The sequence below is a fragment of the Mesorhizobium sp. WSM3873 genome (assembly GCF_001672445.1).
Taxonomy (GTDB): domain Bacteria; phylum Pseudomonadota; class Alphaproteobacteria; order Rhizobiales; family Rhizobiaceae; genus Mesorhizobium.
Window position 1 is genome coordinate 57,672 of the sequence record NZ_LYTM01000012.1, and the last position, 55,921, is coordinate 113,592.

At 63.9% G+C, this 55,921-nt stretch carries 54 protein-coding genes and 1 pseudogene (1 of these 55 running past the window's edge); 18 read left to right on the plus strand and 37 right to left on the minus strand.

Features of this window, described 5'->3' with window-relative positions:
- Positions 1-112: the 3' end of a cell cycle two-component system response regulator CtrA gene (gene ctrA, locus A9K71_RS10120; protein WP_066994150.1), read on the plus strand. The gene continues 584 nt to the left of window position 1, outside the view; only the last 112 of its 696 coding nucleotides appear in the window; its start codon lies off the left edge, out of view; the stop codon is at positions 110-112.
- 62 nt (positions 113-174) lie between these two features.
- On the opposite strand, the gene A9K71_RS10125 is transcribed toward ctrA, so the two are convergent.
- The 3 genes from A9K71_RS10125 to A9K71_RS31340 form a co-directional block, all read right to left on the minus strand.
- Complete coding sequence (locus tag A9K71_RS10125) at positions 175-543, minus strand: response regulator (protein WP_066994154.1); 369 nt, start codon at positions 541-543, stop codon at positions 175-177.
- A 232-nt stretch (positions 544-775) separates the two neighbouring features.
- Positions 776-1,405, minus strand: coding sequence for a histidine phosphotransferase family protein (locus tag A9K71_RS10130; protein WP_066994156.1), 630 nt, complete (start codon positions 1,403-1,405; stop codon positions 776-778).
- 19 nt (positions 1,406-1,424) lie between these two features.
- Positions 1,425-1,673: a hypothetical protein gene (locus tag A9K71_RS31340; RefSeq protein ID WP_156752631.1), complete on the minus strand. Its 249-nt coding sequence runs from the start codon at positions 1,671-1,673 to the stop codon at positions 1,425-1,427.
- Between the two features lie 117 nt (positions 1,674-1,790).
- On the opposite strand from A9K71_RS31340, the gene A9K71_RS10135 reads away from it, so the two are divergent.
- Positions 1,791-2,327, plus strand: a complete 537-nt coding sequence (locus A9K71_RS10135; protein ID WP_245299591.1) for an EipA family protein — start codon at positions 1,791-1,793, stop codon at positions 2,325-2,327.
- Positions 2,328-2,464: 137 nt separating this feature from the next.
- Entirely contained in the window at positions 2,465-3,610 is a 1,146-nt protein-coding gene (locus A9K71_RS10140) for a hypothetical protein (protein ID WP_066994162.1), read from the plus strand.
- A 41-nt stretch (positions 3,611-3,651) separates the two neighbouring features.
- On the opposite strand, the gene A9K71_RS10145 is transcribed toward A9K71_RS10140, so the two are convergent.
- From A9K71_RS10145 to A9K71_RS10170, 6 genes are all read right to left on the minus strand, one after another.
- The gene (locus tag A9K71_RS10145; RefSeq protein ID WP_066994167.1) at positions 3,652-4,449 is read right to left on the minus strand and encodes an RNA methyltransferase; all 798 of its coding nucleotides are present in this window, start codon (positions 4,447-4,449) and stop codon (positions 3,652-3,654) included.
- A gap of 56 nt (positions 4,450-4,505) precedes the next feature.
- Entirely contained in the window at positions 4,506-4,844 is a 339-nt protein-coding gene (locus A9K71_RS10150; protein WP_066994170.1) for a metalloregulator ArsR/SmtB family transcription factor, read from the minus strand.
- Between the two features lie 155 nt (positions 4,845-4,999).
- Positions 5,000-5,779: a HugZ family protein gene (locus A9K71_RS10155; protein WP_066994172.1), complete on the minus strand. Its 780-nt coding sequence runs from the start codon at positions 5,777-5,779 to the stop codon at positions 5,000-5,002.
- A gap of 37 nt (positions 5,780-5,816) precedes the next feature.
- Entirely contained in the window at positions 5,817-6,992 is a 1,176-nt protein-coding gene (locus tag A9K71_RS10160; RefSeq protein WP_066994175.1) for a CaiB/BaiF CoA-transferase family protein, read from the minus strand.
- 6 nt (positions 6,993-6,998) lie between these two features.
- Positions 6,999-7,760, minus strand: a complete 762-nt coding sequence (locus A9K71_RS10165; protein ID WP_066994178.1) for a 3-hydroxyacyl-CoA dehydrogenase — start codon at positions 7,758-7,760, stop codon at positions 6,999-7,001.
- A 30-nt stretch (positions 7,761-7,790) separates the two neighbouring features.
- Positions 7,791-8,396 (minus strand): N-acetyltransferase, encoded by a 606-nt coding sequence (locus A9K71_RS10170; protein WP_156752632.1) that lies wholly within the window; start codon positions 8,394-8,396, stop codon positions 7,791-7,793.
- Positions 8,397-8,669: 273 nt separating this feature from the next.
- On the opposite strand from A9K71_RS10170, the gene A9K71_RS10175 reads away from it, so the two are divergent.
- Positions 8,670-9,656 carry a glutathione S-transferase family protein gene (locus A9K71_RS10175; RefSeq protein ID WP_066994181.1) on the plus strand — a complete coding sequence of 329 codons (987 nt, stop codon included), beginning with the start codon at positions 8,670-8,672 and terminating at the stop codon, positions 9,654-9,656.
- A gap of 1 nt (position 9,657) precedes the next feature.
- Here the strand turns inward: A9K71_RS10175 and A9K71_RS10180 are convergent, their stop codons facing one another.
- The gene (locus A9K71_RS10180; RefSeq protein WP_066994184.1) at positions 9,658-10,158 is read right to left on the minus strand and encodes an NUDIX domain-containing protein; all 501 of its coding nucleotides are present in this window, start codon (positions 10,156-10,158) and stop codon (positions 9,658-9,660) included.
- A 68-nt stretch (positions 10,159-10,226) separates the two neighbouring features.
- On the opposite strand from A9K71_RS10180, the gene A9K71_RS10185 reads away from it, so the two are divergent.
- The gene (locus A9K71_RS10185) at positions 10,227-11,165 is read left to right on the plus strand and encodes a metallophosphoesterase (protein ID WP_066994187.1); all 939 of its coding nucleotides are present in this window, start codon (positions 10,227-10,229) and stop codon (positions 11,163-11,165) included.
- Here A9K71_RS10185 and A9K71_RS10190 read toward each other — a convergent pair.
- The 4 genes from A9K71_RS10190 to leuA all read right to left on the minus strand — a co-directional run bounded on the left by A9K71_RS10190 (position 11,155) and on the right by leuA (position 16,527).
- Entirely contained in the window at positions 11,155-11,772 is a 618-nt protein-coding gene (locus A9K71_RS10190) for a hypothetical protein (protein ID WP_066994190.1), read from the minus strand. The genes A9K71_RS10185 and A9K71_RS10190 overlap by 11 nt on opposite strands.
- A 68-nt stretch (positions 11,773-11,840) precedes the next feature.
- Entirely contained in the window at positions 11,841-12,641 is an 801-nt protein-coding gene (locus tag A9K71_RS10195) for an alpha/beta fold hydrolase (RefSeq protein WP_066994193.1), read from the minus strand.
- Positions 12,642-12,868: 227 nt separating this feature from the next.
- Positions 12,869-14,653, minus strand: a complete 1,785-nt coding sequence (locus A9K71_RS10200; protein WP_066994195.1) for a tetratricopeptide repeat protein — start codon at positions 14,651-14,653, stop codon at positions 12,869-12,871.
- Between the two features lie 197 nt (positions 14,654-14,850).
- On the minus strand, positions 14,851-16,527 hold the full coding sequence (leuA, locus tag A9K71_RS10205) for a 2-isopropylmalate synthase (RefSeq protein ID WP_066994872.1): 1,677 nt from the start codon (positions 16,525-16,527) through the stop codon (positions 14,851-14,853).
- A 526-nt stretch (positions 16,528-17,053) separates the two neighbouring features.
- On the opposite strand from leuA, the gene A9K71_RS10210 reads away from it, so the two are divergent.
- Both A9K71_RS10210 and A9K71_RS10215 read left to right on the plus strand, forming a co-directional pair.
- Positions 17,054-18,220 carry an ATP-grasp domain-containing protein gene (locus A9K71_RS10210; RefSeq protein ID WP_066994198.1) on the plus strand — a complete coding sequence of 389 codons (1,167 nt, stop codon included), beginning with the start codon at positions 17,054-17,056 and terminating at the stop codon, positions 18,218-18,220.
- A gap of 4 nt (positions 18,221-18,224) precedes the next feature.
- Positions 18,225-19,001 carry an alpha/beta hydrolase-fold protein gene (locus A9K71_RS10215; RefSeq protein ID WP_066994201.1) on the plus strand — a complete coding sequence of 259 codons (777 nt, stop codon included), beginning with the start codon at positions 18,225-18,227 and terminating at the stop codon, positions 18,999-19,001.
- Positions 19,002-19,250: 249 nt separating this feature from the next.
- On the opposite strand, the gene A9K71_RS10220 is transcribed toward A9K71_RS10215, so the two are convergent.
- From A9K71_RS10220 to A9K71_RS10240, 5 genes are all read right to left on the minus strand, one after another.
- Positions 19,251-20,003 carry an SDR family NAD(P)-dependent oxidoreductase gene (locus A9K71_RS10220; protein WP_066994875.1) on the minus strand — a complete coding sequence of 251 codons (753 nt, stop codon included), beginning with the start codon at positions 20,001-20,003 and terminating at the stop codon, positions 19,251-19,253.
- A 53-nt stretch (positions 20,004-20,056) separates the two neighbouring features.
- Positions 20,057-21,160, minus strand: coding sequence for an AbrB family transcriptional regulator (locus tag A9K71_RS10225; protein WP_066994203.1), 1,104 nt, complete (start codon positions 21,158-21,160; stop codon positions 20,057-20,059).
- A gap of 76 nt (positions 21,161-21,236) precedes the next feature.
- Positions 21,237-21,548: a putative quinol monooxygenase gene (locus tag A9K71_RS10230; RefSeq protein ID WP_066994206.1), complete on the minus strand. Its 312-nt coding sequence runs from the start codon at positions 21,546-21,548 to the stop codon at positions 21,237-21,239.
- Between the two features lie 52 nt (positions 21,549-21,600).
- Positions 21,601-22,386, minus strand: a complete 786-nt coding sequence (locus A9K71_RS10235) for an SDR family oxidoreductase (RefSeq protein ID WP_082980440.1) — start codon at positions 22,384-22,386, stop codon at positions 21,601-21,603.
- An 83-nt stretch (positions 22,387-22,469) separates the two neighbouring features.
- Positions 22,470-22,904 (minus strand): DsrE family protein, encoded by a 435-nt coding sequence (locus A9K71_RS10240; RefSeq protein ID WP_066994212.1) that lies wholly within the window; start codon positions 22,902-22,904, stop codon positions 22,470-22,472.
- 107 nt (positions 22,905-23,011) lie between these two features.
- On the opposite strand from A9K71_RS10240, the gene A9K71_RS10245 reads away from it, so the two are divergent.
- On the plus strand, positions 23,012-24,094 hold the full coding sequence (locus tag A9K71_RS10245) for a hypothetical protein (protein WP_066994215.1): 1,083 nt from the start codon (positions 23,012-23,014) through the stop codon (positions 24,092-24,094).
- Between the two features lie 262 nt (positions 24,095-24,356).
- Here the strand turns inward: A9K71_RS10245 and A9K71_RS10250 are convergent, their stop codons facing one another.
- From A9K71_RS10250 to A9K71_RS10270, 5 genes are all read right to left on the minus strand, one after another.
- A complete protein-coding gene (locus A9K71_RS10250) occupies positions 24,357-25,304 on the minus strand; it encodes a cation diffusion facilitator family transporter (RefSeq protein WP_066994218.1) in 948 nt (315 codons plus the stop codon).
- A 5-nt stretch (positions 25,305-25,309) separates the two neighbouring features.
- The gene (locus tag A9K71_RS10255) at positions 25,310-27,499 is read right to left on the minus strand and encodes an anthranilate synthase (RefSeq protein WP_066994221.1); all 2,190 of its coding nucleotides are present in this window, start codon (positions 27,497-27,499) and stop codon (positions 25,310-25,312) included.
- A gap of 235 nt (positions 27,500-27,734) precedes the next feature.
- Positions 27,735-28,790: a succinylglutamate desuccinylase/aspartoacylase family protein gene (locus A9K71_RS10260; protein WP_066994224.1), complete on the minus strand. Its 1,056-nt coding sequence runs from the start codon at positions 28,788-28,790 to the stop codon at positions 27,735-27,737.
- A 153-nt stretch (positions 28,791-28,943) separates the two neighbouring features.
- The gene (locus A9K71_RS10265; protein ID WP_066994227.1) at positions 28,944-30,320 is read right to left on the minus strand and encodes an FAD-containing oxidoreductase; all 1,377 of its coding nucleotides are present in this window, start codon (positions 30,318-30,320) and stop codon (positions 28,944-28,946) included.
- Positions 30,317-30,778, minus strand: coding sequence for a DUF4126 family protein (locus A9K71_RS10270; RefSeq protein ID WP_066994877.1), 462 nt, complete (start codon positions 30,776-30,778; stop codon positions 30,317-30,319). The genes A9K71_RS10265 and A9K71_RS10270 overlap by 4 nt, the downstream gene beginning before the upstream one ends.
- Positions 30,779-30,911: 133 nt before the next feature.
- Between A9K71_RS10270 and A9K71_RS10275 the strand changes: the two genes are divergently transcribed.
- Positions 30,912-31,469 (plus strand): sugar O-acetyltransferase, encoded by a 558-nt coding sequence (locus A9K71_RS10275; RefSeq protein WP_066994230.1) that lies wholly within the window; start codon positions 30,912-30,914, stop codon positions 31,467-31,469.
- Here the strand turns inward: A9K71_RS10275 and A9K71_RS10280 are convergent.
- Positions 31,456-32,439 (minus strand): helix-turn-helix domain-containing protein, encoded by a 984-nt coding sequence (locus A9K71_RS10280; protein WP_066994880.1) that lies wholly within the window; start codon positions 32,437-32,439, stop codon positions 31,456-31,458. The genes A9K71_RS10275 and A9K71_RS10280 overlap by 14 nt on opposite strands.
- 128 nt (positions 32,440-32,567) lie before the next feature.
- Here A9K71_RS10280 and A9K71_RS10285 point away from each other — a divergent pair, with 128 nt between their 5' ends.
- Entirely contained in the window at positions 32,568-33,209 is a 642-nt protein-coding gene (locus A9K71_RS10285; protein ID WP_066994232.1) for a cysteine hydrolase family protein, read from the plus strand.
- Positions 33,210-33,383: 174 nt separating this feature from the next.
- Here A9K71_RS10285 and A9K71_RS10290 read toward each other — a convergent pair whose 3' ends face one another.
- From A9K71_RS10290 to A9K71_RS10320, 9 genes and pseudogenes are all read right to left on the minus strand, one after another.
- The gene (locus tag A9K71_RS10290) at positions 33,384-35,063 is read right to left on the minus strand and encodes a formate--tetrahydrofolate ligase (RefSeq protein WP_066994235.1); all 1,680 of its coding nucleotides are present in this window, start codon (positions 35,061-35,063) and stop codon (positions 33,384-33,386) included.
- Positions 35,064-35,439: 376 nt separating this feature from the next.
- Positions 35,440-36,564 carry a DUF2333 family protein gene (locus A9K71_RS10295; protein WP_066994238.1) on the minus strand — a complete coding sequence of 375 codons (1,125 nt, stop codon included), beginning with the start codon at positions 36,562-36,564 and terminating at the stop codon, positions 35,440-35,442.
- 16 nt (positions 36,565-36,580) lie between these two features.
- Positions 36,581-37,888, minus strand: coding sequence for a DUF6638 family protein (locus tag A9K71_RS10300; RefSeq protein WP_066994241.1), 1,308 nt, complete (start codon positions 37,886-37,888; stop codon positions 36,581-36,583).
- A 218-nt stretch (positions 37,889-38,106) separates the two neighbouring features.
- Positions 38,107-38,271: pseudogene (locus A9K71_RS30185) on the minus strand (DUF559 domain-containing protein); the annotation flags it as partial.
- 102 nt (positions 38,272-38,373) lie between these two features.
- Entirely contained in the window at positions 38,374-40,284 is a 1,911-nt protein-coding gene (locus A9K71_RS10305; RefSeq protein WP_066994245.1) for an ATP-binding protein, read from the minus strand.
- Positions 40,285-40,308: 24 nt separating this feature from the next.
- The gene (locus tag A9K71_RS10310; RefSeq protein ID WP_066994247.1) at positions 40,309-41,454 is read right to left on the minus strand and encodes a hypothetical protein; all 1,146 of its coding nucleotides are present in this window, start codon (positions 41,452-41,454) and stop codon (positions 40,309-40,311) included.
- Between the two features lie 34 nt (positions 41,455-41,488).
- Complete coding sequence (locus A9K71_RS10315; RefSeq protein WP_066994250.1) at positions 41,489-42,577, minus strand: hypothetical protein; 1,089 nt, start codon at positions 42,575-42,577, stop codon at positions 41,489-41,491.
- A gap of 60 nt (positions 42,578-42,637) precedes the next feature.
- On the minus strand, positions 42,638-42,847 hold the full coding sequence (locus tag A9K71_RS31345; RefSeq protein WP_141245784.1) for a hypothetical protein: 210 nt from the start codon (positions 42,845-42,847) through the stop codon (positions 42,638-42,640).
- Between the two features lie 64 nt (positions 42,848-42,911).
- Positions 42,912-43,523 carry a thymidine kinase gene (locus A9K71_RS10320; protein WP_066994253.1) on the minus strand — a complete coding sequence of 204 codons (612 nt, stop codon included), beginning with the start codon at positions 43,521-43,523 and terminating at the stop codon, positions 42,912-42,914.
- 87 nt (positions 43,524-43,610) lie between these two features.
- Between A9K71_RS10320 and A9K71_RS32860 the strand changes: the two genes are divergently transcribed.
- From A9K71_RS32860 to A9K71_RS10340, 5 genes are all read left to right on the plus strand, one after another.
- On the plus strand, positions 43,611-43,733 hold the full coding sequence (locus A9K71_RS32860; protein WP_259979959.1) for a hypothetical protein: 123 nt from the start codon (positions 43,611-43,613) through the stop codon (positions 43,731-43,733).
- A gap of 23 nt (positions 43,734-43,756) precedes the next feature.
- Complete coding sequence (locus A9K71_RS10325) at positions 43,757-44,692, plus strand: choline ABC transporter substrate-binding protein (protein ID WP_066994256.1); 936 nt, start codon at positions 43,757-43,759, stop codon at positions 44,690-44,692.
- A gap of 121 nt (positions 44,693-44,813) precedes the next feature.
- Positions 44,814-45,668: a choline ABC transporter permease subunit gene (gene choW / locus A9K71_RS10330; protein WP_066994259.1), complete on the plus strand. Its 855-nt coding sequence runs from the start codon at positions 44,814-44,816 to the stop codon at positions 45,666-45,668.
- A complete protein-coding gene (gene choV / locus A9K71_RS10335) occupies positions 45,665-46,846 on the plus strand; it encodes a choline ABC transporter ATP-binding protein (protein WP_066994262.1) in 1,182 nt (393 codons plus the stop codon). The genes choW and choV overlap by 4 nt, the downstream gene beginning before the upstream one ends.
- A 107-nt stretch (positions 46,847-46,953) precedes the next feature.
- Entirely contained in the window at positions 46,954-47,991 is a 1,038-nt protein-coding gene (locus A9K71_RS10340; RefSeq protein WP_066994883.1) for an MBL fold metallo-hydrolase, read from the plus strand.
- A gap of 146 nt (positions 47,992-48,137) precedes the next feature.
- Here the strand turns inward: A9K71_RS10340 and A9K71_RS10345 are convergent, their stop codons facing one another.
- Positions 48,138-50,204 (minus strand): BTAD domain-containing putative transcriptional regulator, encoded by a 2,067-nt coding sequence (locus tag A9K71_RS10345; protein WP_082980441.1) that lies wholly within the window; start codon positions 50,202-50,204, stop codon positions 48,138-48,140.
- 171 nt (positions 50,205-50,375) lie between these two features.
- On the opposite strand from A9K71_RS10345, the gene A9K71_RS10350 reads away from it, so the two are divergent.
- Both A9K71_RS10350 and A9K71_RS10355 read left to right on the plus strand, forming a co-directional pair.
- The gene (locus A9K71_RS10350; RefSeq protein WP_066994265.1) at positions 50,376-51,461 is read left to right on the plus strand and encodes a pyridoxal-phosphate dependent enzyme; all 1,086 of its coding nucleotides are present in this window, start codon (positions 50,376-50,378) and stop codon (positions 51,459-51,461) included.
- A 78-nt stretch (positions 51,462-51,539) separates the two neighbouring features.
- On the plus strand, positions 51,540-53,021 hold the full coding sequence (locus A9K71_RS10355) for an aspartate aminotransferase family protein (RefSeq protein ID WP_066994889.1): 1,482 nt from the start codon (positions 51,540-51,542) through the stop codon (positions 53,019-53,021).
- A 19-nt stretch (positions 53,022-53,040) separates the two neighbouring features.
- Here the strand turns inward: A9K71_RS10355 and A9K71_RS10360 are convergent, their stop codons facing one another.
- The gene (locus tag A9K71_RS10360) at positions 53,041-55,053 is read right to left on the minus strand and encodes a BTAD domain-containing putative transcriptional regulator (RefSeq protein WP_066994268.1); all 2,013 of its coding nucleotides are present in this window, start codon (positions 55,051-55,053) and stop codon (positions 53,041-53,043) included.
- Positions 55,054-55,213: 160 nt separating this feature from the next.
- Between A9K71_RS10360 and A9K71_RS10365 the strand changes: the two genes are divergently transcribed.
- On the plus strand, positions 55,214-55,450 hold the full coding sequence (locus A9K71_RS10365) for a hypothetical protein (RefSeq protein WP_066994271.1): 237 nt from the start codon (positions 55,214-55,216) through the stop codon (positions 55,448-55,450).
- 21 nt (positions 55,451-55,471) lie between these two features.
- Here the strand turns inward: A9K71_RS10365 and A9K71_RS10370 are convergent, their stop codons facing one another.
- The gene (locus A9K71_RS10370) at positions 55,472-55,840 is read right to left on the minus strand and encodes a YciI family protein (protein WP_066994274.1); all 369 of its coding nucleotides are present in this window, start codon (positions 55,838-55,840) and stop codon (positions 55,472-55,474) included.
- Between the last annotated feature and the right edge of the window lie 81 nt (positions 55,841-55,921).

Here is a 55,921-nt window from a genome sequence, read left to right on the forward strand (position 1 = left end):
CAAGCTGCGCAAGAAGCTCGACGCAGCGTCCGGCGGCCAGAATTACATCGAGACGGTGTGGGGCCGCGGCTATGTGCTGCGTGAGCCGGAAGACATCCGCGTCAGCGCCTGATCCTCTGCCAATTCACACAAAACCCGGCTCAGGCCGGGTTTTTGTTTGGGGTGTCGAAAAGCTCAGGCCGCGATTTTCAGGAAGCGGAAGCTCTCGAGCAACTGCGCGCGGTTGAAGGGCTTCAGCAGGTAACCCTGAGCGCCGGCACGTTTCGCCCGCATGATCGAGCCGACATCGACTTCGACGAGCGAGACCAGGATCTGCGGCTTGACGGGGTTTTCGATGGCACGGATGCGGCGAATGAGGTCGACCGCCTGCATATCCGGCAGGCCGCCGTCGACAACAATGACATCGGGCATGTCGCCGGAGCAGATCTCGATCGCATCAAGCCCGCTGGCCGCCTCGAAGACCACGATGTCCGAGCCGCCAAGGATACGCTTCGCGACCTTCCTGATGACGCTCGAGTCGTCCACGAACAGGCAGCGTTTCATTTCCGGGTCCTCTTTGCCAACTGCCGAACCGGCAATCCGGTAACCGTGAGGCACCCTAGAACAATCTGGTAAAGAAGCCGAAAAGCGGTTAGGTAAAGTTTTTCCAAAGAACCGCTTTGCGCGATTTTGGCCTGCGATGCACTACAGTGCCAGGCGGCAGGCAATGCTTCGATCGCACTGCCAGCTGCAAGATCAGCGACAATGGATACTTGACCTGTTCTTGGCTGTAGCCTCAGGCTGCCGACAACACGATCTCATCGGCCGTTGCATGGATCGAGATCGTCATGCTCGCCTCGCGCGCCAGAAGCAGCGTGTAATAAGGCTGGACCGAGTGGGCGTCGATCAGCTCCTCGGGCTTGTGGCCCGAATGCAGCTCGAGGAATTTCGGCGGCACCCGCAGCATGGGGCCGCTCGCCGACAGCGAGAAACGCGGTTCGGTCTCGAGGTTCTCCAACGTGACAACCAGCCTGCCGCCACGCGGTATGGCGGCATTGGCGACAAGAATGAGATTGAGCAGAAGCTTGACCTTGTTCTTGGGCAGCAGCGCGCGGGCGCCGTTCCAGACAAGTTCCGGCTTCTCGTTCTTCAGGAAGGCAATGGCCACGGCCTCGGCGTCGCCGGTATCGATCATCATGCCGGCGGAGCCCGCGGCGCCGAAGGCGATGCGGGCAAACTGCAGCCGCGCCGAGGCGTTCCTGGCGCTCTGGCGAATCAGCTTCATGGCGTCTTCGTCGGCGCCGCCTTCATCGAGCAGTTCGAGGCCGTTGTTTATGGCGCCGACCGGCGAAATGATGTCGTGGCATACGCGGCTGCACAAAAGCGCAGCCAGATCGGGGGCGGAGAGGGTGAAGAGCTCGGCCATCGGAGAAATCCCTGCTGGTTCACATGTCATGGCCGAACGTTGTCGCGCCCGCTACGCGAATCACGCTCTTTTCCAAGGCCTCTGAATACACAGCGCCCGTCCATGCATCAACAAATCCACAGCTGCGGACAGCGAAAATGGTGCGTGATGCCGCGAAATTGAGGCTGATAGAGATCGTGTCAGGCTCTTCAGCCCTCGAACCGCCATCTTCCTGCGCCAGCTTAATGGTTGAAAAAGGATTACGGCATAGTTTGCCCGTAACAGTCATCTCGAAACGGCCGCCAAGAGCCGTAGGGATACGAGGCGTCGGCGAAAGTGCTCCCTGACGGAGATTGGAAGCATGTTTTCCCGATTCTTTGACCGGATGTTCGTCCGCGTCCTCACCATGACGATCGCCCTCTCGGGTGCTCTCATCCTCTCAACCTCGGCGTCGCGGGCCCAGGAATACACCGCGCAAGAGATTGTCGATTCCGGCCACAAGTTCTTCGGCGCGACGTCGGGAGGCCTCGCCACCGTGGTCGAAAAGGTGTTCGCGTCCTACGGCCTGCCAAACGGTTATCTGCTCGGCGAGGAGGGTTCCGGCGCGCTGATCGGCGGCCTGACCTATGGCGAGGGCACGCTGTACACCAAGAACGCCGGCGACCATAAGGTGTTCTGGCAAGGCCCATCGCTCGGCTGGGATTTCGGCGGCGAAGGCTCGCGCGTGATGATGCTGGTCTACAATCTCGACGATATCAGCAGCCTCTACAACCGCTTCGGCGGCGTCGCCGGATCGGCTTATGTCGTGGCGGGCGTCGGCTTCAACGTGCTGCAGAGCAACAGAGTGCTGCTCGTTCCGATCCGCACCGGGGTCGGTGCCCGGCTCGGCGTCAATCTCGGCTATCTGAAGCTGACCGAGCGGGCGACGTGGAATCCGTTCTGACCGGACAGGATTGCCACAGCCGCTCGGATAAGACTGATCGTGCCGCGGCGTGCTCTTGCCGCGGCGCTGGATTTCCGCCATGCCAAGGTGGCACAGTCGGCATGGCGGGTTGCCGCCTCGCATACGGATAGTCCACCTTGGTCCAGTCGATCCTGTTCTTCGCACTCGGCTTCCTCTGCGCGGCCTTTCTGGTGTCGCTGGTCGCGCCGGCCGTCTGGCGGCGGGCCGTCGTCCTGACACGCCGGCGCCTCGAGGCGTCGATGCCGCTGACGCCTGCCGAGATGCTGGCCGAGAAGGACCGGATCCGCGCCGAGTTCGCCATGAACACGCGCCGGCTCGAGATGAACATCAAAAGTCTGAAGGAAAAGGTGGCCGAGCAATTGGTCGAGATCGGCCGCGCCCAGGAGGCCCTGAAGGGACTGGCGGTCGAGAAGAAGGACAAGACACAGGCGCTTTCCGATCTGCAGGCCAAGAACGCGGAGCTCAGGCTGCGCGAGGAAGAGCTGCACAAGCTGACGGAAAAGCTGGCGCAGGCGGAACGCTCGCTGGAGAAGCGCGCGCTGGAGCTGCAAAAGCTGGAGCAGATGTATGACGAAGCCAGCTTTTCTTCCTCAAACCGCCAGATCGAGCTCGTGGCCCGCGAATCGGAACTGGACAAGCTCGCCAATGACATTGCGGTGCTGCGCAGCCAGCGCAAGGAAGCGGACCGGCGCAATCAGGACCTGGCAGCGGAAAGCAAAGCCGCCAGGGACGCGCTCAAGGCGGAGAAGAAGCGGACAGCCGAGCTGGACAAGAAGGTCGAACGGCTGCTTGCAACCCTTGCCGACCGCGAGGAAAAGCTGGACAGGCGCGAGAAGGAGCTTGCGCGGATGCGCGAACGTCCAAGCAAAGATCATGCGGTAAATGGAGGAACGCACAAGGCCGACGAAGTCCAAGGGATCGACAATGCCATCGCCAAGCTCGAAGGCGATCGCGAGCGGCTGGAGGCGCGGCTGACGGCGCTTGCGCGGGAGAACAAGCGGCTCAAGACCGATCTTGCCGCGCTCGAAACGGCACAGCCCGAACAGGCAGCCGAGGCACCGCGCGCCGGTGCGGCGCTTCGCGAACAAATGAACGAACTGGCAGCCGAGGTCGTCAACCTGACGATGAGGCTGGAAGGGCCGGATTCGCCGATCGCCAAGGCCTTGGCGACACCTCGCGACGAGCGGCAAGATATCGGCGAGCGCGGCATCAGCCTCGCGGACCGTGTCAGGGCCTTGCAGAAGGCCAACGCAAGCAACTGATCCGAATGCCGTGGCGAGCGGAGCGTCTTGGTCCTGCGCCGCTATCGTTTCGAGAAGTGATGCAGGGCGATGGCCGATGCGGCTGCAACGTTCAGGCTGTCGAATCCCTCCGCCATGCCGATCCGTACGGTCCGCAGGCGACTGAGCAGGGTCTCGGGCAGGCCTTCGCCTTCCGTGCCGAGAAAGAGGGCCAGCCGAGACGTTCTTTCCGCAGCGCGGATGTCCGTTTCGCCGCGCGGCGAGAGCGCGAACTGGGCGAAACCCATCCGGTCAAGCGTTGCGGTCAAGCTCATCGCATTGTCGAAGGAGCCGAAGGGCACCTTCAGCGCCGCGCCGACCGAAACACGGATCGCCTTGCGGTAAAGCGGATCACAGCAGGTGGGATCGAGAAGCACGGCGTCCGCGCCAAAGGCTGCGGCGTTGCGGAAGATCGAGCCCATATTGTCGTGATTGGATATGCCGACCAGAACCACGACCAACGCGCTTGCCGGCAAGGTTTCGAGCAGCACCTCGGCCGGTCGAGGAGAGCCCCGAGCGCCAATCGCCAATACGCCGCGATGCATGTGGAAGCCGGCGATCCGGTCCATGACGTCGCCGTTGACGACATAGATCGGGAAGTCGGCTGGCGCCTTGCGCAAGACACCTTCGAGGCCCGCCCGCCTGTTCTCCAGAATGAGGGCCGATTCCGCCGCGAAGCGTCCGGCCGACAGCAGAAGATCCAGCACCACCTTGCCTTCGGCGACGAACCGCCCATGTCGTCCGACGAGATCGCGCTCGCGGATATCGAGATAGGCAGCGACACGCGGATCCCGCGGGTCGTCGACAGGGATGAGTTTCATAGAAATCTCGCCGGCGAACGATCGTCAGCAAGGTAAGGGGCTTTGCAGAGCCCGGGTCAAGTCCCGGCGCGGCGCATCCTGTAGGCCATCTGAGACAGGTCGCCGTCGCCGAAAATGCCTTCCAGCGTGCGAAGCAGCTCGCGTACCGCGTCGGAGTTGCAGGAATAATAGATCATCTGGCGATCGCGGCGCGTCTCGACGATATCAAGCGCTCTCAGCTTGGCCAAATGCTGCGACAGAGCGGACTGGCTCAACTGGACTTTCTCGGCGATGGCGCCGACGGACATTTCGCCCTCGATCAGATAGCTGACGATCAGCAGCCGCTTTTCATTGCCCATGAGCGTCAGAAACGCGGCAGCCGATTCGGCGTTGGCGACTAGCTTGCTTGAGATCATGGATCCCCCATGTTTTCTGGCTCATCCAGCTGCCATGGGGGCAATGGCGGCTGATTTCCACGATATTCAGGTCAGGGAGCGCCGCTGAATCGGCGCTGCAACAAAAGGTAGATCATTTTACCTAAATCTCAAGAGTTGCTTTCGATCCGGGACGATTAACTTTCGCTACTGTGCCGGCCTGCGGCGCGGCCGGCCCTGGCCATCTCGACCAGCACGGACCGCAACTCGCCGGCAGTGCCGAGAGGCCGAGGGAAGAAGACCCTGCAGGTGGCATCCGGAGAAGCCAGATCCATGCCGTCCGCATCGAAGCCTGTGGCGATCCAGCCATCGCCTTCGGCCTGGCCGAAATGGCGCGCATAGATGCAAAGCGCATCGCGATGGTCGGCATTCATGTGGTCAAGCGCCGACTGTTCGCTGGCCGCCAACTCCTCGACGATCGGGCCGCCGGCGATCAGGTCGGCGCGATCCAGAAGATAGGCTTTGCCGAAGCCGCCATTGAGACTGGCGCGCTCGGGCTCGAGCCGGAATATCGAGAAGTCGCCGAGCCCGGCATAGAGTTTCGCCTTCGGATTGCGGTTGAGATAGCGCCGTTCGGCGCGGGCGTGACCCGCCGACCCGCGCTCCAGCCGCAGCGCCTGGCATACTAGCGAGATGCGGGGATGGGCGAGCGGATCGCCTTTGCCGGGTTCGCCGACGAGCAGCGCGCAGCGCGGGTCGGCGAGAAGCGCGCCGGTATGCGCCGACAGCATCGAGATCAGGATCAGCGGCGCGCCGTCGATGTCGGTCGCCACGCCGACCCGGCTTGCCAGCGGCGCCCCGGTGCCGGGCTCGATCGCCGCCAGAGCGCCGAAGCGGGCCGAGCGGACCAGAGTCTTCGCCAGCCTGACGGCCTCGGTGTCGGTCTCGCGGATGACATCCTTCCTGGTCTCGGTCACAGCGCTCCACCGCGATAAGTTGATTTCTACTCTCCGGCTATCTGCCAAACAGGCCGGACCTGACAAGGGCTTCAATTTCAGTCTCGTCGATGCCGAAGCGTGCCAGCACCGCCGAAGGCCGGCGGTCGGCGACGGTCGGCGCCGCGGCAAGCGTCGAGGCGGCGTTGGAGAAGCGCGGCGCCGGCGTCGGACGTTTGAGCTCGCCCGATCTTGCAAAATTTTGCCGGGCACGGCTCTGCGGATGATCCCTGGCTTCGGTCAGCGACAGGACCGGAGCGACGCAGGCGTCGGTCGGTCCAAAGACCTCGGCCCACTCGTCGCGTGTCTTCTCTCTGATCCTCGCGGCAATGGCAGCGCGCATGTCGGGCCACGATGTCCTGTCATATTGGCTGCCGACAAAACGCCGGTCGAGCGGCAACAATCGGGCAAACTCGGCAAAGAACTGCGGTTCGAGGCAGCCGATGGCGACATGCCGTCCCTCCGCGGTCTCGTAAACATCATAGAAGGGAGCCCCGGAATCGAGCAGGTTCTCACCGCGTCGCTCGCTCCAGAGGCCGGCTGCCATGAAGGCATGGATCGGAGCCGCGAGCATCGATGCACCCTCGACCATGGCGGCATCGATCACCTGACCTTTGCCGGTGCGCGAGCGCTGGAACAGGGCCGCCAGCACGCCGGCGATCAGCATCATGGCGCCGCCGCCCTGGTCGGCGACAAGGTTGAGCGGCGGCACGGGCGGCGCTCCCTGCCGGCCGACGGCATGCAGCAGGCCGGCATAGGCGAGGTAGGTGATGTCATGACCGGCGCGGCGCGATAGCGGCCCGTCCTGCCCGAAACCCGTGAGGCGGCCGTAGATCAGCGCAGGATTGCGTTCCAGCACGACATCAGGCCCAAGCCCCAGCCGCTCCATGACGCCTGGGCGAAAGCCTTCGATGAGGACGTCGGCCCTTTCCGCAAGGCGCAGCAGAAGCTCCGCGCCGTCCGGCCGCTTCAGGTCGAGCCTGAGGATGGAGCGGCCGTGGCGGTCGAGGTCGTGGGCCTCGGGCAAGGACAGAAGCAGCTCTTTGGCGTCCGCCCGCTCGATGCGCAGGACGTCTGCGCCCATCTCCGACAGCATCAAGGCGACGAGCGGCACCGGGCCGAGGCCCGCCATCTCGATCAGCCTGAGGCCAGCCAACGGCCCTGTCTTGTCGGCGGCTGTCGGCGGCGTGCTCATTCGCTTTTATTTGGGCGCCATTCGGATCGCGCCGTCGAGGCGGATGGTCTCGCCGTTCAGCATCTGGTTCTCGATGATGTGGAGCGCGAGTGCTGCATATTCCGAGGGCTCGCCGAGGCGAGGCGGGAAGGGGACCGAAGCGCCGAGCGAATCCTGCACCTCTTGCGGCATGCCGGCCATCATCGGAGTCCTGAAGATCCCTGGGGCGATGGTGCAGACGCGAATGCCCGAGCGCGCCAGGTCGCGCGCCACCGGCAATGTCATGCCGACGACGCCGCCCTTGGACGCCGAATAGGCAGCCTGGCCGATCTGGCCGTCATAGGCGGCGACCGACGCCGTGTTGACGATGACGCCGCGTTCGCCGCCGGCGAGCGGTTCGAGTTTCGCCGCCCGGTCGGCGACCAGGCGGATCATGTTGAAGGTGCCGATCAGGTTGATCTCGATCACCTTGCGGTACTGGTCCAGCGGGTGCGGGCCATCCTTGCCGACCGTCTTCACACCAATGGCAATGCCGGCGCAATTGACCAGGATACGCGGTTCGCCGAGCTTTGCCGCCACTTCGGCGATCGCCGCGCTGCCACTGTCTGCGCTGCTGACATCGCATTGGACCGCGATGCCGCCGATATCGGCGGCAACCTTGGCCGAGCGATCGATGCCGATATCGAGTATCGCTATCTTGGCGCCCTTGGTGGCAAGGGCGCGCGCCGTCGCTTCGCCAAGGCCGGAGCCACCGCCAGTGACGATCGCGATCTGGCCGTTCGGGGTCATGCCGGCGTCCTCCCAGAATTTCGGATCATGCTACGAAGCGCGCTGCTGCGGCGCAACCTGAATGACCGGATCGATCGAGGACTGCGGATTGGCCGAGGCACGGACCGCGACTTGGGCCAGGTCGGCAACCCGCGCCGTATCAGCATGACAGACCTCACCGACTAACCGGGCCACCGCGCCAGGCCTGATTTCGTGATGGAGCAGCCGGTCGAGATCGACCGGACGCGGCATGGTGATCTGCCCGCGCGGGAAGCGCTTGAAGCCGAGCGGCCCGTAGTAGGGCTCATCACCGACCAGCATGACGGCAGGCGCGCCGGCCTTCGCGGCGGCTTCGAGCGCGATCGCGACCAGCCTGCGGCCTATGCCGAGATTCTTGAAGGCGGGCCGGACGGCAAGCGGGCCAAGCATCATGGCGCGTCCGGCGCCTGCCGCCACGCGCGTCATGCGCACCGAGGCGATCACCGTCTCGTCCTTGACGGCGACAAAGGACATCGAGCGGTCGTGCCCGCCCGCCTCGCGGATCTTATAGGCGGCCAGCACGAAACGGCCCGGCCCGAAGGCCTCGTCGTTGATGGCTTCGATTTCAGGATCGTGCGCCGGGGTCTCCGGCAGATATTTCACGTCGGCAAGGCTCATGGTCTTTGCGTTCCGGTATGCGAGGAAAGGTTTGCTGCAAGCGGCAGCGTTCGCCAGTCAGCGCTTCATCAAGCGCGGGCGTCCTTTCGTCGTCGGTCGAACCGGATCGTGGCAAAGTCAAACATGGGCGCTTCCGCTAGCATCAATTGTTCCCGGCTGCAATCGGCCCTTTTCACCTTTCTTTTCGTCGTTTGACGAACTGTTCAGCGCCTGAGGGCTTCGACATTCCGGGTAAGCGCCTAGATGTCTGTTGGAACCTCAGGGAGATTTCGCATGGGATTGCTGGTTGAAGGCAAATGGCAGGACCGCTCGACCGTTGCCGACAGCAGCGGCAGGTTCGTGCGTGCCGAAGCGCAATGGCGCGACTGGGTGACGCGCGACGGTGCGCCGGCGCAAGGGCGCAAACGCGGTTTCAAGGGGGAGCCCGGGCGCTATCACCTTTACGTCTCGCTCGCCTGCCCCTGGGCGCACCGGACCTTGATCTTCCGCGTCTTGAAGAAGTTGGAAGACATCATCTCCGTCTCCGTGGTGCACCATTTCATGGGCGAGAACGGCTGGACCTTCACAGCCGAGGACGGCGCAACCGGCGACACGCTCTACGGCCTCGACTTCCTGCACCAGATCTATGCCAAGGCCGATCGCGGCTATTCGGGCCGCGCGTCCGTACCGGTGCTGTGGGACAAAAGACAGGAAACCATCGTCAGCAACGAGTCGTCAGAAATCATCCGCATGCTCAATTCCGGCTTCGACGAATGGGGTGATGCGAGCCTGGACTTCTATCCGCCGGCGTTGCGTTCCGAGATCGACAGGATCAATGCGCTGGTCTATCCGGCGATCAACAACGGCGTCTATCGCGCCGGCTTCGCCACCTCGCAGGAAGCCTATGAGGAAGCGTTCGGCGAGCTCTTCGCAGCACTCGACACGTTGGAAGAGCGGCTGTCAAAGCAGCGCTATCTTGTCGGCGAGCGGATCACCGAAGCTGACTGGCGTCTATTCACCACGCTGGTGCGCTTCGATCCGGTCTATGTCGGCCACTTCAAATGCAATCTGCGCCGGGTCGCCGACTATCCGAACCTGTCGAACTATCTGCGCGACCTCCACCAGGTGCCCGGCGTGTCAGGCACGGTCAGCCTGCATCACATCAAGTCGCACTACTACGGCAGCCACAAATCGATCAATCCGACGGGGATAATCCCGGCGGGACCTAAACTCGACTATGCCGCACCACATGATCGCGGCCGGTTCAGGAAGGCGGCATGAGTTACCAGTAGGGCGAGACCTGCTCGCCGCCGAAAATTTCGGCAATCCGACGTCGTGTCGCCGGCGTCGCATCTTCCGGCAAACGGTCGAGCGGAAAGAACGCCGCCTCGGCGATCTCATGGTCCGCCGATTTCGGCGCCGTCTGGTTGAAGGCTTCGACCAGATAGAGGCCGACGTGGTCGCGTGTGCTGGCGCGGCGGTTGAAGTGCATCGATCTCAGCACCGGGGACGCGGTCAACGCGATGTTGCCTTCCTCGGCGAGCTCGCGTGCCAGCGCCTCGACAAGCGTCTCGCCGACCTCGACGCCGCCGCCAGGCAACTGCCAACCCGGAACATAGGTGTGACGGATGAGGAAGACGGAATTGGATGCGCGGTCGTAGATCAAGCCGCGCACGCCAAGCGTCATCGGGCGCCGCAGCAGGAAATAGAGATGGAACAGCCTTGCCCGCAGTCCCGCCCAGCCGGTCTGGCGGAACGCCTGTTCCGGATCGGCGCCAGTCATCCACGAAACCGCGAGCGGACAGGAAACGTTGAGTAGAAAGCCCGGACCGGGTCGCTTAAGAAGGGGCTATGCTCAGGCTTGCACATATTTCCGATGTCCATCTGGGGCCGCTGCCCGATGTAACCTATCGCGATCTCGCGTCCAAGCGCGTGCTGGGTTACGTCAACTGGCAGCGCAACCGCCGCCGTCATATGCACGATGCGGTGATCGACACGATTGTCGGCGATATCAAAGCCAACGCCCCCGACCACCTCGCCGTCACCGGCGATCTCGTCAACCTGGCGCTCGATGGCGAGATCGAGATGGCGAAACATTGGCTGGAGACGCTGGGCTCTGCGAACGACGTATCCGTGGTGCCGGGCAATCACGATGCCTATGTGCCGGGCGCCTTCGACAAGGTCTGCCGGTCATGGGCGCCGTGGATGACGGGCGACGGCATCAACAGTCCAATCGACCGCAATTCCTTTCCCTATTTGCGGGTTCGCGGTGATGTCGCTCTGATCGGCGTCACGACGGCGCGGGCCACGGCGCCCTTCATGGCCAACGGCTTCTTCATGGAGGGCCAGGCGGAGCGGCTCGGCAACATCCTCGACGCGACGGCCAGACAGGGGCTGTTTCGCGCCATCATGATCCATCATCCGCCGGTGCGTGGCGCGGTCTCGCAGCATAAGCGGCTGTTCGGTATCGCGCGCTTCCACAAAGTCATTCGCCGGTATGGCGCCGAGCTTGTGCTGCACGGCCACTCGCACTTGCCTTCGCTGTTCACCATCGGTCCGCGCGGCGTCAAGGTGCCGGTGGTCGGCGTGGCCGCCGCCGGCCAGGCGCCGGGCGGCGATCATCCCGCCGCTCAGTACAATCTGTTCGAGATCGGCGGAAAAAAAGGTGGTTGGACCATCCGCCTGACACGGCGCGGCCTGACCGGTCCGGCACTGCCGCCGTCGGACATTCAGGTGATCGAGCTCGGTGCCGATATGCCGGTGGTGCGCGAGCCCGTCGTCAGAAGCTGATCTTCATCTGGGCGATGCGGTCCCAGAACAGCACCAGCGATACCGCCAGGCCGACCAGGGCGCCGGCGGCGATCAAGCCAAGGCCGGCAAAGAAGGTCGTCCAGCCGTTGCGGCGCGTTGCAGCCTGCAAGGGCGGCTCGGCTTCCTGGACCTCGGCTCTATGCAGGCCAGTCACCGCGCTCTCGACCGCGCCTTCCATCATCCGCTGCCGCTCGACGACACGCTCGGCCACGTATCGCGTAACGGCATCGGCGACGGGCTTCATGTCGGTCGATTCGGCCAGCACCACGCGGCCGATGCGCGTGTCCTTAAGGAAGCGGAAGGTGCGGCGATCCCGCCCCATGGCGACATGGCTCACGGCATCGACCCACAGCCGCGGCTGCAGGCCGGAGGAGACGGCGAAGTCGAAATTGTCGATATCCGCCGGCACGTCGGCGAAAACGGGGGCGAGCTCCGCGGCCAGCAACTCGAGCCGCATGCGGTGCGCCTCGCGCATGTCGACCACCACATCATCGCGGTCGGCGAAGGCGTTCTTGACGTCGCGGATCGCGTCCGCGAGCTTTCGCGATGGCTCGATCGGGGTGATTTTGTCGCCTGCATCCTTCATGGCGCTGCCTCGCTGTTGGTAAACAGCGAGTTAACACAGTCGCCGGCAAAATGCACTGCGAGATGGGCTCAGCTTGCGGCTGCGCTGAACACCGGTCTCTGGATTCTGCTGCGGCGACGCGTGTTGCGGCGCACGGCCTCTGCAATCAGGTCAGGCGCCTCCTCGACCAGCATGTGGCCCGCCTCCAGCACGTGGTGCAGGTGGAAATGCCGCGGCAAGCCCTCGGCCTGGGCGACGGGCAGGACGGGATCGTTCGTTCCCCAAAGCACCATTACCGGCATGCTCAGGGTTTCCAGCCGTTCGCGCGGGATGATACCTTGCCGGTCATCCTTGGTGATCACGGCTGCAGCACCGACGAGGGTCCGCAACTGGCCCGGCCGTTTGCGCATGCCGCACAGCGCCTCCACCACGTGTTCAGGAGGAGAACTTTGCGGCCCCGACATGGCGGCAAGACAGGCGCGGATCTCATCTCTATCGGCCGCGGCCGCATAGCGCCGCAGCAACGGACCGTTGATCTCGGGGCCGAAGCCGCCGGGCGCCAGCAAGGTCAGCGAGGCCACCCTTTCGGGATCGGCAGATGCCATCAACGTCGCGATCGCGCCGCCCATGGAATGGCCGACGACGTGAACTTTGCCCAGGCGGCGCTTGCCCAGATCGGTCAGGATAACCCCAGCGGCCTGCTTGACGCCTGCCGCCTGGCACTCCAGGGAGTTTCCGTGGCCCGGCAGGTCGTAGGCCAGTGTCCTCACATCGGGCGTCAATCCCGCAATCACGTCGCGCCAGATCGAATGGCAAGCGCCGAAGCCGTGCAGGAAGACGATCGTCTTCGAGCCAGCACCGCTTTCGGCGACGTGAAGAGAGTTAAGCATCGAGATTGTTGGCTGTGAAGCAGTATGAGGGGCAATTCAAGATTGTGGCTGAATTGCTCCCTGAGCAGGTCGATAGCCAGTAAAATCTTCGCGAATTCGCCGTGCGCGCCCCGATCGAACGCGTAAGCAGGCCTAAGACTCGTTGAGTGTCGACGCCCGCTGTGCCGAGCAGATCCGGCGAGCGAATTCAACAGGCTCGCACGCGTCAGCGAATGCTCCACGTTCGCTCAGCTCGGATTGCCGATGCCCGCAGAGCGCAAGGATTGCACCAGCCGGTCGATGAGATCGGCGGGGTACTTCCTGTCAACAAAAGTGGCGCGCGGATTGGCGGCGAATTTCGGGAATTCGGCCGTGAGCTCGTTCGCCAATTCGTTTGCGAGCTTGTCGCGGCCTGAGATCTTGGCGCCGATCAGGCGTGCCGCCAAATAATGCGACTTGGACGCGGTGGTCCGCAGCGACTCGCTGGCAATCGCTGCCCTCTGAGTGTCGCCTTGCATGAAGGCTCCGACAAACAGGCCATAGTCCCACCAGGTCGGATGACCGCCGAAGGCCTCGACGGCATGGCCCAGGATCGGCGTCCCTTCCTGGTATCTGCCAGCGAAGATCAGGCCATAGCCATAAGCGGCGGCCATGCCGAGATCGTAGGGGTTGAGCTCATAAGCCTTGCGCATCCAGCGGATCGCTTCGTCGGTGTTGCCGAGGCGCGAGTTGAGGTAGCCATAGGCGCGATGCGCGTGCGGGCTCATCGGTGCCATCTGAATGGCGCGGTGGGCAAACGACATGGCCTGCTCGACCGTTGCGCCGGGCGGATAGGCGTAGCGGTTGTTGACGGCTTCCAGATGCAGGGAAGCCAGTTCCGAGTAGACGAGCGATGATTTGGTGCTTTCCCTGACCAGCTTCTCCAGACAGCGATACGCAGCTTCGTGCGCCTTGGCGCTCTGGTCGAGATAGTAGAGGTCGTCGAGCACCAGACATCCGATCTGGCTGGTCCGGATATCGCTCTGGTCGATATAGCTGTAGATCGCGCCCGAAGCGGGGACGGTAGAGGTCAGGAGATTGGCGATGTTGCTTTCGACCGCACCAGGCGCGCTTTCGGCCGGTGTCAGGTTGCGTGACAGGAGAACCCGTCCCGTCGCGACGCTCTGCAGCTCGATCATGACGTCGCCGGCGGCTGTCCCGGGGATAAGATCGAAAACGAAGCTGATCGGATCGGCGGAACGGTTGCGCCTAGAGTCGGCGTCGCGTCCGATGAAGTCTATCGTATCGAAGCCGGCGAGACCGGCGCGCAGCGAGGAAGCAACACGGGCCGCCTCGGGTCCGTCGGCTTTGATGGCCAAGTAGATCAAAGGCAGGCCGTCGAACGTTTGGGAAGCGACGCTGCTGGTCGCGCCTGCCGTTTCGACTTCAACCGGCGCGGCCGCGTCGTCACCACGAAGAAAGGCGTTACCCTGGCGGACGACAAGGATACCCAGCATGGCGATGACCAGCACCATGGCGGCCCAGAAGAACCGCAACTGGCGTGTCAGCGATGACGCGGATTCGGTCGGTGCCGGGGTCGTCGTCAGCGGCACGGCGTCGACCGGTGCGGCGGCGGCCTCGGGCTTCTCGAAATGCTTGGAAGGCCGGGCGATCGGGTCATCCGCGGGTTTGGCGTCGGCTGGGAGCCGTATGGCGTTCAACTCGTAAGAAGGCACATAGCCGCCGCGCGGAATGGCGATGCGCACCGGCTCGCCAATACCTTCGCTGGCGAAATATTGATCCAAAAGCTCGCGCAGCCGCCCCGCCTGGACCCTGACGACCGCGTCGGTCGATCCGTCGAAATCGCCGTCCTTGCCGAAGACATCCATGGCAATGGACACACCCTTCAGCCGGTCGGCTTCGCCTGCCTGCTCGCGTTCGACCAGATAGCGTAACAGCCTGCGGGCCCGCTCGGATCGTCCGAACGTTTCGCTGGCAAGCAGTCGCTCCAATGTCTCGCGCACTGCGGGGGCGGCAGGCGTGGCAGGCTCCAAGTGTCGGACCTTTCAGAGTCGGCACAGGTTAGGGCGCGATAATATAGCGCGCGCTCCAGCGCACAAGGAACCTTCTGTTATGTGATCGCGTAAGCCACGGGAAATTTACCGGCCGGTTAACGAATTTGAACGCGGCTCGCGCCTGCCATGAAGCGTGGCACGTCCGATGAACGCGCCACGCTTTATCAATCGAACAATCAGGCGGGCTTGCGGCCCAGGATGCGGTTGGCGGCCGAGACCACGGCCTCCAGCGAGGCGGCGACGATGTTGGTGTTTATGCCTGCGCCGAACAGCTTGCCGCCGGGATATTCCATCTCGACATAGGAAATGGCCGAGGCGTTCGAGCCGCGCTGCAAGGAATGTTCGGAATAGTCGAGCACCGACATGTCGACGCCGATATGGCGCGAAAGCGCATCGACGAAGCCGTCGATCGGGCCGGTACCGGTGCCGGTGATGGTGACTTCCTTGCCTTTGTCGACGATTTCGGCCTCGACCACGCGACGGCCCTTTACCGCGGTGTCCGGATAGGTGCGATGGTCGAGGAATTTCAGCCTGGCGCCGGGCTGGTCGACATAGGCTTCGAGGAAGCGCTCGTGGATGCGCTTGGCCGGCACTTCCTTGCCTTCGGCGTCGGTGATCGCCTGGATGTCCTGGCTGAACTCGATCTGCAGGTTGCGCGGCAGATTGAGGCCATAGTCGGCCTGCAGCACGTAGGCGATGCCGCCCTTGCCCGACTGCGAGTTGATGCGGATGATCGCCTCATAGGTGCGGCCGACATCGGCGGGGTCGATCGGCAGGTAGGGCACTTCCCACACCGGCGTGTTGGCTTTGCGCAGCGCCTTCATGCCCTTGTTGATGGCATCCTGGTGCGAGCCGGAGAAAGCGGTGTAGACGAGCTCGCCGACATAGGGGTGGCGTTCCGGGATCTTCAGCTGGTTCGAATATTCGTAGACGTCCTTCATCCGGTTGATGTCGGAGCAGTCCAGCTCGGGATCGACGCCTTGCGTGTACATGTTGAGCGCCAGCGTCACGATGTCGACATTGCCGGTCCGCTCGCCATTGCCGAACAGCGTGCCCTCGACGCGGTCGGCGCCGGCCATCAGGCCGAGCTCGGTGGTGGCGATGCCGGTGCCGCGGTCGTTGTGCGGATGCAGCGAGATGATCAGCTTGTCGCGGTTGTCGAGATTGCGGCACATCCACTCGATGCGGTCGGCGTAGACGTTGGGCGTCGACATCTCGACCGTCGACGGCAGGTTGACGATCAGCTTGTTGTCGGCCGTCGGCTTCACGATCTCGGTGACGGCGTTGCAGATCTCCAGCGCGACCTCGAGCTCGGTACCGGTGAAGCTCTCCGGCGAATATTCGAAACGGAAGCCGCCGCCGGCCTTGGCGGCCATGTCGGTGATCATCTTGGCGGCATCCGTGGCGATGCGCTTGATGCCGGCGACGTCCTTTTCGAAGACGACGCGGCGCTGCAGTTCGCTGGTCGAGTTGTAGAAATGCACGATCGGGCGGTGGGCGCCCTCGAGCGCCTCGAAGGTCCGCGTGATCAGCTCGGGCCGGCACTGCACCAGAACCTGCAGCGACACGTCCTTGGGCACGCCGCCCTCCTCGACGCACCAGCGGGCAAAGTCGAAGTCGGTCTGCGAGGCCGACGGGAAGCCGATCTCGATCTCCTTGAAGCCCATGTCGAGCAGCAGCGCGAACATGCGCGCCTTGCGCTCATGGCCCATCGGGTCGATCAGCGCCTGGTTGCCGTCGCGCAGGTCGACCGAGCACCAGATCGGCGCCTTGTCGATCACCTTGGACGGCCAGGTGCGATCGGCGAGGTTGACGGTCGGGTAGGGCTGATATTTGCGGGCGGCATCGGCCATGTGGCCGGGCGCTTGCGCGCCCGTTTCGGCCTCGCCGGCGCGGATTGCTTCTCTTCTATTCATCGTCGTTTCTCCCGGCGGCTCGTGGGACCGCCTTCAGGCGGATCGGTGCCGAGCGGCGCCTTTACCAAAGAGTTGCGTTTGCTTGATGTGACTTGCCAATCTAGCCAAGGAGCAGGCGCCCAAAGCGGCGGTTTTCGACCGCCGGGCGCTCCTTCAGCGAACCCGGCGATCGCCAATAAGGCCGAGAAGGAGCAGGGTCGAAGCAAGCGCGCGCACGGTCTCGCCGGCAAAGCCGGGGCGAGGAGAAGCGACGGAGCGGGTGCGCGTGGTCATGCCGGCTCTCTTACAGGAGCGGGCATCCGGAGGCAAGTGCCGGGGGCTTTAAGTCTTTGGTTTCATGCATATCGTCTTCCCAAAACCGCTGCACAGTTTTGCGCGGCATGCCTTGGCGCGGCTCTTCCCCGCATCAGCCAAATGCGCCACACTCGCTTCCGGAGGACCTGATCCGAGGGGGAGGTCGTGCATGAATTTCGTGTTCTTCTCGCCGCATTTTCCGGCCAACGGCGCCGATTTCTGCGACCGGCTGAAGAAGGCCGGCGCCACCGTGCTCGGCATCGGCGACGCGCCCTATGAGACGCTGAGCAGCAAGCTCAAGGCGGCGCTTTCGGAATATTATCGGGTCGCGGACATGGAGAACTACGATGCCGTATTCCGGGCGATGGGCCATTTCATCCACAAATGGGGCCGCATCGACCGCTTCGAGTCGTTGAACGAGCACTGGCTGGAGCTCGAGGCCAATATCCGCACCGACTTCAACATCTTCGGTACCAAGCTCGACTTCGTGAAGAATTTGAAGCGCAAGAGCCGCATGCGGGCCTTCTTCCGCAAGAGCGGCGTCGAGACAATCCCGCAACGCAAATGCTCCGATCGCGCCGGCGCCATGACCTTCATCCGCCGGGTCGGCTATCCGGTGGTGGTGAAACCGGATTCGGGCTCCGGCGCCTCGAACACGTTCAAGATCTCCAACGCGAAGGAGCTCGACCAATTCTTCAAGGACAAGCCCGAAGGCGTGACCTTCGTCATGGAGCAGTTCATCGAGGGGCTGGTGGTGACCTTCGACGGGCTGGTCAACCGCGACGGCGAGGTGGTGCTGGCGGCGAGCCACCGCTACGACCAGAGCGTCATGGAGGTGGTCAACCGCGACCGCCATATGAGCTACACCTGCTTCCCCGAGATCACGCCCGCGGTCGAGGAGGCAGGCCGCAAGATCCTCATGGCGTTCGACGTTCGCGAGCGCTTCTTCCACATCGAACTGTTCGAGACCAGGGACAAGCGCATCATTGCGCTGGAGGTCAACATGCGGCCGCCAGGCGCCTGGATGACGGATGCAATCAACTACACTTTTGACATCGACGTCTACGCCGAATGGGCCAACATGGTGGTGAAGGACGCGGCCGGCGGGCCCTACAAGGGCAAGTATTTCACGGCCTATGCCAGCCGCAAACGCCACCTCCACTATTTGCACAGCCATGAGGACGTGCTAGCCGCCCACGGCGACAAGATCGTCCACCATCAGGCCATCGAAGAGGTTTTCAGCCGCGCCATGGGGAACTACGCCTACCAGATGCGCTCGAAGGACCAGAAGGCGCTGCGTCAGGCGGTCGACTATATCCACGCGGAAAAGGCGTGAGCCGATGGACGTCTCCTATCACAAGGCCCATGCCCGCAATCTCGGCCGCGACATGGAATACAAGCGCTACGGCCATGCCGGGCGGCCGGTGGTGGTGTTTCCGACCTCGCAGGGGCGTTTTTACCAGTTCGAGGATTCGGGAGGCGTCGCAGCACTCGCCGAATTCGTCGACACTGGCCGCATCCAGCTGTTCACGCTCGACGGCATCGATTCGGAATCCTTCTTCGACAAGCATGGCGATCCCGCCAGTCGCATCGCCCGCCACGAAGCCTATTTCCGCTATGTGCGCGAGGAGGCACTGCCGGAGCTGCAGGCGGTTGCCGCCAAGGCCAATGGCGGACGCGCCCTCAAGCCGCTGTTCTGCGGCTGCTCGATGGGCGGCTATCACTCGTCGAATTTCGTGTTCCGCTTTCCGGAGCTGGCGAGCGGCGTGATCTCGCTATCCGGCGTCTATTCGACCCGCGACTTCTTCGGTCGGACGCTGGAGGGCAGCATCTTCTACAATTCGCCGCTCGACTATCTGCCGGGCATCGTCGACCAGAAGCTGCTGGGGCGGCTGAGGGCGCTGAGGCTGATCTTCTGCTGCGGGCAGGGCGCCTGGGAAGAACGAATGCTCGTCGAAACGCGCGAACTGGAGCAGGTGCTGCGCGAGAAATCCATTGCGGCCTGGGTCGACTATTGGGGCGGCGACGTCAGTCACGACTGGCCGTGGTGGCACAAGCAACTCGTCTATTTCTTTGGCCGCTGGCTGGATGACGACCTGATGCACAGGATCGACTGATGACCGCGCCCGACCCGATCCGCCGCTTGTCGAAGCCACCAACGCCGGCGACCCGGGGCCTTTCTCGAACCCTCACCGCCGATGCCTTGCTCACCGGTTGGGGCCGTTCCTTCCGCGGACGTAAGAGATCGCGCGCTGGAACCAATCCGACAGTATGGGCCTGCAATCCCTTTTGATGCGCGTCGCGGGGTTGGCCGCCACCTCGGGTCATGTGGAATGGCGGCGTGGGCGCGCTGTCGCGATCCTCGCTCAGTAGGTCGCGCGCCCGCCGGACAGATCGAAGGTGGCGCCAGTGGTGAAGGAATTCTCGTCCGACAGCATGAAGGCGACCATAGCCGCAGCCTCCTCCACCTCGACGAATCGACCGCGCGGCACCTTGCTGAGCATATAGGTCACCTGGGCCTCGGTGAGCTGTTCGAGGATGCGGGTGCGGGCGGGCGAGGGGGTCAGCGCGTTGACGGCGATGTCGCGGCCGGCGAGTTCCTTGCCGAGCGACTTGGTCAGCGCAAGCACGCCGGCTTTGGCGGCCGAATAAGCGGCGGCGTTGGGATTGCCTTCCTTGCCGGCCACCGAAGCGACATTGACGATGCGGCCGTAGTTGCGCGCGATCATGCCGGGCACTAGGCGTCGGCAGCAGTAAAAGACGCCGTTGAGGTCGATTTCGATGATCTGCCGCCAGGCGGCGGGGTCATAGTCCACCACGGTCGCGGCTGGCCCGGCAATGCCGGCATTGTTGACAAGGAGATCGACAGGCCCGAGCGCCTGCTCGGTCTCGATGGCGGCGCGGTCGACGGCCTCGATCTGCGACTGGTCGCAAAGCAAGGCTTCGACCCGGCCCAAGGGAGCAAGCTCGGCCACAGCGCTCGCCATCGCGGCCTGGTCGATGTCCCAGATGGCGACGCTTGCGCCCGACGACAGCAGGCGTCGGGCGACCGCAAGGCCGATGCCTTGCGCGCCGCCCGTCACGACCCCGACGCGGCCAGAGAGATCGACAGCATTCAAACGACGGTTCATGGCCAATTCCTCTGCTTCTCCATGCACTTGGTTAGCGCGGATCAGTCCCTGACGTTTCGCGCCACAAGCTTGGCGACGCTTGGCCCAACAAGCAGCACGACGAGGAAACGGGCCGATTGCAGCGCCATGACGAAGGAGATGTCGACGTTCTGCGCGGCGGCGGCGATGATGGCGACGCTGTCCATGCCGCCGGGGCTGGTCGCCAGATAGGCGGTCAGCGGATCGATGCCGAGCACGCGGCTGATGACGAAAGCCATGCCGCCGCAGAAGGCGATCAGCGCTACGATCGAGGCGATGATCTGCGGCAGGGCGCGTGCCGCGTGGCGCAGGATCGGCCGGGTGAAGTTCAGCCCGATCGACCAGCCGACAATGGCGTAGCTGACGGCCAGCAGCCAGGGCGGCAATTGCATCGGCACGCTGAAGCCGAGATGGATTACCGCGCCAAAGATGAAGGTGCCAAGGAAGAAGGGCGAGGGCAGTCTGAGCAGCTTGCCGAGCAGGCCGCCGACGACCGCGATGCCAAGGGTGGCGCCAAAGGCCAATGGATCGATCGGCGGAAACCAGATGATGGGCGGCACTTCGACGCCCGACGTGTCGACCCACATCTTGGCGACGAGCGCCGCCGTCACCGAAACGAAGATGACGCGCAGATATTGCATGAAGGCGACGAGGCGCTGGTCGGCACCGAAGGCGCCGGCCATCAGCACCATGGCGGTGGCGGCGCCCGGCGAGGAACCCCAGACCGCCGTGGTGCCTGGCAGGATGCGCCAGCGACTGATCAGCCAGCCTAGCAGGCTGGAGGCGGTGAGCGTCGCCACCACCGTCCCGAAGAAGAGCGCCCATTCGGCGTAGAAGACCGGAAATATGTCGACCGAGATCGAATTCGCCACCAGGCAGCCGACCACGGCCTGAGCGGAACCGAACAGCGCGCGGGGTACGCGCACCGTGGCGCCGTTGGTGCCGGCCAGGATCGCGGCAAGCATCGGGCCGATCAGCAGCGCCGCAGGCAAGGCGGCCAATTCCAGCGCGCCGGCAAAGAGCAGCGAGAGCACCACCAGCGCCAGCCACTGCTGCAGCGGGCGCAATCGCGTCATGCGTTGAACAGACGGTTGCTCCAGTGACGGTCCTTCTGATGAAGAGTCCATATCCGGCTCTTAGCCCGGACACGGACAAATGCGAACCCATTTTCCCGCGGAAGTGCCGTTCGCGCCGGTCTCGTGCTCAGCTGCCCTTCTCGGAGGCCGGAAGGCCGAAGCCGCCGACAGGATGGGTCTCGACCTGGAATTCGAAGCCGGCGATGAAAGGACGCGCCTTGGCGATTGCCGCCTGGACTTCAGGCAATTGCAGGGACGCCTTATGGCTTGCCTGATCGGTCCACACTTCGGTGACCCAGATCGCGTCGGCATCGGCCGGATCGGTGGCGATGATGTAGCTCAGGCAGCCGGGCAGGGCACCGGTCGTCTCACGCAGCACGTCCATGACTGCATCGCGCTGGCCGCGTGCCGCCCGCATCTTGCCGATCAGTCCGAACATTCCCTTCCTCTCCCTCCAGGTTGCACGCTGAGCTGAGTATGCAATCGCCAGCTCACGGCATCAACTGGCCACCATTGACCTCGATCACCTGGCCGATGATGTAGCCGCTCAAGCGGTCGGAAGACAGGAACAGGTAAGCGCCGACGCAATCTTCGGCCGTTCCGGCGCGACCCTGCGGAATGGTGGCGACCATGCCCTTCATCTGCTCGGCGGTGGAATAGCGCTCGTGGAACGGGGTCAGGATGGTGCCGGGCGCCACGGCGTTGACGCGGATGCCGAAGCCGATCAACTCCTTGGCCATGCCGCGCGTCACGTTGGAGACGAAGGCCTTGGACGAGCCATAGAGGCCGGCGCCGCCGCCGGCGCCGTTGCGGGCGGCGATCGAGGTGGTGTTGATGATGAAGCCGCCCTGGCGCTTCAGCCATGGGATCGCTCTGCGCGAGGCCGTCAGCACCGAGCGCGCGTTGAGATCCATCACCGCATCGTAATGCGCCTCGGTCTGGTCGGCATAGGCAACGCGGCCGAGCATGCCGCCGGCATTGTTGACCAGCCCGTCGAGCCGGCCGAAATGTTCAGCGCTCTCCTCGACCACACGCTCGACGTCGGCGGGAACCGAAAAATCGCCCTGCGTCAAGAACACCTCGCCGCCGTCGTCGCGGATGGTTTTGGCGACCTCTTCGGCGGCTTCCCGGCTTGAATTGTAATGCAGCGCAACGCGGCATTTCTGCCGGGCATAGGCGAGGGCGAGGGCTGCTCCTATCCCGGTCGACGCGCCGGTGACCAGCACCGCCTTGCCGGCAAGATCGGGAATGACAAGCGTGGTCGGGTCAGTTGGCACGTCGATATCTCCAGGATTGCGCTGGCAATTGGTAGACGCTTCCCGGCCAGGTGTTCAAGTCAAGGCAAGATCAGGGCGCGAATTCAGGGCCGCAGATAGACATAGCCCTGGCGCTGCAGCTCCGCGAGCTTGACCACCCCGCCTTTCTCCGCGACCTGGAAGCCGGCAAGCAGGTCGGTCAGTGCGATGTCCATGCCATGCATTGTGTTGCCGCAGGCCTGCGGAACAAGTCCCTGCTGGACGAGGCCGGCAAAGCGGCTGGAGGTCGCTCCGGAAGCGCTCTTTGCCTTGAAGGCCGCAAGCGCCGGCCCGTGCACGACCAGCACGACCTCGACATTGCCGCCGGTGCCCTCATAGTGGTTCTTGATGTTGCCGAGGACGAAGTTGACCTTGTCGGCGTCGCTGAGATGGTAGGCGACCTTCAGCCTGTCTTCGGCGGCGGCGGCGCTCGCCTGTCGCAGACCGAAAAAACCGCCCACTCCGGCAAGACCGGCGCGGAAAACGTCACGGCGCAGCATCGCATCCTCCTCGATCCGGCGGCCCTCGCAAGTTTGCGTGGCCCAGCCTTCGTGCCTAGACTAGCATGAATCGCAATCACGTCCTGTCGGTGCGAGGAGAGGATCACATGACGTCGAGGATGGTGGCAGGTGCGGTGCTGGGTGCCGCGCTGTTCTTTGCCGGCGCGGCGCTCGCAGATGATGCCCCCAAGCTGACCGAACTCAGCCCGAACGGCGCCGACGTCTGCTTCGGCCGGGTCTATGATGCCGCCCATCTCAAGGCGCATCCGCACCAGAAGGTGGCGCGCATCTTCTTCTACCATGGCCACGATCCGGTCAGCCGGCCGAACGAGGAGCCGAGCTCGATGTCCGACGCTGCCTATAACGGCTTTCTCACCACCACGGTGCGCGGCGCCAAGAAGCCGGAATGGGCGGCTGGCTGGTGCAACAAGGAGGATCCGAGCGACAAGGCGAGCGGCATTCGCTGCGGCATGGAATGCGACCGCACGCTCGCCTCGCTGAAAGTCGACGACAAGGGCCGGCTGATCCTCTCCAACGTGCAGCGTGACGTCTATCTCGACGCCGGCGCGGAGGAGGATCTCGGCAAGGCGAAATACAACGAGCAGGCGCTGGGCAGCGAAGACGATAATTTCCGTCTCGATCCGATGCCGGCCGACACCTGCAAGGCGGAGTTCGCGCGCATCGATCCGATCGACCCGGCGATCGGGGCCCCGCTGCGCGAGCGGCTGAAGCCGGACCAGCCCTTCTGCTACGGCCGCGACTATGACGACGCGCATCTGAAATCCCATCCGGACCAGATGACGCAGTCGATCCGCGTCTTCCGGGGGCCGATCGAGCTCGCTTCTTTCGCCGCCGGTGGCGATGCCGCCAACTGGCCAGACGGCGCCGACATCGCCATCTCGGTGACGACCAGGCAGAAAGAGGCCAAGGTTACGCAGACCTATTCCTGCCAGGGCGAGGCCGATCAGTGGCGCTGCTCGGCCAGCTCCAAGATGAGCGACTTTGCCTGCGACATCTCGCAGAAGGAGATATTTCTCAAGCGCGGCGCCAGCGGTACGATGCTACTGGCCAACCCCAACAATGCGCTCGCCATCATCGACCTCTGCTCGAAGATGGCGGGCGGCAAGACCAAGTCCGACGACAAGGTGTATAGGCTCAATCCGATGCCGCTGTCGGCCTGCACGCCGTGAGTGTGCCACTTCGTCACTCTAAAGTGTGGCGCTTCGTCATCCTATGGCGGAGCAAGGAGCGAAGCGACGCGGCGCAGCCATAGGATGCAGCCGTTATGCTAAGGCGTTGAAACGGTGCAGAATTCTGCTCCGCTGCATGCTTCGGCCAAGGTCACGACATGGGTCCCAGGGTCTCCGCGACGGAGCTTCGCTCCTGCTTCGCCCAGGGATGACGACACCGCGGAGGCCCGGCCAATTTTCCAAGGCGTGCCTGGAAATCGCTTCAGGCGAAAGGCACTGCCGCCGTGCCTTTCGGCAGCTTCGCCTCGTCGTCCGGCTCGACATGGATGGTGACGCGCACCGAAGGGATCTCGGCCTTCAGCGCGTCCTCGATGCGGTCGCAAATGACATGGCTGGCGCCGACCGTCATGTCGGCGTCGACGACGAGGTGGAACTCGATGAAGGTCGCTCGTCCGGCGATGCGGGTTTTCAGGTCATGCACCTCCAGCGCACCCTTCGAATTGGCCGAGATGATATCGCGGATCTGCATGTGCTCCTGGGTGTCGACGGCACGATCCATCAATCCGCTCAGCGACTCTCCGGTAAGCTTCCAGCCCTGATAGAGAATGTTCAGTGCAACAAGGAGCGCAAGCAGTGGGTCGAGGATATGCCATCCAGTCATCACCGCGGCGACGAGGCCCACGATGACGCCCACCGAGGTAAGCACGTCGGTCATGATGTGCTGGCCGTCCGCGACCAGGGCGGGCGACCGTTCGGTGCGGCCATTGCGGATCAGCACGAATGCCCAGACGGCATTGACGAGCGCCGCGCCGGCATTGATCGCCAAGCCCTGCCAGGGCTGTTCGAGCGATGCGGGGCTCTGCAGCGATTGCCACACCTTGGCGATGATCAGCAGCGCCGCAACGACGATCAGAACACCCTCGAGCACAGCAGAAAAATACTCGGCCTTGTGATGGCCGAAGGGATGGTCGCTATCGGCCGGCTTATGGCTGATGCGGATCGCCCAGAGAGCGGCTGCCGCAGTGATGACGTTGACGATGGATTCCAAAGCATCGGAATAGAGGGCTACGGAGCCGGTCATCTGCCAGGCAACGAATTTCAGCCCCATCACCAGGAAGGCGATGACGATCGACCAGAAAGCGAGGCTGGCGATCTTGCGCTTCGCGGCGGCTCTTGCGGCCGCCGTCGCCGTGTCTTCCACCGCGGCCATCGTTGCTAGGCAGCCTTTTCCTTGGCCTTGCGCGGCAGATGCGCAACGATGTTCTCGATGATGCGCATGCCGGCATTGTGGCCGAGCGTCATGATCGATTCCGGGTGGAACTGAACGGCGGCGATCGGCTCCTTGCGGTGCTCGAAGGCCATGATGACGCCGTCCTCGGTCTCGGCCGTCACCACGAAACCTTCGGGCAGGCGCACCGGATCGGCGAAGATCGAATGATAGCGGCCGACGGTCACTTCCTTGGGCAGCCCCGAGAAGATGATGCCCGGCTTCGAGACACGGATGCGCGAGGGCTTGCCGTGCATCGGAATGTGCAACTGCCGCAACTCGCCGCCATAGGCTTCGGCCAGCGCCTGCAGGCCGAGACAGACGCCGAAGACCGGCAGGTCGCGGGCGCGCGCTCGTCTGATGGTCGCGGCGCAATCGAAATCCTTCGGCGTACCCGGGCCGGGGGAGAGCACGACGAGATCGGGCTTCAGCCGCTCGAACACCTCTTCCGGCACCGGCGTGCGCACGGTGGAAACAGTGGCGCCGGTCTGGCGGAAGTAGTTGGCCAGCGTGTGGACGAAGGAGTCCTCGTGGTCGACGAGCAGGATGTTGACGCCGTCGCCGACGCGCGCGGTGGTGCGTTCGGTGCCTGCGGCGTTGCCGGTCTTGGCGTCGCGTATGGCGGAGAGCATGGCGGATGCCTTCAGTTCGGTTTCGGCTTCTTCTTCCTCAGGAACGCTGTCGAAAAGCAATGTGGCGCCGGCGCGCACTTCGGCGATACCGTCCTTGATGCGGATGGTGCGCAGCGTCAGCCCGGTGTTCATGTCGCCGTTGAAATTGACCATGCCGATCGCCCCGCCATACCAGGCGCGCGGGCTCTTTTCGTTCTGCTCGATGAAGCGCATGGCCCACAGCTTCGGCGCGCCGGTGACGGTGACCGCCCAGGCGTGCGACAGGAAGGCGTCGAAGGCGTCCATGCCTTCGCGCAGCCGTCCCTCGATGTGATCGACGGTGTGGATCAGGCGCGAATACATCTCGATCTGGCGGCGGCCGATGACGCGCACCGAGCCCGGCTCGCAGACGCGCGACTTGTCGTTGCGGTCGACGTCCGAGCACATGGTGAGCTCGGACTCGTCCTTCTTGGAGTTGAGCAGCTTGAGGATCTGCTCGCTGTCGGAGATGGCGTCGTCGCCGCGCTTGATGGTGCCGGAGATCGGGCAGGTCTCGACCCGACGGCCGTTGACGCGCACGAACATCTCCGGCGAGGCGCCGATCAGGTACTCGTTTTCGCCGAGATTGATGAAGAAGGAATAAGGTGAGGGGTTGATCGACTTCAGCTTGCGGGAAATCTCGGAGGGCTGGGTCTCGCAGCGCTCGTAGAACATCTGTCCAGGCACAACCTCGAACAGGTCGCCGCGCTTGAAGCTCTCCATCGCCCGGCGCACCAAATTGGCATATTCGCCGGGTTCGTGATCGCCGCGCGGCGGGATACGGTCGGCGGTCCTGAACGGCTCGACATGAGCATCGCGCACCAAGCCTTCCGTGGAAAACCCTTCGCCGGAATAGTCGTAGCGGTCGGTCCAGGCCTTGGTCGAATAGTGGTCGACGACGAGGATCTCGTCGGGCAGGAACAGCACCAGGTCGCGCTGGCTCTGCTTACGCTCGAGCTTGTAGTCGACCGGGTCGAACTGGAAGGCGAGATCGTAGCCGAAGGCGCCGTAAAGGCCGAGATTGGCGTCCTCGGCGGTCTTGAACAAAGCCGTGATGGCGCGCAGCACCGTGAAGACGGACGGCACGCGGCTGCGCTCCTCCTCGGTGAAGACGCGGCCGGGCTTGGCGACATCGAGGCGGATCAGCTTTCTCGAGCTCTCGGCAATCGCCACCTCGCTCAGCTCGCCAAGCGCCTTGCCGATCACCGGCAGCAGCACTTCGCCGCGCTGGTTGAGCGCCTCGATGCGCATGGCGCGGCCGCGCGCCGAGATCACCAGCGGCGGATCGATGATGGCCGTGTCCCAGCGCGTGTAACGGCCCGGATATTCGTAGTTCGAGGAGAACACCGCGCCGCGGCGGGAATTCAGGCCGTCGACATAGGCGTCGATCGCGCCTTCATAGGGCTGGTCATGGCGTTCGCGGGTGATCGTCACCCCGCCCGCGGTGACGAAGCGCTCCGCCCCGTTGTCCAGAACTGTAGTCGTCATTGCCGTCTCCACCAGCGTTTTGGGCAACGGACCCGGGAATGGCTTGAAAAAACAAATGGCCGCCCGGACATTCCGCTGCGGCCACCCTCATTTTCACGCATGCGCGTTCGAACCGGCCGCTGTCAGCGAGCCCACCACCAAACGGTCTTGTTCGAACGCATGTTCATGGCGACTCCCATAGCGGCGAATGACGGCCCGCGCAACTGGATTTCACGCGAACGGTAAAGCCGGCCCGTCAGTCCTCCAGGGTGCCGGAGCGCGCGTCGGCGCTCCTCTCGTCGCCGGCAAGCTTCAAAAGATCCTCGCCGGCGCGGATGATGCGGCGCGAACGACGGGTCAGGATGAAACCCGACTGGGGCGCGAACACCTCGGTGTGGCCGCCGGCTTCGCCGGGCGCATGGACGATCGTCGCCAGCCGGTCGCCCTTGTTGACGCGGTCGCCGGGCTTGACGTCATAAAGGATGGCGCCGGCCTTGGGCGAAGGCATCATCTCGATGTTTTCCAGCGGTACGACGGCGCCGGAGAAGCTGCTCGCCTTCGGGACGGAAGGGTCCTGAATGACGCCGCGCGTCACCAGCAAGCGGTAGAGGCCGCCGGCATCGGAGGCGGCCAAGCCGCTGTCGACATCCAGCATGCCGCGATATTCGACCGTGGTGACGACGCGCCGGTCGAAGCGCGCGACGCTCGCAGGCACGTTTTGATAGGGCATAATCGAGGCGCCCTCGAAGGTGCCGCTACTGTCCTCGCTCCACAGCAAGACGGCATCGATGCCCATCGCAGCCGCGCAGTCGGCCATATGCGGCCACAGGCTGGTGTGAATGTAGAGATAGGCAAGGCCTTCATCGTCGCAGTGGAGATCGAGCACGATGTCGTTGCCGAGCGAGAGTTCGACGAGCCGCTTCTTCAGCCGGCGGTCGGCGCCGCCGAGGTTGACATCCGCTAAAAGCCTGGCGTCCGGCGCGGCAAGCAGCGGGAAGGCACGGTTGAAGTTGGTGCGGGTGCCGAGATTGAAGCGGCCCTGGTGCTCGCCGAAATGGTATTGCGCCCGACCGATTGGATTGGCCCAGGGCACCAACGTGATGGCGCCTCTAATGCGGCCTTCCGCTTCCGCCTTGGCAAGCATCGGCATCAGCGCGTCGATGGCGACGACACCCGGCAATTCTCCGGCATGAAGCGCCGCCTGCAGATAGACCGAGGGCGCCGACTTGTCCGTGCCCTCGAAGCGGAAAACTGGGAACTCATAAGCAACGCCTTCGCTGTCGCCTGCGATGCGCTCGATGGTCTTTTGCATGGGGTTCCTCCGGTGGGTGGCCAGACATGCATGGTTACGGCCAGGGTGTCAGTGGTCCAGTCCGCCCGCGCGATAGGCGCAAGCCGACCGTCGGACGCCTTGAGCACTGTTTGCCAAGATCGAGAAGCCCCGACGTGGAGCGGCGATCTGCCGTTACGCCAGCGGCTTCAAGTCCTGGGCGATGGTCGGCAGAAGCTCCGAGACGTTGGGGTGGATGTGCATGGCGCGCGCCAGCGTCGAGATCGGCGCCTTGGCATACATCAGGTCGAGCACAGAGTGGATCGCCTCGTCGCCGCCCGGTCCGAGCACCGAACAGCCGAGGATCTCGCCGGTGTCGGCGTCGGCCAGGATCTTCATGAAGCCTTGCGTCTCGCCCTTTTCGACGGCGCGGCCGACACGGGTCATCGGCCGCTGGCCGACAAGCGCGCGGCGGCCGGATTTCTTGACAGCGGTCTCGGTCATGCCGCAGCGGCCGAGCGGCGGATCGATGTAGAGCGCATAGGCCTCGATGCGGTCGCTGACCTTGCGCGGATCGTTGTCGAGCAGATTGGCGGCGACGATCTCGTAGTCGTTGTAGGAGGTGTGGGTGAAGGCGCCCTTGCCGTTGCAGTCGCCCATGGCCCAAATGCCGGGCACATTGGTGCGCAACTGGTCGTCGACGACGATGTAGCCGCGCTTGTCGACCTCGACGCCGGCCTTGTCGAGGCCGAGGTCGTCGGTGTTGGGGACGCGGCCGAGTGCCAGCAGCACATGCGAGCCGACCGCCGGCGGCTTGCCGGCAGAGAAGGTCACGGCGATACCGTTGCCCTGCCTGGCAAAGCCGATGTCCTCCGCGCCGACATGGACGGTGACGCCTTCGTTTTCGAGGATGGACTGGATCGCGGCCGAGACGTCTTCGTCCTCACGGCCCGTCAGCCGCGGCGCTTTCTCGATCACCGTGACCTCGGAGCCGAAACGGCGGAACATCTGGGCGAATTCGAGCGAGATATAGCTGCCGCCGACGACGACCAGATGGCTGGGCAGCACATCGAGATCCATCATCGAGGAGTTGGTGAGATAGGGGACGTCGTTGACGCCGGGCAGGTCCGGCACGGAGGCGCGGCCGCCGGTGTTGAGGAAGATTTTTGGCGCGGTCAGCAGGTCGTCGCCGACGCGCATTGTATTAGCGGATTCGAATCTGGCATGGCCGCGATAAAGCGTGCAGCCCTTCATCCCCGCGATCCAGCTTTCGAGATTGCCGCGGGCGTCATTGGTCACCTTGTCCTTGCGTGCCTTGATTCGTTGATAGTCGACCCCGACCGGACCGGAGAGCGCGACGCCATAGTCGGCGGCGCGGCGGGCAAGATGCGCGGCGTAGGCGCTCGCCACCATCGCCTTGGTCGGCATGCAGCCGGTGTTGACACAGGTTCCGCCAATAAGCTTGCGCTCGATCAGGGCAACGCTCATGCCGGCGGCGTCGAGCCGGCCGGCGAGCGAAGGGCCGGCCTGGCCGGCGCCGATGACGATGGCGTCGAAGTTTTTCGCGCTCATGCGACCGCCGCCACGATCAGCAGGCCCCCGATGATCGCCACCGCGTCCTCGATGAAGGCGGCGGGCGGATCCTTGCCGAAGGCGGCAGCCATCCTGGCGCGTGCTTCCGCGCCGCCCAGCGTGCCCATCACCGCGCCGATCGCGCCGGCGATGAGGCCGCCGATGGTGGCGCCGGCCGTGGCGCCGATCACTGCGCCGCAGAAGGCGCCCGTGACGATGCGCGCGCCAAACTGCTGCGGCACCTTGCGGCTCGGCGTCGCCGGCAACTGGTCGGTGACGAGCTCGACGATCGCCAGGACGGTGAAGATGCCGACCGCGATCCAGTGGCCCATGAAGCTTGCCCAGGTGCCGGCGACCGGGATCCAGCCGAGATACGAACCCCAGGCGACGGCGGCCGGCGCGGTCATGGCGCGAAGGCCGGCGACGACGCCAATCAGCAATGCCAGAATGTAGAGCATCATCACCCCCTCAAATTCGGAGCCCCGCACGGTTCCGCGGATGGCAAGCTAGCATAGGCCTGGCGTTTGGCCATGGGCTTTTCCGGTCGGGCGGATTGTGCTTTGGCAGCGGGACGGGAATGGAGGAGCAGCCATGACGACAAGCGAGCGCATGAAGATGGCGGCGGGTGAATGGTACAGCTGCATCGACCCGGAGCTGGAGGCGATGCGGGTGGCCGCCCGCGACGCAGTGTTCGAGCACAACAGCATGCCGCCCCGGCAGCGCGGCGACATCGGCGCGGCCCTGCAAGCGCTGCTCGGCGGCCTAGGCGAGGGCGCGCGCATCGAGGCGCCGTTCCACTGCGCTTACGGCTTCAACCTGTTCCTCGGCGAGGGCGCCTTCCTGAACGCCGGTTGCACCATTCTCGATACCGCTCCGGTGAAGATCGGCAGGAGGACGCTGCTTGGCCCCAATGTGCAGATCTATTGCGCCGAGCATCACCGCGAGGCCGCCGGGCGGCTGGCCGGATTGGAGATCGCCAAATCGGTGACGATCGGCGACAACGCGTGGATCGGCGGCAGCGCGGTGATCCTCGCCGGCGTCAGCATCGGCGAAGGCGCCATCGTCGGCGCCGGCGCGGTGGTGACGCGCGACGTGCCTGCCAATGCGACCGTGGTCGGCAACCCGGCGCGGGTGGTTACACGCTGCTGATGGCGACCTGTGCGCCGCCCTTCGAGAATTCGCGCCGGTACTGCATCGGGGAGGTTCTGAGCCGCGCCGCGAAATGCTGGCGCAGCGACGTGGCGCTGCCGAAGCCGGCCTCGAAGGCCACCATGTCCATCGACTTGTCGGTCTGTTCCAGCAGCCTCTGCGCCAGCGCCACGCGCTGTTCGGCCAGCCAGTTACCGAAGCTGGTGCCGGTCGTCTTCTGGAAGCGACGCGTGAAGGTGCGGCGGGTGAGGCCAGCTGATTCGGCGACGCTGTCCAGGGTGTGAGCTTCGCCAAGCGTTGCCCGCACCCCGTCAAGTGCCTTTGTGAACCGGTCGGCGTTCGGCGTCGGTGCAAGCGGGCGCTCGATGAACTGAGCCTGTCCGCCCTGCCGGTGCGGCGACAGCACGACGTGGCGGGCGAGCCGAAGCGAGGCCTCGGCGCCGTAGCGGGCGCGCACAATGTGCAGGCAGCAGTCCAGCCCGGCGGCGACGCCGGCCGAGGTGACGATGTCGCCTTCATCGACATAGAGCACATCGGCGTCGACGGCGATGTCGGGGTGCAGCGTCTGCAACTGGTCGGTATAGGCCCAATGCGTGGTGGCCTTGCGTCCCGCCAGCAGTCCGGCGGCGGCGATGGCGAAGGTGCCGAGGCAGAGGCCGACGATCAGCGCGCCGCGCTTATGTGCCCGTTCGAGCGCATGCTTGAGCGGCGCGGCCAGAGGAGCATCGAGATCTTTCCAGCTTGGGATGATGACGATGTCGGCCTGGTCGAGCGCCGAAAGATCGTGCGGGACCGAAATGCTCAAACCAGCATCGGTATGGATAAGTCCTTGCTCCGCCGCGCAGACGCGGAAATCGAAGCGCGGCAGGCCGAGCTTGGTGCGATCCGCGCCGAAGACCAGGCAAGGCACGGAAAGGTGGAACGGGCTGATGCCGTCGAAGGCGACGACGGCGACAATCGGATTGCGCATGGCAGACATCACCAGGTTACGGCAAGGAGTGTCCCAATTTTTTCGAATAACGTCAATTGGGCCACTATTCTGGGAATAGATGTTCGGCCTAGCTTCGCCACCTATCAACCCGCTCGAAAGGAACCGCCATGTCAGCACCAGCCACCCAGCCACGCCGCGCACTCGTCGTCGTCGATGTCCAGAACGACTACAATGGCGGCAATCTCGCCATCCAGCATCCGCCCTTCGCGGACAGCGTCGCCAACGTGGCGCGCGCCATGGACGCCGCCACTGCTGCCGGCATCAAGGTCGTTGTCGTGAAGCAGATGGCGCCGGAGACTTCGCCGATCTTCGCCAAGGGCAGCCATGGCGGCGAACTGCATCCCGAGATCGCCGGGCGCGCCCGCGACCACTATGTCGAGAAGACGCTGCCCTCCGCCTTCACAGGCACCGACCTCGAGAACTGGCTACGCGCCAACCACATCGATACGATCGCGGTCGTCGGCTACATGACGCATAATTGCGACCTGTCGACCATCATCCATGCGGTGCATATGGGCTTTGCCGTCGAGTTCCTCTCGGATGCCAGCGGCTCGGTTCCCTACGCCAACAGCGCCGGCTACGCGTCTGCCGAAGACATCCATCGCGTGGTGAGCGTGGTGCTGCAGTCGCGCTTCGCCGCGGTGCTCAAGACCGCCGAATGGATCGATTGCCTGAAGACCGGCGCCCTGCCGGAGCGCGACACGATCTATGCGTCGAACCAGCGGGCGCTGAAGCGGAACGCTGCCTAAAGCATTCACTGTTTCACGGAAACGGCGAAATGCTCTGGCTTTTTGTTTTTGACGCAATTCCGGACGGAAAACCGCTCACACTTTTCCTGGAACTGCTCTAGCCGCACCAACTCCGAAAGAAAAAGGGCGCCGCAGCAGTGCGGCGCCCTTGGTCGTTTCAGCTCCCAACGCTGCCTAGAACAGGCCCTCGATCTGGCCCTGCTCATTGAGGAAGATCTTCTCCGAGGAGGGCGACTTGGGCAGGCCGGGCATGGTCATGATCTCGCCGCAGATGATGACGACGAAGCCGGCGCCGGCCGAGAGCCTGACCTCGCGCACCGGCACGGTATGGCCGGTCGGCGCGCCGCGCAGATTCGGGTCGGTCGAGAAGGAGTACTGGGTCTTGGCCATGCAGACCGGCAGATTGCCGTAGCCTGCCTGTTCCCACGCATGCAACTGGTCGCGGATCGACTTGTCGGCGATCGCCTCGTCGCCGCGATAGATGCGCTTGACGATGGTGTTGACCTTCTCGAACAGCGGCATCTCGTCCGGGTAAAGCGGCGAGAACTGCGAAGCGCCGGATTCGGCGATCTCGACGACCTTCTTCGCCAGGTCCTCGATGCCGGCCGAGCCTTGAGCCCAGTGCTTGCACAGGATCGCCTCGGCGCCCTGCGCCTTGACGAAGTCCTTCATCGCCTGGATCTCGGCGTCGGTGTCGGTGGTGAAGTGGTTGATCGCCACCACCGCCGGCACGCCGAACTGCTTCACGTTCTCGATGTGACGGCCGAGGTTGAGGCAGCCCTTCTTGACCGCTTCGATGTTTTCCTTGCCGAGATCTTCCTTCTTGATGCCGCCATTCATCTTCATGGCGCGCACGGTGGCGACGATCACGGCGGCCGCCGGCTGGAGCCCGGCCTTGCGGCACTTGATGTCGAAGAATTTTTCGGCTCCCAGGTCGGCGCCGAAGCCGGCTTCGGTCACGACGTAGTCGGCAAGCTTCAGCGCCGTCGTGGTGGCGACGACCGAGTTGCAGCCATGCGCGATGTTGGCGAACGGGCCGCCATGCACGAAGGCCGGGTTGTTCTCCAGCGTCTGCACCAGGTTGGGCTGGATGGCGTCCTTCAAAAGCACGGCCATGGCGCCGTCGGCCTTGAGGTCGCGGGCATAGACCGGCGACTTGTCGCGGCGGTAGGCGACGATGATGTCGCCGAGGCGCTTCTCAAGATCCTTGAGGTCGGTGGCAAGGCACAGGATCGCCATGACTTCCGAAGCGACGGTGATGTCGAAGCCGGCCTCGCGAGGGAAGCCGTTGGCGACGCCGCCCAGCGAACAGATGATCTCGCGCAGCGCCCGGTCGTTCATGTCCATGACGCGGCGCCAGGCGACACGGCGGGTATCGATGCCGAGCTCGTTGCCCCAGTAGATGTGGTTGTCGATCAGCGCCGAAAGCAGGTTGTGGGCCGTGGTGATCGCGTGGAAGTCGCCGGTGAAGTGGAGGTTCATATCGTCCATCGGCACCACCTGGGCCAGGCCGCCGCCGGCGGCGCCACCCTTCATGCCGAAGTTCGGGCCGAGCGAGGCTTCGCGGATGCACACGATCGCCTTCTTGCCGACGCGGTTCAGGCCGTCGCCGAGGCCGACCGTGGTGGTCGTCTTGCCTTCGCCGGCAGGCGTCGGGTTGATGGCGGTGACGAGGATCAGCTTGCCGTCCTTGTTGCCCCGCACCGATTTGATGAATTCGGCCGAGACCTTCGCCTTGTCGTGGCCATAGGGCAGCAGGTGCTCGTAAGGGATGCCGATCTTGGCGCCGATCTCCTGGATCGGTTTCTTCCTGGCGGCGCGCGCGATCTCGATGTCGGACTTCACTTCGGCCATGACGGCTTTCCTCTGGATTGGGCGGTGGAGGGGAGGGGTTCGATCACTACAGCAATTCCAGGAAAAGTGTGAGCCGGTCTGCCGTCCGGAATTGCGTTAAAACGAGGAAACAGGGCGGTTCTGCGTTTCCGCCCGGACGCAAGGGCATGTTCTAACCCTGTCGCTGTCACGGCGTCAACTTTCATGCAACTATGTTTCCTGTGAAGAAATTACTGCGTTCCCGGCCGACCTTCCAAGGGTCTTTGGCGCCCGGTCGTTGCGAGCGTATAGAAGCCAGAGCAGGGATCGTTCCGCCGTCTCAAAACAGCCGCGCAATGCGCGGAATGCGACAGACGCGACGGCGCAAATCCGCCACCCTCCTGCTGTGGCGGCAGCGCTATTGGCTGAGCACGTTGCTGATCTCGACCATGTTGGAGCGCACGCGCAGGATATAGAAGCCCATGGTCGTCAGATGCGTCGGCAACAGCCAGCCGTCCTCGCGGCCGTTGGCGATGATGAAGGGCTGGATGCGCAGTGCCGAGACGAATTGCGCGTCCATGGTGTCCCACAAATTCTGCAGGTGCTTTTCCTTGATCACGTCCTCGAAGTCGGCCTGCGCCGCTTTCATCAGGCCGTAATAGGCGTAGAGCTGGCCATAGGCGAACCAGAAGCGGTCGTCGGCGCGGAAGTCGAACCAGCCGTCATTATGGTTCTCGGCGCGCTCCTTCAAGATCGCGGAGGTCGAGCCGATGTCGCTGGCGATGCGGTCGATATATTGCTTCAGATTGTCGGCGCGGGCATCGAACGTCGCCTGACAGCTGGCAAGGCGAGCGTTGAAGGAGCGCAGCTTGCGCACCGCGTCGCGGTAGTAGCTCGGCGTCGGCGTCTTGGGGCCGAACGGGTTGAGGCCGAAATACCAGGTCTCTTCGTCGAATTGCAGATTGCCGCGTGCATCCTGCAGGTCGGCGTCGATCTGCGAGGTGGTGCGCACGCGGCCGAGATTGTCGGCAAGCTCGGTGGCGGTGCGCCGGACCGCCTGGTTGATGCCGCGCTGAAAAGAGGCCTTGTTGTCCATCCACGGCGTATGGTCCCAGTCGATGCCGAGCAAGCCGAGCTTGTAAAGGATCATCGAGGAGACCCAGGCATTCTGGTTGACGTTGAAGTCTGTCAGATCGGCAGCCACCTGGGCTATCCCTGAGTTGCCGCAGGTCTTGGCGGTGTCGGTGCCAGCGCCGGCGGAGACCTGCTCGCCGGCCGAGACGCTGCGCTTCTCGAAGGTGTATTTGTCGGGATAGTTCGGGTCGAAATTGTTCCACCACTGGGTGGCGTAGAAGAAGTTGGCGTAAAGGCCGATCAAAACCAGCAAGGCGAGGCCGACCACCGCCTTCAGGATCCAGCCGCGCTGGCCGTACCAGCGGCCGGCCCATATGAACGGCCAGAGAATAATGCCAACGACGACGCCTATGCCGCGGCCGATCCACTGGAAAATCCGGGTGAAGAAATTCACGATCGGATCAAGCATGGCTCTCGTCACCCCCTCAGTCCGTCAAGCCGTAAAGGCGCGCGCGGAATGCAGCCTTGTCCTTCAAATATGTGGTTTTCAGAACGTCCACAACATGCGATCGCCATGCATCGCTGAAGCCGTCGAAGTCCTTGTAGAAGCCCGGTTTATTGAAGACGTAGCGCGAGACGAAGTCCTGCGGCACGAAATCCGAGATCAACTGATTGGTGAGCCAAGCATCGGGATGATCGGGCTTGGCGCGCACAACCAGGAAGCGCTGGCGCGGCGGCACATCTTCAAGCTTCAGGTGGCCGAACTGGGCGATCTCGCGCTTGGCGGCGTTGAGGAAGGGGAAATTGCCGTCGCTGGCAATCAGGTCGGCATGGCCGTGGATCCAGGTCTGCAGCCAGACCTTGTCGACGTCCGTCAGGTTGCGGTTGGGCTCAGCATCGCGGATCAGCGCCCGGACCACCATCTCGGCGCGGTGCTCCAGATAGCCCGAGGTCTCGATCCAGGAAGCGCGCGGCAGGTCAAGACGGCCGGTGGCGGCGAGGAAGCGGAACACCCTGTCGGCGTCGTTGATCGACAGATAGCTCACCTGCCAGGGCCGCGAGCGGCGGAAGCCGGGCGCAGCCGGATCGCTGATCACCGTCGTCATGTCGGGGTCGACGAAGACGTAGAGCCCGCCGAAATGGCTGGTCCAGTAGGCGTTGTGGCGGAAGATCACCTGATCGGGCACCAGCGCGTTCTCGCGGATGTCGCCGCAGACCTTGGCGAGGCCGACCATGCGCTCGAGCATGGCGTTGTCGCGCCAGGCGTCGGGCTCCTGCTTCAGCCGGTCGACCAGCTTGCCGAGCTCGGCCGCCTTGCCGAGCACGTCCTCGGCCGACAAAACCTTGAACTCGACCTGATTGATCGACAGCAGGTCCTCGATGTCGTCGACCTTGGGGACGGAGTCCTCGATCTCGCCGTAGATGACGTCCTTGATGGTCAGCGCGTCGATGGCACGCTGGTTCTTGGACATGAACTCGAACATCAGCTGCGAGGTGTTGGAGAAGGCGGTGTGCACGACCGGCAAATCGATCTGCGACGGGGTCAGGATGATGAAGCGGCGGTTGACCTCGTTGGGATCGAGATAGCCGTAATCGCCGCATTCCTCGGCCACCTCGGGCGAGAAACCGGTGCGGTCGATCTGGAAGCTCGTCAGCTTGGTCGGCTCGAGGCCGAAGGCGACGAGAGCCTTGTTGTAGCGCTGGATGAGATGCGGCTCATCGACGACGAGCAGCCTGCCATAGATCAGCTCGTTGTCGCGCAGAAGGTCGGGCTTTTTGGCGGGACGGGTCATTGGCAAAGGTCCGACGGATGTAGCCTCGAAAGGCGAAGCGGCGACGCCGACGCCCCCCTCTCCCCGTTCTTGACGGGGAGAGGGTAAGGGTGAGGGGCGGCGCCAACGATCAAAGATTTGTCTCCCCGTAGCCGCTGGCAGCAATAAATCGAAGCTCGTGCGTCTCGATCAGACGATCGAGACGGCATTCGATCGCAGCAAGTATGGTTTCGAGCACCGCAGGCAAAATCAGCGAAATAATTGCCTATCAGAAACTGCCGCACAAACTTATGGCCGTTCAATCGTCTGTCGCGCAGTTCCATCCAAAGAGCTGTTTCCGCGTCGTTATCCGACTGCCGGAGGCGTCTTGCCCGTTTCGTTGTAGCGACTTCTGGTCCACGCACGGCGCTGCCCCTCACCCTTACCCTCTCCCCGTGAAGGACGGGGAGAGGGAGGCGCCGACGTTGGCACCACATCCTTCCGCACTTGCGGGCAGCGAAGGAAGCCTACGCATTCCAAAGCCCCCTTTTCTTCAACTCCTCCATCTCGCGCACGGCGCGTTCGCGCAGACGCGCGTCGCGCAAAAGCTTCTCGACCGCCGCGTCGTCGGACTTGTCGGAGTAGCGGAATTCGGAATCGGCGTAGCGGTTGATCTCCTGCATGACCATCTCCATCGAGAACGGCCCGCGCAACTCCTCGATCATCGCCTTCTTGTCGTCGTAGCTCTTGTGCATGAAGGCTTCCGGCTTCTCGAACCAGTCGTCCGGCAGCTCGATGTCCATGGCGCGCATCTTGATGGCGTCGGTGACGTTCTTGATGGCGCGGCCGGTGAAGCGCGGTTCGGCATCCTTGATCATGTGCAGGTAGGTGCCGATATCGGCCATCGTCTTCGGCGCGCCGTTTTCCTTCATGTAGCGCTCATAGACCTTCATCAGCCCATCTTCCTGCGGCTTCTCGTGCTCCTCATAAGCCGCAGTCACCGCGCGCTGGATTTCCTGCGCGGCATAGAGCTCGTGCTTGCCCAGCGGGATCTTGTGGTTCTTGCCGGCGAGCAGCACGAAGATGTCGATGTAGTCGTCGCGGCTCTGCGGGCCGTCGACCAGCCAGCGGGCGCCGGCGCGCTGGCGCAGCGCATCGTCGACATTTTCGGGGTAGTTGGAAAACATGCCGAAGGAGCAGTTGCCGCGCACCACGGTGGAAGCGCCGGCGAATGCGTCCATGAGGACGCCCGTGATCTCCTGCTGGCCGGCGGATGCGCGGTCATCGGAGCGGCGCGCCGCAACCTGGTCGATGTCGTCGATGGTGCCGAAACCGATGGCCCGCGGACTGAGCACATTGTTGATGAACTGCCGGCAGTTCTGGCCGGACTTGCCCTGGTAGGAAGAAATCTGGTCGACCCCGAAATTCTCGTAGACGAAGGGATAGCCGGCGACCTGACAATAGTTGTTGACGAGGCCGGCGATCATCTGGATCAGCGTCGTCTTGCCGGTGCCTGGCGCGCCGTCGCCGATGAAGGTGAACAGAAAGCCGCCGAGCTCGACGAAGGGGTTCAGCTCGCGTTCGAAATCATAGGCCATCAGCATCTTGGCAAGCTTGACCGACTGGTATTTGGCAATGTGATTGCCGACGACCTCTTCCGGCTTCTTGAAGGTCATCACCAGCGGCTTCAAGCGCTTGCCGGGCGCGACGTCGAAACCGTCGAGGGTGAAGTCGTCGGCATCGATGCGGATATGCGCGTTCTCGAACGGACCGATGCCGTCGAAGCGCCCCTTGCGCGCGAGCAGCCCGTCGATGGCGACGCGGGCGAATGCGCGCGCCCTGGTCATCAGATCGGCATCGTCCTTGGAGCCGGCAATCGCCTTGTCGAGGCCGGCCACGATCGACTTCACCGCGTCCTGTGGCGTGTCGAACAGGAAGTCGGGTTCGGGACTGTCGTTCGGCGCCTCGCCGTCGCTGTCGATCAGCTGGAACAGGTAGGAGGCGAAGCTGAAAGCCGAAACATAGGCGGAGGCCGACAGCAGCTTCTTGAATGTCGCCGCCTCGTCGCCTTCGAGCGGGGTACGCGCGTTCTTGGCCTGCAGGCTTTCGAGATCGGATCCCTCGGCAAAGACATCCGATATGGCCAGCGCGATCGCCAGGCCGCGGCGGGCGCGATAGAGAAGCATGTGCTGCGGGATGCTCATCAGCTGGTCGTCGGGATGGATTGCGGCGACCGTTTTCGACAGTTCGACCTCGCGCGTGCGGCGCACCGAACCGGCCGAGACGGTCGAGACGAAGCGCCGGTTGGTGCCGGCGAGCGCGGTGCCGGACTCGCGCGATGGATCCTCCAGCACGACGATGCGGGTGATGAAGCTCTGCGCGGTGGCGCGATGCTTTTCGATTGTCGATTCCGAGATCGTGGTCAGCCCGGTGTCCATTACGGATGCTCCGCGGTTCGACGGTCACACATCGCTGATGACCTGCCCTTTGGACAGGATGTGGACCTTGTAGCCGGAAAAGATCTTCTGCGCTTCGCCCGCGGCATAGAGCGCCTGATAGGCCTCGTGCGGGATCAGCGCGTGGTTTTCATAGCTGGAGACGCCTTGGCGCGCGGCTTCGAGGTCGTCGGTGTTGATGAAGAATTCCTGCGTCGTCTTTTCGCTGGAGAACAGCCCCTTGCGGCCGGGCTTCTCGGACTTGGAAAAGACTTCCTGGATGGTCCAGGTGAGCAGCCAGGCGTTCTCCGGCTTGCGCACCTTGGCCAGAACCTCGGTCACGGTCGAATTGTTCTCGGTGATCCCGGCCGAATAGAACGGGCCGAGCACGACGCGCCGCAACTGCTTCGGGTGCAGCGGCTCGAAATCCTTGTCGAGATTGACCGCGATGGTCGCCGGCGACAGCGTGTAGGCGGAATTCTTCTCGGTGAAATCGTCGAAGCGGTGGGCAAGCTCGGGGTTGAGCAGGCCATCGACAGGAAGCGGAATGTCGATCTTCTCGTTCAGCTTGCCGTTCGCGTCGACGAGCTGTCGCACCATGCTCTCGGAGGAGTCCTCGACCGTCACCATATAGATCAGCGGCAGGTTGGCGCTGCCGTCGAACGAGGCCCAGTGGACGAGGTAGTAAGGCCGCATGGTCTTGGGATTGACCGAGACTTTGGCCGTCTGCGCCAGGGTGAACGGACCGAAGGTGGTCTCGCTCTTGACACCCTCCAGATAGAGCCGCTCGGCCATCGACCTTTGCAGCGCCACAGGAAATTCCTTGTGGCGCAGGATGAAGTCGGCCATCTCCTCGCGCAACTCGCCGGCCTGCGGAATGTTGGCCAACCGGCTATCTGCCTGTCGGCGGTCGTTCTCCAATTCGAGCAGATTCTGGAACACCGGATAGCCGCTGTCGGCGCGCGAAATGCGGAACGTATCCATGAAGCCCAGCCGGTTGCGCCAGCAGTCGAATGAGTTCTCCAGCCGGGCGATATATTGGGCGACGATCTTGGCGACGATGCCGTGCCGGTAGAGCGGCGAGCGGTCGTCGCGCATGAACACTTCCAGCCCGCTCAGCGCCGCGGTGATGGCGAAGAAGTAGCGCGCCGCCGCTTCATTTTCGGGGGTCATGGCACCGCCGTGTCGAAGAATGCCGTCACACCGCCTACTGCTGCACGTAGGTCGCCGAATTGTGCTTCTTCATCACCTCGTCGAAGCGGCGGGCGAAGGCATCGTCGGCGAGTTTTTTGCGGCGCTGGATGTCGGCGGTGGCCACCATATTCTTCTCGTGCATCTCCAAGAGATCGCCGATGTGCTTCTGCGAAGCGGCGCCGATGCCGGCCATCGTCTCCTCGGCCGTGTTGTCGACCTGGCTGCCCAGCGTGTTGATCTTGTGGGCGACGTCCTGCTGGGCGGCGGTCTTCAGCGAGTCTTCCAGAGCTTTGTAGAGCACGATGCGCTGCTCGGTGTCGATTGTCAGCTTGTTGATCAGCGTCGACTGCGCGGCGATCTGGTTGTTGAGGGAATCGACAAACGTCTGAAACATCGAGGTGTAGCGCTCCAGCGTCTGGCTTTCGGCCAGCAGCTCCTGCTCCTTGGCCTGCTTCTCGTTGTACTCGGTCGCCATCTTCGAACGCTCGCCCTCGAGCTGGGTGCGCTCCTTCTGGCTGGTCGAGGCGGCGATCTTGTTCTCGACGTCGAGCAGCATCGGGTTGAGTTCCTCGATGCGTTTCTGCACCGCCTCGAGATTGGTCATGGTCGCCTTGCGGCGCTCGATCACCTGCGACAGGCTTGCTTCGGAGGTCTTGTAACGCTGGTCTAGGATCTGCTTCTGGGCTTTCAGGATGCCGACGATGGTGTCCGATTTCGCCAGCAGCTCCTGCAAATTGCCGGCGAGCGACATGTTGCGCACGCGGTCGGTGCGCATGCGCTGTTTGCGCTGCTCGGAGAAGACGCCGACGAGATTTTCCCAGCCGGTGTAGCTCTTCATGCTCTCGAATTCGGCGCCGAAGACATTGGTGGCGTCCTCCAGCCCGATGATCAGGTCGGCGATATTGCCTTCCATGACCTTCTGCTGTTTCAGGACGTCCTCGATGCGGGCGTTCTCGAGGTCGAAATTGGCATCGCCGATCTTCCTGTCGGCCTGCGCCAGCGTGTCGAGCACGGTTCCGGACTGCTCGATCTTAGTGCGCATGTCCTCGACGACCTGCTTGGTCTTGGCAATTTCGGCATCGAAATTCTGCAACGTCGCCATAGGGGCCTCCCGCTTCGGCATCCGGTTTCGTGTCGCACGTCGCCGAATATATGTGGGGGCTCAAGCGATTGAAAGAAGGAAGACAGGGAGACGTGGCAAAACAAAAGAATTGGCCAGGTCCTTGAAAGATAAGGCAAGCATGCTCATGCCGGAGTAATGCGCGCCGCCTTCAGGCAGCTTTAGCTGGTATGCCTTAAGCTCTTGTTTTTGCGGACAAGCTGCGGCGCTGGGAAGTGTGCCAAATCTCTTGTGGCGGATCGTGGCAATCAAGCGGCCATCAGCCGGCGCATGGCAGCGATTGCCCAACTTACTCGGAAGTCGCGAGGCTCCCGTCTCAGTTGCGGGCAAAGCCGATGAAGTCGTCGGGCGCAGCCCTGCCCATTTCCTCTTCCCAGTGCCGGCGGCAGAGCGAGACATAGACGTCCTTGCCGATCGCCACCTGCTCGCCTTGCTTTGCCACCTTGCCGTCGGGACCGAGGCGAACGACCATCGTCGCCTTGCGGCCGCAGCGGCAGATGGTGCGCACTTCGCGCAGATCGTCGGCGATGGCGAGCAGCGCGCGCGAGCCGGAAAACAACTTGCCCTGGAAATCGGTGCGCAGGCCGTAGCACATGACCGGGATGTTCAGCCGGTCGGCGATGCGGGCCAGCTGCCAGACCTGCTCCTCCTCGAGGAACTGCGCCTCGTCGACGAAGATGCAATGCACGGTGGTATGCTCATGATGCTCGGCGACGCGGGCGTAGAGATCGTCGCCGTCGCGGAACATCTCGGCCTCGGTTTCGAGACCGATGCGCGACGAGATCAGTCCCTTGTCGCCGTTGCGATAATGGCCGGCGACGAACAGCATCGTCGTCATGCCGCGTTCGCGATAGTTGTAGGATGCTTGCAGGAGCATCGTCGTCTTGCCGGCATTCATCGTTGCGTAGTTGAAGTAGAGCTTGGCCATATGGGTGTTTAAGCTCAATTGCCGCGGCGCGGGGAAGGGGCCGCGGGCTCCTTCCACCAAAAAAGCGGGCCCGCCGGAAAGCGCGGCATGTCGCTGAATGGCAAGCGCGCGCCGTTGATCGCGGTGTGGAACCGCTTGAAACCGCATCAAAATGGTGTTTGGCTGGCGAAACAAGGCGGGCGCAAGAACCGTGACTTCGCGCCGCTTTAAAAAACCGCAATGGGAGAAAGTTCATGTCGCGTATGAAATCCTTCGTCGCCGGCCTCGGGCTGGCGGCGCTTCTGTCCACGACCGCGGCCTATGCCGGCGATCCGGCGAGCTGCAAGGCCGTGCGTCTGTCCGATGTCGGCTGGACCGATATCCAGGCAACCACCGGGGTGGCTTCGGTGCTGCTCACCGCGCTCGGCTACGAGCCGCAGGTGATCCAGCTTTCGGTGCCGGTAACTTATGCGTCGCTGAAGAACAAGGACCTCGACGTCTTTCTCGGCAACTGGATGCCGTCGATGACCAATGACATCAAGGACTATACCGCCGACGGCTCGGTCGAGACGGTAAGCACCAACCTGACCGGCGCCGGCTACGGCATCGTCGTGCCGACCTATGTCGCAGATGCGGGCGTCAAGACGCTGACCGATCTCGGCAAGTTCAAGGACAAGTTCAATGGCAAGATCTACGGCATCGAGGCCGGCAATGACGGCAACCGCATCATCCTCGACATGATCAAGAACCCGAAGGACAATCTCGAAGGCTTCGAGCTGGTCGAGTCCTCGGAAGCCGGCATGCTGACGCAAGCCGAGCAGTCGATGAAGAACAATGAGTGGATCGCCTTCCTCGGCTGGACGCCGCATCCGGTGATGGGCGCCATGAAGATCACCTATCTCGACGGGATGGGCGACAGCGGTTTCGGCGCCGCCACCGTCTATACCAACACGCGCAAGGGCTACACCACCGAGTGCCCGAATGCCGGCAAGTTCATCTCCAACCTGAAATTCAATCTCGACATGGAAGGCGAGATGATGGACGCGATCCTGAAAGGCGGCGATGCCCAGACGGTCGCGACCGACTGGCTGAAGAAGCATCCGGACGCGATCGCGCCCTGGATCGCCGGCGTGACCACCTTCGACGGCGGCGATGCGGCTGCGGCCATCAAGACCGCGCTCGGGAGCTGAGCCGGCTTTGAGTCCGGCATGATCTCCGGAAAGGGGCAGCCGCTGGAAAAGGCTGCCCTTTTTCATATGCTGTGAGAAGGTGACCGCTCGGCAAGGGCGGCAAGGATCAAAGAGGGGAAAGATGGATCCGATCTCGAAATTTCTGGTCGCCTACAAGATTCCCATAGGTCCATGGGGCAAGGCCTTTTTCGGCTTCCTCACCGAGAATTTCGACACCGTCTTCAGGGCCTTTTCGAACGGCCTGAATTTCATCCTTGACGGGGCGGTGGACCTCCTGCTGATGCTGCCGCCGGTGCTGCTGGCCCTGGTCGTCGCCGTCATCGCCTGGTTCCTGCAACGCTCGCGGCCACTCGCCATCGGCGTCTTCATCGGCCTCATCTTCATCATCAACCAGAACCTCTGGAAGCAGACGGTGCAGACACTGGTGCTGGTGGTGGCCGCCGCCGCCATGGCAATGGCGATCGGCGTGCCGCTCGGCATCTGGGCGGCGCACAAGCCGAAGGTCTACCGCGTGATGCTGCCGGTGCTTGACCTGATGCAGACGCTGCCGACCTTCGTCTACCTGATCCCGGTGCTGACGCTATTCGGGCTCGGCAACGCGCCCGGCCTCATCGTCACCATCATCTTCGTCATCCCGACGGCGGTGCGTCTCACCCATCTCGGCATCGTCTCGGTGCCCAAGGCGATCATCGAGGCGGGCGAGTCCTTCGGCGCCACCAAGAACCAGCTTCTGTGGAAGGTCGAATTGCCCTCGGCGCTGCCCACGATCATGGCGGGGCTGACCCAGTCGATCATGCTGTCGCTGTCGATGGTGGTGTTCGCGGCGCTGATCGGCGCCGGCGGTCTCGGCACCGAAATCAACCGCGCGCTGGGCTCCCGCAAGATCGACCTCGGGCTTGAAGCAGGCCTTGCCATCGTCGTGCTCGCCATCGTGCTCGATCGCATGACCCGCATCGGCGTTGGAGGCAAGAAATGACCGTCGCCGTCGATTTCAAGAATGTCGATATCGTCTTCGGTGCCGACCAGGCGAAATCCCTCGCGCTGATCGACCAGGGCGCAACCCGCGCCGAAATCCTCGAAAAGACCGGCAACGTGCTGGGCTGCGCCGGCGCCAACCTCACCGTGCATGAGGGCGAAATCTCGGTGCTGATGGGCCTTTCCGGCTCCGGCAAGTCGACGCTGCTGAGAGCCGTCAACCGGTTGAACGTGGTGTCGCGCGGCCAGGTGCTGGTCAATGACGGCGACCGCACGGTCGACGTCGTCACCTGCGACGAGCCGACACTGAGACGACTGCGGCAGAAGCAGGTGGCGATGGTGTTCCAGCAGTTCGGCCTGCTGCCATGGCGCACGGTCGAGGAGAATGTCGGCTTCGGCCTGGAGCTCGCCGGCGTGCCGGAGGCCGAGCGCAAGGCACGGGTGCAGAAGCAGCTCCAGCTGGTCCATCTCGACCAATGGTCGAAGAAATACGCGCATGAACTTTCGGGCGGCATGCAGCAGCGCGTCGGCCTCGCCCGCGCCTTCGCCACCGAGGCGCCGATCCTGTTGATGGACGAGCCGTTCTCGGCCCTCGATCCGCTGATCCGCACCAAGCTGCAGGACGAGCTCCTGCAGCTCCAGGCGGCGCTGAAGAAGACCATCATCTTCGTCAGCCATGACCTCGAGGAGGCGCTGAAGATCGGCAGCCACATCACGATCATGGAAGGCGGGCGCATCGTCCAGACCGGCGCGCCGGAAGACATCGTGCTCAAGCCGGCCAACGACTATGTCCGCGACTTCATCGCCAATGTGAATCCGCTCTCGGTGCTCACCGCCTGGAACGTGATGCGCGACCGCCGCGATCTCGAGCAGGGCGAGAATGGCTGGGTCTGGCTCGACCGGCGCAAGACGACGCGCTTCAAGATCGACGAGCATGGCCTGGTGGCGGCGGCCGAACGCGACGGCAAGCCGGCGGTGTGGGTATCCTGCGCCGAGGTCGAGAGGCAGCCGGAGGAGGGTGCGCAGGTGTTCTGGGCCAATCCCGGCACGTCGCTGAAGACGGTGATGCTCGCCATGCACCGCTCGCAGACGGCACCGGTGGCGCTGTTCGACGAAGGCTCGCGCTTCGTCGGCGCGATCGGCATCCGCGACGTGCTGAGCGCGGTGCTCAGGCGGTAGGAGCTCGGCCTTAGCTCGAGCATGAAGTGTTCGCTGGCGGGCACCTCATGCTTGATCTAGACTTGGTCGGCAGCCGGGGTGGGCCGCTCGCGCATGGGGCCGACAAAATGATCTTCCGTCAGCTTTTCGATTCCGTTTCGGGCACTTATTCCTATCTCCTCGCCAGCCGCCGCGGCGGCGAGGCACTGATCATCGATCCGGTGCTGGAGAAGGTCGAACGCTACCTGCAGCTGGTCAACGAGCTCGACCTCAGACTGGTCAAAGCGGTCGACACACATCTTCATGCCGACCACATCACCGGGCTCGGCGCGCTGCGCGACAGGACGCATTGCGTCACCGTGATGGGTGAGCAGACCAAGGCCGACGTCGTGTCGATGCGGCTTGCCGACGGCGACAAGCTTGCCATCGAGGGCCTGGCGCTGGACGTCGTCTATACGCCCGGCCACACCGACGATTCCTACAGCTTCGTCCTGCCGGACCGCGTCTTCACCGGCGACACGCTGCTCATTCGCGGCACCGGCCGCACCGACTTCCAGAACGGCGATCCGCGCCAGCAATATGACTCGATCTTCGGCCGACTGCTCAAGCTTCCCGACGAGACGCTGATCTTTCCGGCACACGACTACAAGGGCGAAACCGTGTCGACGATCGGCGAGGAAAAGGCCTTCAATCCGCGCCTGCAAGTGAAGTCGGCGGACGAATACGTGAACATCATGAACAACCTGAAGCTGTCCAATCCGAAGATGATGGACGTGGCCGTGCCGGCCAACATGCGGGTGGGGCTGCATCAGGACGACATCGCCAGCCGCGGCTGGGCAGTGACCGCCGAACAGGCGCTGGCACTGGTCGGTCGGCCCGACGTGGCGCTGATCGACCTGCGCGAGCAATCCGAACGGGATCGTCACGGCGTCATCCCCGGCGCGATCCATCTGCCCTACGCGCGGCTGCAGGAGAATATCGCCGCCGGCGGCATGCTGCACGAGCTGGCGAAATCGACAGCCAAGCAGATCCTGTTCTATTGCGCCTTCGGCGAGCGCTCGGCGATGGCCGTGCAGGCGGCGCAGGATCGCGGGATATCGAGCGCCCGCCACATCCAGGGCGGCATCGATGCGTGGCGGAAGGCCAGCGGTCCGCTGATGCACTGAGACCTGTTGATATTCAGGCGCCGGCCTGCGAACGCGCGTTTCCTGGTGCTCGTGTACTTCAACTACGCTCCGCTCAGGTTCTCGGAACCCGCAATTCTCGGCTCGGCCTGACCTCAATCGCAATACGCCTTTGGACGTGCCAGAAATCAATTCAATCCGATCAGCTTCGCGCCTCTGCGGAACAGGGCCTCGCCGTCCCGGTCGAAGCGGAAGGTGGCGATGAAATCGTCCGCCCGATAGTCGGGCCACGTGGTGCGGATCGCGGCGGCGAAGTTTCGTGCCTCGTCCTGGCGGCCGGCCAGCGCCAAGCAATGCGCGGCGATCGCCAGGATGATGACATGGGCGTTGGGCCTGGCCGCAGCTTTCAGCGCCCATTCGGCGGCTTCATCGTATTCGCCCAGCCGCGCATGGGCCATGGCCCGCGCGCCCATCATACCGAACAGCAGTGGGTCAAAGGGGCTGAGATGGCGCGAGTGATCGGAGGAGCCGATCGCCGATTGCGGATCGCCCGACTGCGAATGGACAAAGGACAGGGCATAGTGGCCGAGCGCGAAGTTCGGGCTGAGGTCGACGGCCTTTGCCAGTTCGAGCAGCGAGCCGTCCTGCTCGCCGCGCAGCCACAAGGCGCGGCCCATCGCCCAGTGCGCGGCCGGATTGCGGTCATCGACCAGGAGGCTGTGACCGGCAGTTGCGAAAGCCAGCGACGCCTCACGGTCGCGATCGCCCCAACGCTGAAAGGCATTCTGCCAATGCGTGAAGGAGAGGCCTGCATAGGCTCGGGCGAAGGTCGGGTCGAGCTTCAGGGCGTCATTGAAGAACTGCTGCGCCAGTTCGTTTTCCTGGCGGGTGAAGCGGTACATGTGCCAGAGCCCGCGATGATAGGCCTCCCACGCATTCAGCGAATTCGGCGCCTTCAGCATTGCCCGGTTTCGCTCGACGGTCGCGATCTCGGCGGCGATCGAAGAGACGATGCTGTTGCCGATGTCGTCTATCACCGTGAAGATCTCGTCCGGCCTGTGCTCGAAGGTCTCGGCCCATACGATCCTCGCGGTGCGGACCTCGACGAGCTCGACCGAGACGATCACCCTGCCCGAAAGGCTGCGGACCGAGCCTGTCGCCACATAGTCGACATTCAGCCGGCGCCCGGCGTCCTCCGGCGCGATGTCCTTCTCGGCCAGCGCGAAAACCGATCCGCGGGCAATGACGAAGAAATCGCGAAGCTTGGCGAGCCGCGTTATGATGTCGTGGGTCAGGCCGTCGGCAAGCCCGCCACGGAAATTGACGGCGCTTTCCGCGAACGGCATCACCGCCAACGAGGCCCGGCGCACCGATGCGGGTTCGGATTCGACGGCAACGATCGGTGCTTGCGGGGCCGGAAGAGCTAGCCCGGATCGCGCGCATGGCGTTGCGCTGGAATGGCGTGCCTTGATCTCGTGCCATGCTTCCCGCAAGGGAGCGACATCCAGCTCCTCGGAGCGGAAGAGTTCCGCCGCGGTCGCGATATGCTCCTCACCGGCGCCGATCTGTCCCCGCCGCGCAAGGTTTTCCAGCAGCGCCACATGGGCGCGGCCATCGAAGGGCGCGAGTTCCAGCCATCTGTCCAGATAGGCGCCCGCTTCATCGGCTCCCTGGGGGAACAGGCCGATGATGTGCTCCAGAACGGCGACGTGGCACGAGCTGAAACGGCGGCGTTGCGCGGTCAGCCAGCTGGTGAAATGCGGGCTCCGATCGAGCTCCAGCCCGTCAAGGAAATCGCCGGAGAAGAGCTGCGCAAGCGCCCGAAGACGCCCGAGGCTGAGCGTCTCGATCCCTTCGGCGACCGCTGTGGCGGCTTCAACGGCATCGACGTTCGTATCGGCAAGACGAAGCGCCACGGTGTCGCCCTCGGTCTCGACCCTCTGCCGGCCCGGTTGGTTAAGCGCGCCGCGAAGCTTGCTCAGGCACCAGCGAAGCTCGCCGCGCGGATCGTTCGGCACGTCCCACAGAAGCTCGCAAAGCCGGCTGCGGCTGACGGGATGTGGCGCGAGCGCCAGATAGGCCAGCAACGCGCGCAACTTGCGCGAAGAAGGCAATTTAACCGGCTCGCCGCCACGCGCGATCGTCAGTTGCCCAAGCAGTCGCAAGGACAGGGCGGCGGCAGTGTCGTTCGGGCTCGATCGGCTGGATTCCACGTATGTTCCCACGCTTTCTCCAACGCTCACCAGTTGGTCCATGTTCTATCACCAAAGACGACAGGAAGCATCCGGCAGCCCAATTCCATGCCGGAATGCCGCCGTTGCCGCATTCGCGGCAGGTCAAGCAACCTAACGCGGCAAGGTGTCGAAACCGCGCCGCCCAAGCCGCCGGTCTGTAACCGGCGCGTGAGATCGCGAGGAGAAAAGCCCATGTTGCAGAAGTTGAAAATCAGGACCACTGCCGGTCGCGGCCGGCTGTTCGACAGCATTCTCGACACCGTCGGCGACACGCCGGTCATCCGTATCAACAATCTCGGCCCCGGCCACGCGACCATCTATGTGAAGGCCGAGTTCTTCAATCCGGCGGCCTCGGTGAAGGATCGGCTGGCGCTCAACATCATCGAGGAAGGCGAGCGTAGCGGCAAGCTGAAGCCGGGCCAGACCGTCGTCGAGGCGACCAGCGGCAACACCGGTATCGGCCTTGCCATGGTCTGCGCGCAGAAGGGCTACCCGCTGGTGGTGACGATGGCCGACAGCTTCTCGATCGAGCGCCGCAAGCTGATGCGCATGCTTGGCGCCAAGGTGGTGCTGACGCCGCGCGCCCAGAAGGGTTTCGGGATGTACAAGAAGGCGGTGGAACTCGCCGACGCCAACGGCTGGTTCCTGGCGCGCCAGTTCGAGACGGAAGCCAATGCCGCCATCCACGAGGCGACCACGGCGCGCGAGATCATCAACGATTTCGCAGGGTCGCGCCTCGACGTGCTGGTCACCGGCTACGGCACCGGCGGGACCGTGGCCGGCGTCGGCCGGGTGCTGCGCCGCGAGCGGCCGGATGTCCGCATCGTGCTTGCCGAACCGGCGAACGCGCAGCTTATCGGCAGCGGCAAGCCGCAGGAGCGTGGCCAGGGCGGTGCGCCGTCCGCCAGCCATCCGGCCTTCGAGCCGCATCCGATCCAGGGCTGGACGCCGGACTTCATCCCCAACGTGCTGCAGGAGGCGATCGACAAGCGCTACTATGACGATGTGGTGCCGATCGCCGGCCCGGAAGGCATTAAATGGGCCAAGGCCCTGGCGCAGCAGGAAGGCATCTTCACCGGCATTTCAGGCGGCGCCACCTTCGCCGTCGCGCGCCAGATCGCGGGCACCGCTCCGGCTGGCTCGGTGATCTTGTGCATGCTGCCCGACACCGGCGAGCGCTACATGTCGACCCCGCTCTTCGACGGCATCGAGGCTGAGATGGATGCCGAGGAGACGGCACTGTCGCGCTCGACACCAGGCTGCCAGTTCGACGCCTGAGGACAAATCGCGGCGCTGCTGTCCACTCGGATGGCGGCGCCGCGCGACGATCCAGGAATGATGGCGGGGGAGCAGCGAATGGACACTATGCAGGAAACAGCGGTGATGGATGAGACGCTCGACCCGCCAGACTGGGCCGAGATGCAGGCCCTGTCGCATCGGATCGTCGAGGATGCCGTCGCTTATCTCAAGGATGTCCGGGACCGTCCGGTGTGGCGCCAAATGCCGGTCGAGGTTCGCGCCTTCTTCTCGGCGCCGCTGCCGCGCTCGCCGGCACCGATAGCCGAGGTCTATGGCGATGTCGCCCGCAACGTCATGGCCTATCCGATGGGCAACATCCATCCGCGCTTCTGGTCCTGGTATATGGGGTCAAGCAATTTCACGGGCGCGCTGGGCGATTTCCTGGCGGCGATCCAGGGCTCGAACCTCGGCGGCGGCAATCACGCCGCCGGGCTGATGGACAGCCAGGTGGTCGACTGGTGCAAGGAGATGGTGGGCTTCCCGGCTTCGGCCAGCGGCACGCTTGTCAGCGGCGGCTCGATGGCCAACCTCATCGGTTTGACCGTGGCGCGCAATGCCAAAGCAGGCGTCGACGTGCGCGAAAGGGGTGTCGGGGCGATCCCAAAACCGTTGCGCTTCTATGCCTCGGACCAAGTCCATTCCTGCCACCGCAAGGCCATGGAAGCGCTCGGCCTCGGCAACCGGGCGCTGCGGCGGGTCGCGACCGACGCCGATCTGCGCATCGATGTCGATGCGCTCAAGACCGCCATCGCGGATGACCGCGCGGCAGGTTTCAAGCCGGCTTGCATCATCGGCACCGCGGGAACCGTCAACACGGGCGCGATCGACGACTTGCGGGCGCTGGCCGTGTTGGCGGCAGAGGAAGACCTCTGGTTTCATGTCGATGGCTGCATCGGCGCCCTGATCGCCATCGCGCCTGAAAACAGATCGCTCGTCGCCGGCATCGAACGCGCCCATTCCGTCGCGCTCGACCCGCACAAATGGCTGCACGCGCCCTTCGAAGCGGGCTGTGCGCTGGTTCGCGACGCCGTCGCCCACCGCAACGCCTTCGCCGTCACGCCGGAATATCTGGAATCGACGCCGCGTGGCCTCGCCTCAGGGCAATGGCTGCACGACTATGGCCTGCAGACATCGCGCGGTTTTCGCGCGCTCAAGATCTGGATGTCGCTCAAGGAGCATGGCATCGAGAAATTCGGGCGGCTGATCGACCAGAACATCGCCCAGGCCGGCTATCTGACCGAGCTGATCCGGGCCGAGCCGGCGCTCGAGCTGACGGCGCCGACCACCATCAACATCGTCTGCTTCCGCCATCGCCTGGACGGCGCCTCCGAGGAACAGCTCAAGGCGTTCAACACCGAAATCATGCTCAGGCTGCAGGAAGAAGGCATTGCAGCCGTGTCCGACACCACGGTGCACGGGCAGCATTGCCTGCGGGTCGCGATCACCAACCACCGCACCCGCCGCGACGACCTCGACCTCCTGCTGCGTGAGACGCTTCGCATCGGAGCGGAAATCAGGGCCGCGGCGCTACCAGACTGACGAGATTGCGCAAGATATGTCATTCCGGCAGGCCGGCCAGCCGTAGCGCTTCGACATATTTGGCGAAATATTCTGGCCTGATCTGCCCCACCCGGTGCTTGAGGTTGGAAAGCTTCAGTTGCGGGTCGAGCTCCAGTGAGCGCGCGATGTGCCTGCTCGCGGCATCCCGCCTGCCGGCCATGGCGTTGCTGGCGGCCGCCACACGCAGGCCGGTGAGATAATAGGGCTGCGCGCGCGACGCCGCCTCGGCGAGCGGCCAGGCGGCGTCGTAGCGGCCGGCCACGAAGTGAGCGAAGGCAGTGAAGGTCTGCATGAAGAAGGTCAGCGGATCGAGCGGGCTCAGCCGCCTTGCCCGCGACATGTGCTCGATTGCGATGTCCGGGTCGTCATGGCAGGCCTTGAGGCAGCCGCTGGCGCTCCAGGCGGCTGCGCAGTTCGGGTTGAGCACGAGCGCGCGGTCGGCCAGTGCCGATCCGGCCTCGTAGTCGCCGGTGACATAACCCAGCGCCAGGCCGCTGAAAGCCAGCGCCACCGCATCGTCCTTGCCGGCGATAGCCACGTCGCCGACGAGCCTGGATACCTCGGCTGTTTCCTTCTGCCGGTCGGTCATCCAGCCATTCGCCATGCGCCAGAAATAGCACCAGGCGGCAGCGCCTTCCGCGGCGGCAAAATCGGGGTCGAGCTGGATGGCCCTGTAGAACTGTGGCAACGCCTCCTCCAGCCCTTCTCTCGTCCAGCGGTAAAGGCTCGCCATGCCGCGCAGATAGTGGTCATAAGCGTCGAGGCTCTCGGTGGGCTTGCGCTTGGCCCGCGCCATCTCGGCCTGTTCGAGTCTGGGTGAAATTGCGCCGATGACACTGGAGGCAACGAGGTCCTGCAGTTCGAACACCTCCGAGACATCGCCTTCGAAGCGGTCGGCCCAGAGATTTACTCCCGCCGACGCCTCGATAAGCTGACCTGCCACCCGAAGCCGGCTGCCGGCCTTGCGGACACTGCCCTCCAGCACATAGCGCACCCCGAGCTCGCGTGCCACGCGGGTGATGTCAACCGCCTGGCCCTTGTAGGCGAAGGCGGAATTCCGCGCGATCACGAACAGCCAGCTGACATGCGACAGCGCCGTCGTGATCTCCTCGACAACGCCGTCAGTGAAATATTCCTGCTCGGCGTCGCCGCTCATGTTCTGGAACGGCAGGACCGCGATCGACGGCTTTTCCGGCACCGAAACGACAGGGCGAGGCGCCTTCGCTTCCAGGCGGGAAAGTTCGGCCTCGGGCTGGCCATAGTCGGCTATCGAACCCTTCAGCTCCATTGGCGCCTCGATGCGTTCGATCAGCGCCCGCGTCGCTTCCTCAGGCTCGACACCGAGCTCGCGCTTGAGCGCTTCCTTACAGGCCAGGAACTGACGAAAGGCGTCGTTGGTCCGGCCGTGGCGGCGGAAGACGCGGATCAGGGCGCGGTGGGCCTGCTCGGCGCATGGGTCGGACGTCACTAGCCGCTCAGCCAGTCTTTCGCAGGCCTGCTCCTCGCGTTCACCGAGTTCCGGCAGGAGGCTCAGCCGTTCGGCCAGGTCCAACGCCTTGCGGGTGTAGTTCGCCCGAAGCGGCGCAAGCCATTCGTCGATTTCGCCGGGGGATGGCAGTCCGTCCAGCAGGTCGCCCCGGTACAGGTCGGCAGCTGCCGCGAGGCTCGCGCCGTCATCGGCCTGGCAGTTCCGGTCGAAAATCCAGATGTCGGCCTCGTTGTCATTCGCCACCAGCCAGATGGTGTCGGCATTGCCTTCGATGCGAATGGCCTCGTTGCCGGTGGACGGAAACAGCCGCCTGATGTCGACCAGGGCCTGGCGCAGGCTGTTTCGCGCCTGCTGCTCGCCGCTGTCGGTCCACAGCATCGCCGCCACCTTCTCGCGGCGAAGCCCTTTCGGGCCGGCCAGAACCAGCGCGGCAAAGAGCAGCGACGTCTTGCGCGTCGCGAAGTGCAGAGGTTGCCCGCCTGCGGAGACAACCTCGATGCCGCCAAGCAATCGAATGTGCATCCGGGGCCCCGTGAAACAGCGTCAAGCAGAATACCATGTCCCGCCGCCGACTTAACGACGATTTTGCGGGCTTTTTCCTGCGGTTTCACGCCTGGACGAACGTTGCCAAAGCGCGCCGATGAGACACTGCCCTCGTGAGTTCGAATGAGGGAGAATGACAATGACCTACATCAATATCAGAACCTGCCAGCCGAGCATCCGAGTTGCCGGCACGCTCGCCGCCAATATCGCGTTAGTCTTCGCCGGGTTCCAGCGCCGGTATCAGGACGCCATGCAGCGCAGGGCTTTGGACGGTCTGTCCATTTCGGAGCTGAAGGATTTCGGCTATCCGGCCGATGAAGCCCCCGCCGATGCTGCCGCGCGCAGCCGCACCGCCGGGCGCCGCCCGCTGCGGTGAATCCGTCGCTTCTCCCGGAATTCAGGCCAGCGGCGCGCCCGGCAGATAAAGCGCAATCGGCCGGATCTCGTAGACGGCGGTGGGATTGACGCGCCTGAGATCGCGCGCCACCGCTATCGCCTCGTCCTGGTTGGCGCAATCCAGCACATAGAGGCCCAGCAACTGCTCCTTGGTCTCGGCAAAGGGGCCGTCGATCACCATGCCGTCGCCCGGACCGCGCAGCGTGACGGCTTTCGCCGTCTCGCCCAGCCTTGCCGCCGGGCCCAGCTTGCCGGCGCGGGTCAGCCTGTCGTTGATCTCGAGCAGGTCTTTCATGACGGCTGCATCCTCGTCGGGCGTCCAGGACTGGACGGTCTCTTCGACGTGATAGGCAAGGATTGCGTAGAACATGGTTCGGTTCCTCGTGCGGGGATCCGAAAATCAGAATCGATTTTTGCGTCGCTGACCTTCGGTTCGGTAAGGGTCATGCAC

Excerpts from the sequence above, each read along its gene's own strand:
- A9K71_RS10290 (WP_066994235.1), bottom strand. The coding sequence starts at position 35,063 with ATGGCCGAAGTGAAGTCCGACATCGAGATCGCGCGCGCCGCCAGGAAG.
- A9K71_RS10320 (WP_066994253.1), bottom strand. The coding sequence starts at position 43,523 with ATGGCCAAGCTCTACTTCAACTACGCAACGATGAATGCCGGCAAGACG.
- A9K71_RS10185 (WP_066994187.1), top strand. The coding sequence starts at position 10,227 with ATGCTCAGGCTTGCACATATTTCCGATGTCCATCTGGGGCCGCTGCCC.
- A9K71_RS10315 (WP_066994250.1), bottom strand. The coding sequence starts at position 42,577 with ATGGCGACGTTGCAGAATTTCGATGCCGAAATTGCCAAGACCAAGCAG.
- A9K71_RS10370 (WP_066994274.1), bottom strand. The coding sequence starts at position 55,840 with ATGTTCTACGCAATCCTTGCCTATCACGTCGAAGAGACCGTCCAGTCC.
- A9K71_RS10285 (WP_066994232.1), top strand. The coding sequence starts at position 32,568 with ATGTCAGCACCAGCCACCCAGCCACGCCGCGCACTCGTCGTCGTCGAT.
- A9K71_RS32860 (WP_259979959.1), top strand. The coding sequence starts at position 43,611 with ATGTCGCTGAATGGCAAGCGCGCGCCGTTGATCGCGGTGTGGAACCGC.
- A9K71_RS10295 (WP_066994238.1), bottom strand. The coding sequence starts at position 36,564 with ATGCTTGATCCGATCGTGAATTTCTTCACCCGGATTTTCCAGTGGATC.
- A9K71_RS10325 (WP_066994256.1), top strand. The coding sequence starts at position 43,757 with ATGTCGCGTATGAAATCCTTCGTCGCCGGCCTCGGGCTGGCGGCGCTT.
- A9K71_RS10265 (WP_066994227.1), bottom strand. The coding sequence starts at position 30,320 with ATGAGCGCGAAAAACTTCGACGCCATCGTCATCGGCGCCGGCCAGGCC.
- leuA (WP_066994872.1), bottom strand. The coding sequence starts at position 16,527 with ATGGCCGATGCCGCCCGCAAATATCAGCCCTACCCGACCGTCAACCTC.
- A9K71_RS10130 (WP_066994156.1), bottom strand. The coding sequence starts at position 1,405 with ATGGCCGAGCTCTTCACCCTCTCCGCCCCCGATCTGGCTGCGCTTTTG.
- A9K71_RS10125 (WP_066994154.1), bottom strand. The coding sequence starts at position 543 with ATGAAACGCTGCCTGTTCGTGGACGACTCGAGCGTCATCAGGAAGGTC.
- A9K71_RS10170 (WP_156752632.1), bottom strand. The coding sequence starts at position 8,396 with ATGAGCCTTGCCGACGTGAAATATCTGCCGGAGACCCCGGCGCACGAT.
- A9K71_RS10215 (WP_066994201.1), top strand. The coding sequence starts at position 18,225 with ATGGACGTCTCCTATCACAAGGCCCATGCCCGCAATCTCGGCCGCGAC.
- A9K71_RS10230 (WP_066994206.1), bottom strand. The coding sequence starts at position 21,548 with ATGTTCGGACTGATCGGCAAGATGCGGGCGGCACGCGGCCAGCGCGAT.
- A9K71_RS10280 (WP_066994880.1), bottom strand. The coding sequence starts at position 32,439 with ATGCGCAATCCGATTGTCGCCGTCGTCGCCTTCGACGGCATCAGCCCG.
- A9K71_RS10345 (WP_082980441.1), bottom strand. The coding sequence starts at position 50,204 with ATGGACCAACTGGTGAGCGTTGGAGAAAGCGTGGGAACATACGTGGAA.
- A9K71_RS10355 (WP_066994889.1), top strand. The coding sequence starts at position 51,540 with ATGGACACTATGCAGGAAACAGCGGTGATGGATGAGACGCTCGACCCG.
- A9K71_RS31340 (WP_156752631.1), bottom strand. The coding sequence starts at position 1,673 with ATGACTGTTACGGGCAAACTATGCCGTAATCCTTTTTCAACCATTAAG.
- A9K71_RS10150 (WP_066994170.1), bottom strand. The coding sequence starts at position 4,844 with ATGATCTCAAGCAAGCTAGTCGCCAACGCCGAATCGGCTGCCGCGTTT.
- A9K71_RS10145 (WP_066994167.1), bottom strand. The coding sequence starts at position 4,449 with ATGAAACTCATCCCTGTCGACGACCCGCGGGATCCGCGTGTCGCTGCC.
- A9K71_RS10305 (WP_066994245.1), bottom strand. The coding sequence starts at position 40,284 with ATGGACACCGGGCTGACCACGATCTCGGAATCGACAATCGAAAAGCAT.
- A9K71_RS10350 (WP_066994265.1), top strand. The coding sequence starts at position 50,376 with ATGTTGCAGAAGTTGAAAATCAGGACCACTGCCGGTCGCGGCCGGCTG.
- A9K71_RS10260 (WP_066994224.1), bottom strand. The coding sequence starts at position 28,790 with ATGCAAAAGACCATCGAGCGCATCGCAGGCGACAGCGAAGGCGTTGCT.
- A9K71_RS10180 (WP_066994184.1), bottom strand. The coding sequence starts at position 10,158 with ATGACTGGCGCCGATCCGGAACAGGCGTTCCGCCAGACCGGCTGGGCG.
- A9K71_RS10255 (WP_066994221.1), bottom strand. The coding sequence starts at position 27,499 with ATGACGACTACAGTTCTGGACAACGGGGCGGAGCGCTTCGTCACCGCG.
- A9K71_RS10340 (WP_066994883.1), top strand. The coding sequence starts at position 46,954 with ATGATCTTCCGTCAGCTTTTCGATTCCGTTTCGGGCACTTATTCCTAT.
- A9K71_RS10250 (WP_066994218.1), bottom strand. The coding sequence starts at position 25,304 with ATGGCCGCGGTGGAAGACACGGCGACGGCGGCCGCAAGAGCCGCCGCG.
- A9K71_RS10240 (WP_066994212.1), bottom strand. The coding sequence starts at position 22,904 with ATGCTGCGCCGTGACGTTTTCCGCGCCGGTCTTGCCGGAGTGGGCGGT.
- A9K71_RS10270 (WP_066994877.1), bottom strand. The coding sequence starts at position 30,778 with ATGCTCTACATTCTGGCATTGCTGATTGGCGTCGTCGCCGGCCTTCGC.
- A9K71_RS10245 (WP_066994215.1), top strand. The coding sequence starts at position 23,012 with ATGACGTCGAGGATGGTGGCAGGTGCGGTGCTGGGTGCCGCGCTGTTC.
- A9K71_RS10165 (WP_066994178.1), bottom strand. The coding sequence starts at position 7,760 with ATGACCCCGAACGGCCAGATCGCGATCGTCACTGGCGGTGGCTCCGGC.
- A9K71_RS10195 (WP_066994193.1), bottom strand. The coding sequence starts at position 12,641 with ATGCTTAACTCTCTTCACGTCGCCGAAAGCGGTGCTGGCTCGAAGACG.
- A9K71_RS10175 (WP_066994181.1), top strand. The coding sequence starts at position 8,670 with ATGGGATTGCTGGTTGAAGGCAAATGGCAGGACCGCTCGACCGTTGCC.
- A9K71_RS10160 (WP_066994175.1), bottom strand. The coding sequence starts at position 6,992 with ATGAGCACGCCGCCGACAGCCGCCGACAAGACAGGGCCGTTGGCTGGC.
- A9K71_RS10275 (WP_066994230.1), top strand. The coding sequence starts at position 30,912 with ATGACGACAAGCGAGCGCATGAAGATGGCGGCGGGTGAATGGTACAGC.
- A9K71_RS10190 (WP_066994190.1), bottom strand. The coding sequence starts at position 11,772 with ATGAAGGATGCAGGCGACAAAATCACCCCGATCGAGCCATCGCGAAAG.
- A9K71_RS10310 (WP_066994247.1), bottom strand. The coding sequence starts at position 41,454 with ATGACCCCCGAAAATGAAGCGGCGGCGCGCTACTTCTTCGCCATCACC.
- A9K71_RS10210 (WP_066994198.1), top strand. The coding sequence starts at position 17,054 with ATGAATTTCGTGTTCTTCTCGCCGCATTTTCCGGCCAACGGCGCCGAT.
- choW (WP_066994259.1), top strand. The coding sequence starts at position 44,814 with ATGGATCCGATCTCGAAATTTCTGGTCGCCTACAAGATTCCCATAGGT.
- A9K71_RS10360 (WP_066994268.1), bottom strand. The coding sequence starts at position 55,053 with ATGCACATTCGATTGCTTGGCGGCATCGAGGTTGTCTCCGCAGGCGGG.
- A9K71_RS10135 (WP_245299591.1), top strand. The coding sequence starts at position 1,791 with ATGACGATCGCCCTCTCGGGTGCTCTCATCCTCTCAACCTCGGCGTCG.
- A9K71_RS10365 (WP_066994271.1), top strand. The coding sequence starts at position 55,214 with ATGACCTACATCAATATCAGAACCTGCCAGCCGAGCATCCGAGTTGCC.
- choV (WP_066994262.1), top strand. The coding sequence starts at position 45,665 with ATGACCGTCGCCGTCGATTTCAAGAATGTCGATATCGTCTTCGGTGCC.
- A9K71_RS10225 (WP_066994203.1), bottom strand. The coding sequence starts at position 21,160 with ATGGACTCTTCATCAGAAGGACCGTCACTGGAGCAACCGTCTGTTCAA.
- A9K71_RS10300 (WP_066994241.1), bottom strand. The coding sequence starts at position 37,888 with ATGACCCGTCCCGCCAAAAAGCCCGACCTTCTGCGCGACAACGAGCTG.